Source organism: Bradyrhizobium tropiciagri, assembly GCF_018130505.1.
GTDB classification, from domain to species: domain Bacteria; phylum Pseudomonadota; class Alphaproteobacteria; order Rhizobiales; family Xanthobacteraceae; genus Bradyrhizobium; species Bradyrhizobium tropiciagri_B.
This window is the reverse complement of the sequence record NZ_JAFCKH010000010.1, coordinates 170,894-228,036: the sequence shown is the minus strand read 5'-3', so window position 1 is coordinate 228,036 and position 57,143 is coordinate 170,894. Positions and strand designations below refer to the sequence as shown.

Annotated in this window: 51 protein-coding genes (2 of these 51 running past the window's edge); 27 read left to right on the top strand and 24 right to left on the bottom strand. The window is 65.5% G+C overall.

Annotation, left to right across the window (positions count from 1 at the left end; all coding sequences use genetic code 11):
* The 8 genes from JQ633_RS25305 to JQ633_RS25270 all read right to left on the bottom strand — a co-directional run.
* Positions 1–830, bottom strand: partial view of a type I secretion system permease/ATPase gene (locus JQ633_RS25305; protein WP_211987805.1) — the 5' portion only. It extends 922 nt beyond the left edge of the window; the window shows 830 of its 1,752 coding nt (coding positions 1–830); the start codon lies at positions 828–830; the stop codon falls past the left edge of the window.
* 318 nt (positions 831–1,148) lie between these two features.
* A complete protein-coding gene (locus tag JQ633_RS25300; RefSeq protein WP_211987804.1) occupies positions 1,149–2,126 on the bottom strand; it encodes an ABC transporter ATP-binding protein in 978 nt (325 codons plus the stop codon).
* Positions 2,127–2,139: 13 nt separating this feature from the next.
* On the bottom strand, positions 2,140–3,552 hold the full coding sequence (locus tag JQ633_RS25295) for an amidase (RefSeq protein ID WP_211987803.1): 1,413 nt from the start codon (positions 3,550–3,552) through the stop codon (positions 2,140–2,142).
* A complete protein-coding gene (locus JQ633_RS25290; RefSeq protein ID WP_211987802.1) occupies positions 3,549–3,746 on the bottom strand; it encodes a hypothetical protein in 198 nt (65 codons plus the stop codon). Before JQ633_RS25290 ends, JQ633_RS25295 begins: the two co-directional genes overlap by 4 nt.
* On the bottom strand, positions 3,743–4,816 hold the full coding sequence (locus JQ633_RS25285; protein ID WP_211987801.1) for an ABC transporter ATP-binding protein: 1,074 nt from the start codon (positions 4,814–4,816) through the stop codon (positions 3,743–3,745). Before JQ633_RS25285 ends, JQ633_RS25290 begins: the two co-directional genes overlap by 4 nt.
* 102 nt (positions 4,817–4,918) lie before the next feature.
* Positions 4,919–5,797 (bottom strand): ABC transporter permease, encoded by an 879-nt coding sequence (locus JQ633_RS25280; protein ID WP_211987949.1) that lies wholly within the window; start codon positions 5,795–5,797, stop codon positions 4,919–4,921.
* Between the two features lie 12 nt (positions 5,798–5,809).
* Positions 5,810–6,763, bottom strand: coding sequence for an ABC transporter permease (locus tag JQ633_RS25275; protein ID WP_211987800.1), 954 nt, complete (start codon positions 6,761–6,763; stop codon positions 5,810–5,812).
* Between the two features lie 229 nt (positions 6,764–6,992).
* Complete coding sequence (locus tag JQ633_RS25270; RefSeq protein WP_433995693.1) at positions 6,993–8,615, bottom strand: ABC transporter substrate-binding protein; 1,623 nt, start codon at positions 8,613–8,615, stop codon at positions 6,993–6,995.
* Between the two features lie 237 nt (positions 8,616–8,852).
* Here JQ633_RS25270 and JQ633_RS25265 point away from each other — a divergent pair, with 237 nt between their 5' ends.
* Positions 8,853–10,460 carry an ABC transporter substrate-binding protein gene (locus JQ633_RS25265; RefSeq protein WP_211987798.1) on the top strand — a complete coding sequence of 536 codons (1,608 nt, stop codon included), beginning with the start codon at positions 8,853–8,855 and terminating at the stop codon, positions 10,458–10,460.
* Between the two features lie 449 nt (positions 10,461–10,909).
* On the opposite strand, the gene JQ633_RS25260 is transcribed toward JQ633_RS25265, so the two are convergent.
* Positions 10,910–13,138 (bottom strand): CHASE2 domain-containing protein, encoded by a 2,229-nt coding sequence (locus JQ633_RS25260; RefSeq protein WP_211987797.1) that lies wholly within the window; start codon positions 13,136–13,138, stop codon positions 10,910–10,912.
* Positions 13,139–13,327: 189 nt separating this feature from the next.
* Here JQ633_RS25260 and JQ633_RS25255 point away from each other — a divergent pair, with 189 nt between their 5' ends.
* The gene (locus JQ633_RS25255; protein WP_211987796.1) at positions 13,328–14,482 is read left to right on the top strand and encodes a tetratricopeptide repeat protein; all 1,155 of its coding nucleotides are present in this window, start codon (positions 13,328–13,330) and stop codon (positions 14,480–14,482) included.
* 2 nt (positions 14,483–14,484) lie between these two features.
* Here JQ633_RS25255 and JQ633_RS25250 read toward each other — a convergent pair whose 3' ends face one another.
* Positions 14,485–19,920, bottom strand: coding sequence for a VCBS domain-containing protein (locus JQ633_RS25250; protein WP_211987795.1), 5,436 nt, complete (start codon positions 19,918–19,920; stop codon positions 14,485–14,487).
* Between the two features lie 595 nt (positions 19,921–20,515).
* On the opposite strand from JQ633_RS25250, the gene JQ633_RS25245 reads away from it, so the two are divergent.
* Positions 20,516–21,256, top strand: coding sequence for a transglutaminase-like cysteine peptidase (locus tag JQ633_RS25245; protein WP_211987794.1), 741 nt, complete (start codon positions 20,516–20,518; stop codon positions 21,254–21,256).
* Positions 21,257–21,400: 144 nt separating this feature from the next.
* Here JQ633_RS25245 and JQ633_RS25240 read toward each other — a convergent pair whose 3' ends face one another.
* From JQ633_RS25240 to JQ633_RS25215, 6 genes are all read right to left on the bottom strand, one after another.
* A complete protein-coding gene (locus JQ633_RS25240; protein ID WP_211987948.1) occupies positions 21,401–22,600 on the bottom strand; it encodes an ABC transporter substrate-binding protein in 1,200 nt (399 codons plus the stop codon).
* Positions 22,601–22,761: 161 nt separating this feature from the next.
* Positions 22,762–24,600: an AMP-dependent synthetase/ligase gene (locus JQ633_RS25235; protein ID WP_211987793.1), complete on the bottom strand. Its 1,839-nt coding sequence runs from the start codon at positions 24,598–24,600 to the stop codon at positions 22,762–22,764.
* Between the two features lie 180 nt (positions 24,601–24,780).
* On the bottom strand, positions 24,781–25,560 hold the full coding sequence (locus JQ633_RS25230; protein ID WP_211987792.1) for an ABC transporter ATP-binding protein: 780 nt from the start codon (positions 25,558–25,560) through the stop codon (positions 24,781–24,783).
* Positions 25,561–25,570: 10 nt separating this feature from the next.
* Positions 25,571–26,329 carry an ABC transporter ATP-binding protein gene (locus JQ633_RS25225; protein ID WP_211987791.1) on the bottom strand — a complete coding sequence of 253 codons (759 nt, stop codon included), beginning with the start codon at positions 26,327–26,329 and terminating at the stop codon, positions 25,571–25,573.
* Positions 26,326–27,477, bottom strand: coding sequence for a branched-chain amino acid ABC transporter permease (locus JQ633_RS25220; RefSeq protein WP_211987790.1), 1,152 nt, complete (start codon positions 27,475–27,477; stop codon positions 26,326–26,328). The genes JQ633_RS25225 and JQ633_RS25220 overlap by 4 nt, the downstream gene beginning before the upstream one ends.
* A 112-nt stretch (positions 27,478–27,589) precedes the next feature.
* Positions 27,590–28,465, bottom strand: a complete 876-nt coding sequence (locus JQ633_RS25215; RefSeq protein ID WP_211987789.1) for a branched-chain amino acid ABC transporter permease — start codon at positions 28,463–28,465, stop codon at positions 27,590–27,592.
* A 292-nt stretch (positions 28,466–28,757) separates the two neighbouring features.
* On the opposite strand from JQ633_RS25215, the gene JQ633_RS25210 reads away from it, so the two are divergent.
* The 6 genes from JQ633_RS25210 (at position 28,758) to JQ633_RS25185 (ending at position 35,638) form a co-directional block, all read left to right on the top strand.
* Positions 28,758–29,510, top strand: a complete 753-nt coding sequence (locus tag JQ633_RS25210) for an ABC transporter ATP-binding protein (RefSeq protein ID WP_211987788.1) — start codon at positions 28,758–28,760, stop codon at positions 29,508–29,510.
* Positions 29,507–31,027, top strand: coding sequence for a permease (locus JQ633_RS25205; RefSeq protein ID WP_211987787.1), 1,521 nt, complete (start codon positions 29,507–29,509; stop codon positions 31,025–31,027). The genes JQ633_RS25210 and JQ633_RS25205 overlap by 4 nt, the downstream gene beginning before the upstream one ends.
* A gap of 176 nt (positions 31,028–31,203) precedes the next feature.
* Positions 31,204–32,262 (top strand): toxic anion resistance protein, encoded by a 1,059-nt coding sequence (locus JQ633_RS25200; RefSeq protein ID WP_211987786.1) that lies wholly within the window; start codon positions 31,204–31,206, stop codon positions 32,260–32,262.
* Positions 32,259–33,860: a substrate-binding domain-containing protein gene (locus JQ633_RS25195; RefSeq protein ID WP_211987785.1), complete on the top strand. Its 1,602-nt coding sequence runs from the start codon at positions 32,259–32,261 to the stop codon at positions 33,858–33,860. The genes JQ633_RS25200 and JQ633_RS25195 overlap by 4 nt, the downstream gene beginning before the upstream one ends.
* Positions 33,861–34,526, top strand: coding sequence for a 5-bromo-4-chloroindolyl phosphate hydrolysis family protein (locus JQ633_RS25190; protein WP_249159626.1), 666 nt, complete (start codon positions 33,861–33,863; stop codon positions 34,524–34,526).
* Complete coding sequence (locus JQ633_RS25185; RefSeq protein ID WP_211987784.1) at positions 34,526–35,638, top strand: hypothetical protein; 1,113 nt, start codon at positions 34,526–34,528, stop codon at positions 35,636–35,638. Before JQ633_RS25190 ends, JQ633_RS25185 begins: the two co-directional genes overlap by 1 nt.
* 15 nt (positions 35,639–35,653) lie before the next feature.
* Here the strand turns inward: JQ633_RS25185 and JQ633_RS25180 are convergent, their stop codons facing one another.
* Positions 35,654–36,763, bottom strand: a complete 1,110-nt coding sequence (locus JQ633_RS25180; RefSeq protein ID WP_211987783.1) for a helix-turn-helix transcriptional regulator — start codon at positions 36,761–36,763, stop codon at positions 35,654–35,656.
* Positions 36,764–36,845: 82 nt separating this feature from the next.
* A complete protein-coding gene (locus JQ633_RS25175; RefSeq protein ID WP_249159652.1) occupies positions 36,846–37,730 on the bottom strand; it encodes an alpha/beta fold hydrolase in 885 nt (294 codons plus the stop codon).
* A gap of 218 nt (positions 37,731–37,948) precedes the next feature.
* On the opposite strand from JQ633_RS25175, the gene JQ633_RS25170 reads away from it, so the two are divergent.
* From JQ633_RS25170 to JQ633_RS25160, 3 genes are read left to right on the top strand one after another with little or no spacing between them, the layout of a single operon-like run.
* A complete protein-coding gene (locus JQ633_RS25170; RefSeq protein WP_211987781.1) occupies positions 37,949–38,776 on the top strand; it encodes an MBL fold metallo-hydrolase in 828 nt (275 codons plus the stop codon).
* Positions 38,777–38,820: 44 nt separating this feature from the next.
* Complete coding sequence (locus JQ633_RS25165; protein ID WP_211987780.1) at positions 38,821–39,870, top strand: amidohydrolase family protein; 1,050 nt, start codon at positions 38,821–38,823, stop codon at positions 39,868–39,870.
* 11 nt (positions 39,871–39,881) lie between these two features.
* Positions 39,882–40,814, top strand: a complete 933-nt coding sequence (locus JQ633_RS25160; RefSeq protein ID WP_249159651.1) for a GNAT family N-acetyltransferase — start codon at positions 39,882–39,884, stop codon at positions 40,812–40,814.
* A gap of 260 nt (positions 40,815–41,074) precedes the next feature.
* Here JQ633_RS25160 and JQ633_RS25155 read toward each other — a convergent pair whose 3' ends face one another.
* The 3 genes from JQ633_RS25155 to JQ633_RS25145 all read right to left on the bottom strand — a co-directional run bounded on the left by JQ633_RS25155 (position 41,075) and on the right by JQ633_RS25145 (position 44,258).
* Positions 41,075–42,331 (bottom strand): aminopeptidase, encoded by a 1,257-nt coding sequence (locus JQ633_RS25155; RefSeq protein WP_211987778.1) that lies wholly within the window; start codon positions 42,329–42,331, stop codon positions 41,075–41,077.
* 114 nt (positions 42,332–42,445) lie between these two features.
* Positions 42,446–43,807: a 3-carboxy-cis,cis-muconate cycloisomerase gene (gene pcaB, locus JQ633_RS25150; RefSeq protein WP_211987777.1), complete on the bottom strand. Its 1,362-nt coding sequence runs from the start codon at positions 43,805–43,807 to the stop codon at positions 42,446–42,448.
* Positions 43,808–43,868: 61 nt separating this feature from the next.
* Entirely contained in the window at positions 43,869–44,258 is a 390-nt protein-coding gene (locus tag JQ633_RS25145; RefSeq protein WP_211987776.1) for a carboxymuconolactone decarboxylase family protein, read from the bottom strand.
* A gap of 136 nt (positions 44,259–44,394) precedes the next feature.
* On the opposite strand from JQ633_RS25145, the gene JQ633_RS25140 reads away from it, so the two are divergent.
* Genes JQ633_RS25140 through JQ633_RS25125 form a run of 4 tightly spaced genes read left to right on the top strand, consistent with a single transcriptional unit; the run spans position 44,395 to position 48,012 of the window.
* Entirely contained in the window at positions 44,395–45,351 is a 957-nt protein-coding gene (locus tag JQ633_RS25140) for a Bug family tripartite tricarboxylate transporter substrate binding protein (protein WP_211987775.1), read from the top strand.
* Positions 45,352–45,373: 22 nt separating this feature from the next.
* Complete coding sequence (locus JQ633_RS25135) at positions 45,374–46,276, top strand: NAD(P)-dependent oxidoreductase (protein WP_211987774.1); 903 nt, start codon at positions 45,374–45,376, stop codon at positions 46,274–46,276.
* Complete coding sequence (locus tag JQ633_RS25130; RefSeq protein ID WP_211987773.1) at positions 46,273–47,250, top strand: Gfo/Idh/MocA family protein; 978 nt, start codon at positions 46,273–46,275, stop codon at positions 47,248–47,250. The genes JQ633_RS25135 and JQ633_RS25130 overlap by 4 nt, the downstream gene beginning before the upstream one ends.
* 6 nt (positions 47,251–47,256) lie before the next feature.
* A complete protein-coding gene (locus JQ633_RS25125; RefSeq protein ID WP_211987772.1) occupies positions 47,257–48,012 on the top strand; it encodes a GntR family transcriptional regulator in 756 nt (251 codons plus the stop codon).
* A 48-nt stretch (positions 48,013–48,060) separates the two neighbouring features.
* Here the strand turns inward: JQ633_RS25125 and JQ633_RS35460 are convergent, their stop codons facing one another.
* Positions 48,061–48,189: a hypothetical protein gene (locus JQ633_RS35460; protein ID WP_283812819.1), complete on the bottom strand. Its 129-nt coding sequence runs from the start codon at positions 48,187–48,189 to the stop codon at positions 48,061–48,063.
* Positions 48,190–48,380: 191 nt separating this feature from the next.
* On the opposite strand from JQ633_RS35460, the gene JQ633_RS25120 reads away from it, so the two are divergent.
* The 3 genes from JQ633_RS25120 (at position 48,381) to JQ633_RS25110 (ending at position 49,657) form a co-directional block, all read left to right on the top strand.
* Positions 48,381–48,521 carry a hypothetical protein gene (locus tag JQ633_RS25120; protein WP_211987771.1) on the top strand — a complete coding sequence of 47 codons (141 nt, stop codon included), beginning with the start codon at positions 48,381–48,383 and terminating at the stop codon, positions 48,519–48,521.
* Between the two features lie 13 nt (positions 48,522–48,534).
* The gene (locus JQ633_RS25115) at positions 48,535–48,717 is read left to right on the top strand and encodes a hypothetical protein (protein WP_211987770.1); all 183 of its coding nucleotides are present in this window, start codon (positions 48,535–48,537) and stop codon (positions 48,715–48,717) included.
* Between the two features lie 670 nt (positions 48,718–49,387).
* Positions 49,388–49,657 (top strand): metal-sensing transcriptional repressor, encoded by a 270-nt coding sequence (locus JQ633_RS25110; protein WP_211987769.1) that lies wholly within the window; start codon positions 49,388–49,390, stop codon positions 49,655–49,657.
* A gap of 118 nt (positions 49,658–49,775) precedes the next feature.
* Here JQ633_RS25110 and JQ633_RS25105 read toward each other — a convergent pair whose 3' ends face one another.
* Positions 49,776–50,060: a hypothetical protein gene (locus tag JQ633_RS25105; RefSeq protein ID WP_211987768.1), complete on the bottom strand. Its 285-nt coding sequence runs from the start codon at positions 50,058–50,060 to the stop codon at positions 49,776–49,778.
* 150 nt (positions 50,061–50,210) lie between these two features.
* Positions 50,211–51,020, bottom strand: coding sequence for a creatininase family protein (locus tag JQ633_RS25100; RefSeq protein WP_211987767.1), 810 nt, complete (start codon positions 51,018–51,020; stop codon positions 50,211–50,213).
* 173 nt (positions 51,021–51,193) lie between these two features.
* Here JQ633_RS25100 and JQ633_RS25095 point away from each other — a divergent pair, with 173 nt between their 5' ends.
* From JQ633_RS25095 to JQ633_RS25060, 8 genes are all read left to right on the top strand, one after another.
* Entirely contained in the window at positions 51,194–52,225 is a 1,032-nt protein-coding gene (locus JQ633_RS25095) for an ABC transporter substrate-binding protein (protein ID WP_211987766.1), read from the top strand.
* 14 nt (positions 52,226–52,239) lie between these two features.
* On the top strand, positions 52,240–53,040 hold the full coding sequence (locus JQ633_RS25090) for an ABC transporter ATP-binding protein (protein WP_211987765.1): 801 nt from the start codon (positions 52,240–52,242) through the stop codon (positions 53,038–53,040).
* Complete coding sequence (locus JQ633_RS25085) at positions 53,037–53,825, top strand: ABC transporter permease (protein WP_211987764.1); 789 nt, start codon at positions 53,037–53,039, stop codon at positions 53,823–53,825. The genes JQ633_RS25090 and JQ633_RS25085 overlap by 4 nt, the downstream gene beginning before the upstream one ends.
* Positions 53,825–54,808, top strand: coding sequence for a 2-hydroxyacid dehydrogenase (locus tag JQ633_RS25080; protein WP_211987763.1), 984 nt, complete (start codon positions 53,825–53,827; stop codon positions 54,806–54,808). Before JQ633_RS25085 ends, JQ633_RS25080 begins: the two co-directional genes overlap by 1 nt.
* Before the next feature lie 92 nt (positions 54,809–54,900).
* The gene (locus JQ633_RS25075) at positions 54,901–55,503 is read left to right on the top strand and encodes an AprI/Inh family metalloprotease inhibitor (protein ID WP_211987946.1); all 603 of its coding nucleotides are present in this window, start codon (positions 54,901–54,903) and stop codon (positions 55,501–55,503) included.
* 277 nt (positions 55,504–55,780) lie between these two features.
* Positions 55,781–56,155 (top strand): YciI family protein, encoded by a 375-nt coding sequence (locus JQ633_RS25070; protein ID WP_211987762.1) that lies wholly within the window; start codon positions 55,781–55,783, stop codon positions 56,153–56,155.
* 12 nt (positions 56,156–56,167) lie between these two features.
* Positions 56,168–56,518: a YciI family protein gene (locus JQ633_RS25065; protein WP_211987761.1), complete on the top strand. Its 351-nt coding sequence runs from the start codon at positions 56,168–56,170 to the stop codon at positions 56,516–56,518.
* A gap of 4 nt (positions 56,519–56,522) precedes the next feature.
* Positions 56,523–57,143 carry the start of an RNA polymerase sigma factor gene (locus tag JQ633_RS25060; RefSeq protein ID WP_211987760.1) on the top strand. 654 nt of this gene lie beyond the right edge of the window, so only the first 621 of its 1,275 coding nucleotides appear in the window; its start codon is at positions 56,523–56,525; its stop codon lies beyond the right edge, outside the window.

Sequence of the window (57,143 nt, the reverse complement as noted above, 5' to 3'; positions counted from 1 at the left end):
ATGATGATGCCGCCGGTCGCCTCCTGGTTGATCACGAGCCAGGCGCCGACCGCCAGCACGGCGGATTGCAGCATCATGCGCAGCACCTTGGCGACCGCGCCGAGGCCGCCGCTGACGTCGCTCGCGTGCTGGTTGCCGGCGAGATATTCCTCGTTGGCATCGTTCCAGCGCTTGTTCATCCGGCCGGCCATACCCATCGCCACCAGCACCTCGGCGTTGCGCCGGCTGGAGGCGGCCAGATCGTTGCGCCGCGCCGCGAGCGTCATCGCTTCCTTGGCCGGCGAACGCGACAGGTATTCGGTGATCAGCGTCAGCGTCACCAGGATGACGGCGCCGACCAGCGCGGTGACGCCGAGCAGCCAATGGAACGCGAAGCAGATCGCCATGTAGAACGGCAGCCAGGGCAAATCGAAGAACGCCCCGGGCCCCATGCTGCCGAGGAAGGAGCGCACATTGTCGAGGTCGCGCAGCGGCTGCAGGCCTTCGCTGCGGTTGCCGGCCGTCAGCGGCAGGCGGACGATGGTGTCGAACACCCGCGCATTGAGCGCTTCGTCGAGCGAGGTGCCGATACGGCCGAGGATGCGTCCGCGCAGCAGATCGAGGAAGCCCTGGGCCATGTAGAGGCCCGCGGCGATGACGACGAGGCCGACCAGGGTGGGGACGCTGCGGCTCGGCAGCACCCGGTCGTAGACCTGCAGCATGAACATCGAACCTGTCAGGTACAACAGGTTGATCATGCAACTCATGAGACCGACGCCAATGAAGGCACTGCGGCAAGCGCGCAACGCGTCACTCAGTTCGGAACGCCGGACAGCGGGTGCGGCTGCCATTAAATTTCTCTGCAAAAGGGCATTACGTAATGCCCAAGGTTGTAGCGGGGTTTGTGACCATCGTCCATTTAAGTCGCGTTAACCCGGAGAAGGTTTGCGCTGTTGTTTTGTGATGGCACAGAGAGTTGACGGAATAATAATGGCCAGTTTGCCGCCGAACCGGGCCGTGAAGCGGGCATTTATTCGGGAAAGCGGCGAGAGACAGGCATTATCTGTCGCCTCTGCGCCGCCAGATATCCGTTAAACCCCGGCTCTTCTGCAAAATTTTATCGTTCTGGAACCCACAAATGCTGCTTTAGTCGAGGTTCCGGCGGCCGATCAGGGGGCGGCAACCACAGGTTGGGCCAGGATGCAGCGCGAGACACGGCCAGGGGCGATCGGCACGTTGGGCGGCAGTTCCTCACCGCAGCGCGGCTGGGCGAGGCTGCAGCGGGGGGCGAAGGAACAGCTGGCCGGGGCGTGGTCGAGCGAGGGCGGCGTTCCCGGGATAGTCTCCAGCCGCTGGCCGCGCTTCGCGCCGTGAACCGTCGAAGCCAGCAGCCCCCTGGCATAGGGATGAACCGGCGTTCGCACGATATCGCGCAGCGCGCCCTGCTCCACGATCTGGCCGGCATACATCACCGCGACCCGGTCGCAGATCTCGATGGCGACGCCGATGTCGTGTGTCACGAAGATGACGGACATGCCGAACTCGCGCTGCAGCTCGCGCAGCAGCAACAGGATCTGGATCTGCACGGTAGCGTCGAGCGCCGTGGTCGGCTCGTCCGCCAGCAGGATCTTCGGCTTGCAGGCCAGCGCCAGCGCGATCATCGCGCGCTGGCGCATGCCGCCGGACATCTCGTGAGGATAGGACTCCAGCCGCCGTTTGGCCGACGGAATCCGCACCACCTCGAGCATCTCCAGCGCCCGCGCGTTGGCCTCGCGCTCGCTCTTGCCCTCGTGCCGCATCACGGTTTCGGCGATCTGCCGGCCGATCGTGTAGACCGGATCGAGCGCCAGCGCCGGCTCCTGGAAGATCATCGAGACGGTCTGGCCGCGGAACGCGGACAGCGCCTCGTCGTCCATCGCCAGCACCTCGCGGCCCAGCACCTTGACGCTGCCGGAGATCTGGGTCCGCTTCTTCGGCAACAGCCGCATCAGCGCCCGCAGCGTCACGCTCTTGCCCGAACCGGACTCGCCGAGCAGCCCCAACACCTCGCCCTCGCCGAGCTGTAGGCTGAGATCGTTCACGGCATGGACCGTGCGATCGCCGGTGAAGCGGATGTTGAGGTTGTCGATCTCGACGAGGTTGGTCATGCGAGCCTTTTGGTCATGCCAGCTTTGGCACCCGGGCGTGGAAGTCGGTGACGCGCTGGAAGCCGGCACCGATCCGCAGCAGCACGGCTTCCTCGAACGAGCGGCCGATCAGCTGCATGCCGACCGGCAGGCCGGCCTTGGTGAAGCCCGACGGGATCGAGAGCGACGGCAGGCCGAGGTAGTTCACTGGCCGAGTGAACCGCGTCAGCCGCTGGATTACCGCCTCCGCGCCGGGACCGTTGCCGACATCGCTCTCGGCGATGGTCGGCGCCGGGACCGGAGCCGATGGTGCGATGACGGCATCGACGCCGCTGACCGCGGCGTTGTGCGCGGCCAGCGCCGGGCCGCGCCAGCGCATCGCCTCGAGATAGGTGACCGCCGGGATGGTGAGCCCGTTCTGCAGCCGCATCAGCACCTGCGCGCCGTAATCCTGCGGACGCTCGATCATCCAGCGCTTGTGGAAGGCGGCGGCTTCGACCGCGAGCACGAGTTGCGACGCCGCGCTGAGCTGACGCTGGTCCGGCAGCTCGACCTTGACGATCTCGGCGCCCTCCTTCTTCAGGATCGCAACGGTCTCGTCGAGGCTGCGCGCGACCTCGGGATCGAGGTCGTCGACATAGAACGCGGTCGGCACGCCGATCTTCAGGCCCTTCAGCGATTCCTTGGTCGCGGCCATGTAGTCCGGCGCCGGCAGCGTCGACGCCGTCGGGTCCTCGGGATCCGCGCCGGCCATCAGGCCGAGCAGCAGCGCGCAGTCCTCCGCGGTCTGCGCCAGCGGGCCGACGGTGTCGAGCGATTGCGACAGCGGCATCGCGCCGGCGCGGCTGACGCGGCCGACCGTCGTCTTCAGGCCCGTGACGCCGCAGAAATGCGCCGGCATACGCACCGAGCCGCCGGTGTCGGAGCCGAGCGCGGCGAAGGTCAGCCGCGCGGCGACGGCCGAGCCCGAGCCCGACGACGAACCGCCGGTGATGTGCTCGGTATTCCAGGGATTGCGCACCGCGCCGTAATGCACGTTGTGGCCGGTCGGCCCGTAGGCGAACTCGACCATCTGCAGCGAGCCGAGCCGGACCTGCCCGGCGTCCTTCAGCCGCTGCAGCGCGGTCGATGTCGTCTTCGGCACGAAGTCGCGGCGGATCAGCGAGCCGCAGGTCACGACCTTGCCGGCGTCGTAATACATGTCCTTGTGCGCCATCGGCACGCCGTGCAGAACACCGCGGCTGTTGCCCTTGGCGAGCTCGGCATCGGCCTCGCCGGCCGCGGCGAGCGCCTGTTCGGATTCGATCGCCATGTAGGCGTTGAGACGCGGCTGCCACTGCGCAACGCGATGCAGGACCGCGCGCGTGACTTCATGAGAGGACAGCTTCTTCTCCGCAATCGCCTTGGCGACTGCGGTCAGCGTCATGAGAGCGGGTTCGGTGCTCATTTCGACACCTTTGCAGTCTGCGCCAACAGGAAGCTCGCGGGCTCGAGGTCGAACGGCAGCGTGCCGGAGACCGGCGCAAAGCCGTCGAAGGCCGGCCCGATCGAATTGGCGATGCGGCTCGCGACTTCGTCATCGGCGGGCACGTCGGCGACGTGCGCGATCACCTTGACGTCCTTGGCAGTGGGTCTGGTCATGCCGCGTTTTCTCCTTTTGCTTTTGCCGGCGCGCGGCTGTGCCCCGAGCCTGGAATGGCCATGTAGCACGCCGCCTGATGGCCCATTGTATCGAGATCGCTGAGCTTTGGCGTGTCGTTTGCGCAGAGCGGCTCCGCAAACGGACAACGGGTGTGAAACCGGCAGCCCGACGGCGGATCGATCGGATTGGGCGGATCGCCGGAGATCGGCGGCACCTCGGTGCGGCTGTCAGGATCGGACGACGGCATCGCCGCCAAGAGCGCGCGGGTATAGGGATGCGCCGGCGCGTCCCACACCGCATCGACCGGGCCGAGCTCGACGACCTCGCCGAGATACATCACCAGCACGCGGTCGGAGATGTAGCGGACGACGTTGAGATCGTGGCTGATGAAGAGATAGGTCAGGCCGAACTCGCGCTTGAGATCGGCGAGCAGATTGAGCACCTGCGCCTCGACCGATTTGTCGAGCGCGGAGACCGCCTCGTCGAGGATCACGAGCCGCGGCGACAGCGCCAGCGCGCGGGCGATGTTGACGCGCTGGCGCTGGCCGCCGGAGATCTCGTGCGGATAGCGGTTGGCGAAGGTTTCCGGACGCAGGCCGACCTTGCCGAGCAGCTCGCGCGCCAGCGTGCGCGCGGCGCTGTCGGCTATGCCGTGGACCTTCGGCCCGAACGCGATCGACTCCTCGATGGTGAGGCGCGGGTTGAGCGAGGCGTAGCTGTCCTGGAACACCATCTGCATGCCGCGCCGCAGCTCGCGCAGCGAGAGCGACGGGCCGACCTGCAGGCCGTCATAGACGATGTCGCCGGCATCGCGCGCCATCAGATGCATCAGCAGCCGCGCCGTGGTCGACTTGCCGCAGCCGGACTCGCCGACGATGCCGACGGTCTCGCCCTTCATCACCGCGAAGGAGACATCGTCGACCGCGCGCACCGTCTTGCGCGGGCTGAACAGCCCGCCGCGCACCGGAAAGTGCTTGGTCAGGCCCTTGACCTGCAGCAGCGGCTGCGCCGCGCCGCCGATGTCGGCGACCGGCTCCAGCATGTCGGCGGCGAGATTGGCGTCGCTCATGTCTCAAGCGCGATGAGATTGGGTTGAATTGTCATCGCGCTTTAGCTCCTTGTTTGAGCATGATCTCTTCGGAAAACCGCTTCACACTTTTCCGGATCATGCTTAGTTCCTGATGTCCATGGCGCTGCGCATGCCATCGCTCAACAAATTGAAGCAGATCGAGACCGCGAAGATCATCGCGCCCGGCAGCGCCGCGACCCACGGATTGACGTAGATCGCGGTACGCAGCGTGTTCAGCATCAGCCCCCATTCCGGCTCCGGCGGTTTTGTTCCCAGACCGAGGAACGACAAACCGGCGGCGAGGATCATCGAGACCGAGATCAGGCCGGTGGCGTAGACGAAGATCGGGCCGAGCACGTTGCCGAGCATATGCACGCGCATGATGGTGAAGGGTCCGGCGCCGGAGGCGCGCGCCGCCTCGACGAAGTCCATGTTGCGCACGCCGGTGGTGACGCTCTCGGCGACGCGGGTGATCTGCGGCACGAACACGATGGTCAGCGACACGATCGAGTTGACGATGCCGGCACCCAGCGCACCGGAGATCGCGATCGCCAGCAGCACGGACGGGAAGGCGTAGAACACGTCGACGGTGCGCATAATCGCGGTGTTGAGCTTGCCGCCGACATAGCCGGCGACGAGGCCGAGCGAGGTGCCGATCACGAAGGCGAGGACCACCGGCAGGATGCCGACGATCAGCGACAGCCGGCCGCCATCGATCAGCCGCGCCAGCATGTCGCGGCCGAGCTCGTCGGTGCCGAGCGGATAGCCGGGCGTGCCGATGTGGCGGAGCCGGCGGATCATCGAGCCCTGATAGGGATCGGCAAGGTGCAGCCACGGCGCCAGCAGCGCCGAGGCGAAGATCAGCACCAGGATGAAGGCGCAGGCCATGCTGACCTTGTCGCGCGTGATGCGGCGCGCGACGGTCGACCAGTAGCCGCGCGCTTTCGTCGTCGGCGCGGCCTGTAATGCGGAGTCTGTCATTGCGCTCATTGGTCAGCTCCGCTTGATGCGCGGATCGATCGCGGCCTGCGCGATGTCGACCAGGAGGTTGAGCAGTACGAAGAACAGCGCCAACACCAGGATCGTGCCCTGCAGCAGCGGCAGGTCGCGCTGGAAGATCGCCGAGTTCAGCAGCAGGCCCGAGCCGGGCCATGAGAACACCGTCTCGATCAGGATCGAGCCGCCGAGCATGTAGCCGAGTTGCAGCCCCATCACCGCGAGCGCGGTCGGCGCGGCGTTCTTGACGACGTGACGGAACACCTCGGTCTCGCGCAGGCCTTTTGCGCGCAGCGCCTCGACGAAGTCCTGGCTCAGGATGTCACCGGTCAGCGCGCGCACCGTGCGGGTGACGATGCCCATCGGAATGACTGACGTGGTGATCGCGGGCAGCACCAGATAGCGCAGATGCTCCCAGTCCCATGCCCAGGCGCCGGAGCCGCCGGGCCCGGCGCCGACCGCGGGCAGCCAGTTGAGCTGCACCGAGAAGATGATCACCAGCACCATGCCGAGCCAGTAATGCGGCAGCGAGACGCCGGCGATGGCGACCGACGTCGCCACCTTGTCGACCCAGGTGTCGCGGAAATAGCCGGCGATCAGCCCGAACAGCAGCCCGAGGGTGAAGCCGATCATCGCCGCCGCGACCGCCAGCATCACGGTATTGCTGACCGCGCGCATCACCTCTGACAGCACCGGACGGCCGGTCGCGATCGAACTGCCGAGATCGCCATGCAGCGCGCGCCACAGCCACAGGCCGAACTGCACCGGCAGCGGGCGGTCGAAGCCGTAGGCCGTACGCAATTGCGCGGCGAGTTCCTGCGAGGCATCCGCCGGCAGCACCGCGACCAGGGGGTCGCCGGGCGTGATGTGCACCAGCAGGAAGCACACCAGCGCCACGCTGAGCACGATCGGAATGACGTAGACGATCCGTCTGGCGATATAGGCGAACACGAGTTACTCGCTTCTTCCCTTCTCCCCTTGTGGGAGAAGGTGGCGCGCAGCGCGCGCCGGATGAGGGGTTCTATCCGCGGATACAGTTATGTCGCATGAGAGAGGAGTGTCCGCGGAGACAACCCCTCACCCCGCCTCGCTGCGCGAAGCCACCCTCTCCCACATCCGCCTTCGCCAAAGGCTACGGCGGACATGAGGGAGAGGGTGCACTGAGCAAGCCGCTAGTTCCTCACGGCGCGACCGTGACCGGCGAGAAGTCGACGAACCAGCTCTTCGGCTGCACGAAACCCTTGATCTTCGGGCTCATCGCACGCGGCGCGACGTCGTGGGCGACGTAGAGGAACGCCGCGTCGTCGACCGAGGCCGCATGCAGCTCGGCGAGCGCCGCATCGCGCGCCGCTGGCTCGAAGCTCTGACGCGCCTTCTTCACCAGCTCGTCGAACTTCGGATTGTTGATGAAGCCCCAATTGTTGGAGACCGGCGGTGCCATGCCCGACTGCAGGAAGCGCACCAGCGCGAAGAACGGATCCATTGCCGCATAGGTGACGTTGGTGGCGTTCGAGCCGTTGGCCGTCGGATCCTTCGCGCCGCGCCTCCAGTTGGTGAACAGCGTGTTCCACTCGATGACGTCGAGCTGCACATCGAAGTAGCACTCGGCCAAAGCCTGCTGCAGATATTCGTTCATCGGCAGCGGCAGCATCTGGCCCGAACCCGAGGCCGAGGTCTGGATCTTGACCGTCAGCTTCTTGCTCGGACCGAAGCCGGCCTCCTGCATCAGCTTCTGCGCGGCCGGCTTGTCATACTTGATCTGGAAGGTCGGGTTGCCGCGCCAGGGATGGCCGGGCTCGAACGTGCCGGTCGCCGGCACCATCAGGCCTGCGAGCAGGCCGTCGCGCAGTCCTTCGCGGTCGATGCAGAGATTGGCGGCCTTGCGGACGCGGATGTCATTCCACGGCGACCCCTCGACGCGCGAGAACTGCCACGGCCAGACATGCGGCTCCTCGTTCGAATACAGCGCAAAGCCGCGCTGCTTGATCTCGGGCAGCGCGTCCGGCGCCGGCGCCTCGACCCAGTTGACCTGCCCCGACAGCAGCGCCGCGGTGCGCGCATTGGCCTCCGGCATCGGCAGCAGCACCATCTTGTCGGTCTTCGGCACCCGCGCCTTGTCCCAATACTTGTCGTTCTTCACCAGCTCGAGCCGCTCGCGCGGGGTGAAGCTCGACATCTTCCAGGGGCCGGTGCCCGAGGCGTCCTTGGCGAACGCCGCCCATGCAGCCTGCGACTTCGCCTTGGCGTCGGCGCCTTCGGCCTTGTCGTAGAACTGCTGCCACTTGGTCGGGCTCGCCATGAACAGATTTGTCAAATTGATCGGCAGGAAGCTGTCCGGCTCCTTGGTGGTCAGCTCCACCGTCATGTCGTCGATCTTGCGTGCCGAGACCAGCGTCGGCATGCGCGAGGCGGTGACGCCGACCTGGCTCGGGTCGAATTGCGGCGCGTCCTGCTTCAGCACCTTCTCGACATTCCAGACCACGGCATCGGCGTTGAACGGCGAGCCGTCATGAAAGCTCACGCCGGGGCGCAGCTTGAACACCCATTTGGTCTTGTCGGCATCGTCGACCTTCCACTCGGTGGCAAGGCCCGGAATCATCGCGCTGGCCTTGTCGGCCGACGACAGGTCCCACATCGTCAGCGCGTCATACATCGTGAGGCCGGTGAAACGGTTGCCCTCGAATCCCTGGTCGGGCTGGCCGAGCGTGCGCGGAATATCGGCAGCCGTCATGCCAATACGCAGCACGGTCTCGGCGCTGGCGATCGCCGGCATCGCTGTGGCCAGCGCCATCGCCAGCAGCATCGCTGTCGCATTGGTCTTCTTGTTACGCATCTGAGCAACCCCTTTTGTGACCCTTGCTTGGGTGATTATTTCTTGGGCAAGCGTATGCAATGCGTGTGCCAAGGGGAATAGTTAGTCAGCGAATATCCGCGGGGCGCGTCATTTCTTCCCACCTTACGGCCGAACCACGCGATGATGCCTATTCTGGCATCATGCTTGCAAGCTTCGGCTCCGACTTCCCATCAACGGAGCCTTTGTATGCGTGCGCGCAATTCGATCCTGATGGCGGCCATGGCGCTTGCCTTGACCGCGGGCTGGCCGGCGATGCCGGCGCGAGCGGAATCCGTCGTGCGCTACGGCATCTCGATGGCCGACATTCCGCTGACGACAGGTCAGCCCGATCGGGGCGCCGGGGCCTATCAGTTCACCGCCTACACGATCTATGATCCGCTGGTCGCCTGGGAGATGGACGTCGCCGACCGCCCGGGCAAACTGGTGCCGGGCCTCGCGACCGAATGGAAGGTCGACGACAACGACAAGACCAAATGGCGCTTCAGCCTGCGCAAAGGCGTCAAATTCCACGACGGCAGCGATTTCAACGCCGACGCCGTGATCTGGAATCTCGACAAGGTGCTCAACGACAAGGCACCGCAGTTCGACAAGCGGCAGAGCGCGCAGGTCAAGACCCGGCTGCCCTCGGTCGCGAGCTACGCCAAGATCGATGACTTCACCGTCGAGATCACGACCAAGTCGGTGGACTCTTTCTTTCCGTACCAGATGCTCTGGTTCCTGGTCTCCAGCCCCGCGCAGTATGAAAAGCTCGGCAAGGACTGGGACAGGTTCGCCAGCCAGCCCTCCGGCACCGGACCGTTCAAGCTGACAAAACTGGTGCCGCGCGAGCTCGCCGAGCTGACGAAGAATCCGGATTATTGGGACCAGAAGCGGCGCGCCAAGGTCGACAAACTGATCCTGATCCCGATGCCGGAAGCGCTGACCCGCACCAACGCGCTGCTGGCCGGCCAGGTCGACCTGATCGAGACGCCGGCGCCCGACGCCGTGCCGCAGCTCAAGGCCGCCGGCATGAAGATCGTCGACAACGTCACGCCGCATGTCTGGAATTATCACTTAAGCGTGCTGCCGGGATCGCCCTGGACCGACATCCGGCTGCGCAAGGCGCTCAACCTTGCGATCGACCGCGACGCGGTGGTCGGCCTGATGAATGGATTGGCAAAGCCCGCCAGGGGCCAGGTCGATCCGTCGAGCCCGTGGTTCGGCAAGCCGAGCTTCGAATTGAAGTACGACGTCGCGGCCGCCAGGAAGCTGGTGGAGGAGGCCGGCTATTCCAGGGACAAGCCGCTAAAAGCGACCTTCATCATCGCCCAGGGCGGCACCGGGCAGATGCTGTCGCTGCCGATGAACGAATTCCTGCAGCAGAGCTTCAAGGAGATCGGCATCGACATCGACTTCAAGGTGGTCGAGCTCGAGACGCTCTACACCCACTGGCGCAAGGGCGCTGCCGACGAGATGAACGCCGGCATCACCGCCAACAACATCGCCTATGTCACTTCGGACCCGCTCTACGCCATCGTGCGCTTCTTCCATTCCGGCCAGGTTGCGCCGGTCGGCGTCAACTGGGGCGGCTACAAGAACCCGAAGGTCGACGCGCTGATCGACGAGGCCAAGCAGACCTTCGACACCGCCAAGCAGGATGCGCTGCTGGCGCAGGCGCACGCGCTGATCGTCGACGATGCCGCGCTGGTGTGGGTGGTGCACGACACCAACCCGCACGCGCTGTCGCCGAAGGTGAAGACCTTCGTGCAGGCGCAGCACTGGTTCCAGGATCTGACGCAGATCGGGCTGCAGTAGCTTCTTCGTCGCGCGGACCTCTCCGCACGTCGTCCCTGCGGAAGCCATCTCCCCCGTCATCCTGAGGAGCGCGCACATGCGCGCGTCTCGAAGGATGAATCGGCCCCACTGCGACCACGTGGCGAAAGCCGGGCCTCCTTCGAGGCTCGCAAGAGCTCGCACCTCAGGATGACGGATTGGACAGCGGCGCAGCATAGCCAGAGTCGTCCCTGCAAAGGCCCCATAACCACAAATAGCGAAGCGTAGGGTGGGCAAAGGAGCAAAGCGACGTGCCCACCATCACGAGCAGAGCAAGATGTGGTGGGCACGCTTCCGCTTTGCCTACCCTACGGCCTCTCGTAGCCCGGATGAAGCGAAGCGAAATCCGGGGTCGCTCTCACCGCGGATAGTCCTGCCCCGGATTGCGCTTCGCTCCATCCGGGCTACGCAACCTCGCGGAGTTGTGGCGCTTACTTGGTCAGCAGCGCGAAGGCGCCGTTCCAGTCGTCCGGCGGCGGCTGCTGCTGGAAGGTGCGGATGCGCGCTTCGTAGAGATTGTAGAGATATTGCAGCGTCTGCGCCTCGTCGGTCCTGCGGCCGCGCTCGATCGCGGCGAGTGCGCCCTCCCAGTCGCGGCTGCGGTAGCAGGCCAGCATCTCGATGGTCAGATTGCGCAAGCGCTGGAAGCGGCCCGAATGGGCGACCTCCTCGCGGCCGGCGATCGCGTAGATCACCTCGGGCTCCTTCTTGCCCTTGACCATGATGAAGTCGAGCTCGAGGATCGCGAACCTGTCCTTCACCGCGAGCGCAGTCGTCGATCCCACGATGATCGGGAAGCCGTATTCCTTCGACTGCCCTTCCAGACGCGAGGCGAGATTGACGCTGTCGCCGAACACCGAATAGTCGAAGCGCACGTCGGAGCCCATGTTGCCGACCACGCAGGTGCCGGTGTTGAGGCCGACGCCGATGTTGAGCGGCACATAGACGTGGCCACCCTCCTGCGCTTCCTCCTCGCGCTCACGGTTGAGCGTATCGACCCGCTCCAGCATGTCGAGCGCGGCCTCGCAGGCGTTGATGTGATGCTCCTTGTCGTCGAGCGGCGCGTTCCAGAACGCCATGATGGCGTCGCCCATATACTTGTCGATCGTGCCCTTGCGCGCGAGGATCGCGTTGGAGAGCGGCGTCAGGAAGCGGTTCATCAGCGCGGTGAGGCCCTGCGGGTCGCTCTTGTAGGTCTCCGAGATCGAGGTGAAGCCGCGCATGTCCGAGAACATGATGGTCATGTCGCGCTCCTCGCCGCCGAGCACCAGCCTCTCCGGCGCCTGTGCCAGCTGCTCGACCAGCGCCGGCGACATGTAGCGCACGAATTGCGTGCGGATCTGCCGGCGCTGCTGCTGCTCGCGCACGAAGCTGGCGAAGATCAGCGTGAGGTAGATCGCCGTGGTCGATAGCAGCGGATAGGTGAAATCGATCAGCAGCCGGTAGTTCATGTAGAAGAACCAGGAGGTGCCGATCAGGACCGACGCGAAAAGACCGCCGACCAGCACCAGCGTCACCGGACCGAAGCGCGGCGCGAACGCGATCACCAGAAGGCCCATGATGATGGCGCCGAGGAACTCCAGCACGATGCCGTAGCCCGGCTGCTGCACCACGCCTCCGGTCAGCGCGCTCTCCAGCAGTTGGGCATGGATCTCCACGCCGGGCATCACTGATGACGCGGGCGTGGCCTTGATGTCGTTCAATCCGACCGCCGAAGTCCCGATCAATACCAGCTTGCCGGAGATCTTGTCGGCTGGCACCTTGCCGTCGAGCACATCGGTCGCGGACACATAGATCGACGGATCCTGCCGTGCGAAATGCACCCAGAGCCGTCCGTTGCGATCGGTCGGGATCTCCAGCCCCCGTAGCGCGATGCTCTTGATCCCGGCCTCGTCGGTCTTGATCAGCACCGTTGGCGTCGTCGAAACCACCCGCAGGAGCTCGAGGCTGAGCGATGGCATCAGCTTGCCTTGCGCCAGCATCAGCATCGGCACCCGCCGGATGAGGCCGTCTCGTTCGGTCCTGATGTTGAACAGGCCGCGCCCGGCCGCGGCACGCTCCAGCACCGGCACGTTTCGCAGGAGGCCGGGAAACTGGTACAGGAACGGCTCGGCTTCCTTGCCCAGGGTCGCAAACCCGGTCGTCGGCAGGGTTTCGTCGAGCTCCGACCTGACTTCCGCCAGTCCGGTCTCGCCGAGCACGACGCGCGACCGGCGGATTGCGTCGGACAGGATCTGATCGTTGGTCGGCAGCTCGCGCAGTCGTGTCCGGGTGACCTCGTCGATGAAGCGCATCTGCCCCGCGACCCTGTCCGGGTTGAGGCGGTCCGGCTCCGAGAACACCATGTCGAAGCCGATCGCGACCGCGCCGAGGCTGGTCAAGTTGATGATGATGTCGGCGATCGTAGTCCGCGCCCATGGCCACTGGCCGAGCTTGGCGAGGCTCTTCTCGTCGATATCGACGATGGTGACCGGACGGATCGTCTTCTTGCGGGGATCGATGCGCTGGAAGGTGTCGAAGACGCGGATCCGCAATTCCTCGACCGGCGGCGGATCGAGCGCGCGCAGTGCGGCAAAGCCGATCAGCAGCACGACGCAGGACAACCGCGCGTAGCCGAAGCGCCGCCCGAACCACCTTCGCACTGCCCTCAGCCGCTTCATGCCGTCTGGATATCACGCCGTGCCGGATTGCGGCACCGGTTTTTCACCGGGCGCTTCAGCCAACGGGCCAGCCGGAGGCGAAGGCGGGGCGCCCGGCATGCGTCAGCCGGTCCGCACCCTTCACCGCCAACGCCGCTTCGTCTATGAAATCACGGCTACACCTGATCATGGGTACCGATGCCTGACAACTTGAGCGGGACGCTCCCACAGCCTGCGGGCCGCCATGCCGGCATTCGCGCGCTGCTGCGGGCCGGCAAGAACGACGATGCGATCGTCCAGCTGTGCGCGATCACCCTGCTCCATCCCGACGACCTCACCGCGAAGGAATTGCTGTTCGACGCATTCTTTCAGAAGCGCGATTGGGCGCCGGCACTGACGCTCGCCGAAGAGCTGAGCCGGCGCCAGCCTGACAATGCGCGGCTGGAAAAGGCGCGGATTGCGACGCTGACCAACCTGAAGCGCTACGACGAGACGATCGTGCAGGCGTTGCGCTATCTGGAGCGGCACGGCGACGATCTCACGGTTCTGGACACGCTGAAGGTCGCCAGCTTCTACCTCGGCAAGATCGACGACGCGATCCGCTACGGGCAGCGCGCCCTCGACCTGCGGGATGCCGAGGCCTGCCGCAACCCGCCTCCGTTCTCGTTGAAGCAGCCGCAGGGCCCACCGGCCGGCGCGAACGTCATCTCGTTCTCATTGTGGGGAGCCGCGCCGTTCTATGCCTATGGCGCCATGATCAACCTCGTGCTCAGCCGCACGGTCTATCCCGGCTGGACCTGCCGGTTCTATGTCGATGACAGCGTGCCGCCGGCCTGTGTCGCGTTCCTGCGGGACAATGGCGGCGACGTCCGCGGCATCGAGGACGAGTATCCGGGCGTCGGGCTGTTCCAGCGCTTCCTGGTGATGAACGATCGCGCCGTCGGGCGCTTTCTCGTGCGCGACTGCGACTCGCGGCTTTCCGCGGCGGAAGCCGATCTGGTCCAGCAATGGATCGACAGCGATTATCCCTTTCATGTCGTGCGCGACCACGTCATGCACAACGAACTGATGATCGGGTGCACTTGGGCGGGACGCACCGATTGCGGGCTCGACATCGTCGAGCTGATGCGAGGATACTTCCACGCCGGTCCGACCGCAAAATATGGCCACGACCAGCGCATGCTCGGCCTGATGCTGTGGCCGCTGATCCGCAGCCAGTGCCTGGTCCACGACAGACACTACCGGCTAGACGGCGTTCACACGCTGCCGCTTGCCAGGCGCAACGGCCATTTCGGCGCCGGACACCAGAATCTTGCCGCAGTGCTCGCCGAGGTCGATCAACTCGGCATCCCGCGGCTGCCCTGACATCAGGTGATCACGCCGGGATGCAGGATGAAGTCGTTGACGTGCAGGCTGCTGCGAGTGACATTCGAGAGCTTGATCGTGTCGCCGAAATCGAGATGGATCACCGTGTCGTTGCCGACCTGCTCGACCGAGGCGTTGTCGTTGATCCACGCATTGAAGGATTCGGTATCGCCTGCGTTGAACGGCATGCTGTCGAGCAGATCGATCTTGTCCTGACCGGGCGTGAAGTCGGTGATGGTGTCGTTGCCGGTGCCGGTCCTGAACACGAACTGATCCGCGCCCGCACCGCCCGTCAGCGTATCGGTGTAGCCGGTCGCAAAGATCACGTCCTTGCCGTCGGTGCCCTGCAGCGTGACGTCTCCCTCGCCCGCCACATTGAAGATCAGGTTGACGGTGTCCTTGACGTTGAAGCCGTCATTGACGGTCAGCGTGATCTTGTCGCTGAGCGGCGGGTTCGCGCCGGGGGCGTAGGTCAGGCCGCTGTCCAGCGTGCCGTTGATGTCGACCAGCGAGCCTGAGTCGCTCGAGGGCGTCACGAAGCTGCCCGCGGAAGCCGCCGCGGTGAACCCAAAGAGTTCGCCGGATCCGGCATCGGCGTCGGAAACCGACAATCCGCCGATCGTGACCGTCTGGCCTTCCTCGAAGATATACAGGTTGTCGGTCGCAATCAGCGGCGCATGGTCGACGCCGACCGTCGTATACAGGTAGCCGGTATCGTGGCCGTTGTGATCGATGCCGTCGCCATCGTTGAGGGCGAACTCCACGGTGCGCGCGCCGCCTGCCGGATTGCCGTCGATACTCTGGAAACGGATCGCCTCGATCAGATGCGCGACGGCGGCGCTTGTGGCGTTGCCGTTCAAGTCGATCGCCGGGTCGACACTGTCGCTCAGCGTGCCGATCGCGACCGCCTGGCCCGAGCCGAGACCATCGGCATCGAACATCACGGTGGTGCCGGACACCGAGATATAGTCGTCGGTGGCGACCGTCAGAAGATCGCCGTCGTGCCTGCCCTCCACGATCGACGCCGACAGCGATCCGCCGTCGAAGTTGCTGCTGTCGATATCGTTGACCGAGACGCTGTGAACGAGAGGCACCGCATCGCCATCCGGGACGAAGGGCTGACCGACATCCTTGGCACTGACGACAGGCGCGTCGTTGGTGCCGTTGACCTCGATGGTGATGACCTGCGTCGTGCCGTCGGCGGTCGTCACCGTGAGCGTGTCGTGCTCGATCTGGCCCGCAGCCAACTGGTCCACGCGATCGTGGACCAGGGCATAGGTCCAGTGGCCAGTGTCCGGGTCGAAGGTGAAGTCGCCATATGTACCGGTCAGGGCCGACTGATCCACCGGCTGGAAATAGCTCTGCTCGGGGTCGACGTCCTGCACGCTCAACGTGCCGCTGTCGACATCGTTCGCGATGGTCTGGCCGCTGGGGATGACGACGTGGTCGTCCTCGTACACGGCGCCAGTGATATCGCCGGTGATCGTCGCCGGGTGATTGCCGTTGACATCGACCGACGTCGTGAAGGAGCTCGAGTCGTTGTCGGCGCCGCTGCCGTCGTGCAGGGTGAACGTCACAGTGCGCGTGCCGGCTTCCGGCGCCGTACTGGTGTTCTCGAATTCGATCGCCTGCGCCAGGGCAGCGACCGCCGCAGCATCGGCGTTGGCGTTCAGGTCGACCGTCAGGCTGTCGGGGCTGCCGGTCATCGTTCCGATCAGGACGGCGCCCTCGCCGCCGATGCCGTCGGCATCGAACAGAACGTTGTTGGCGGCGTCGACAAAGATGTGGTCGTTGCCGACGATCGTCAGCGTGTCGCCGGCGTGGCCGCCGCCGGTCACCGCCACAGTCAGCGAGCCGCCGTCGAAGACGACATCGTCGACATCCTGGGCCGCGACGCCGCCTGCCAGCGCAACAGCGCCCTCGCCCGGCACATAGGTGCTCGCCAGGTCGCTGCCGGTTAAGATCGGCGCATCGTTGACGCCCACGACCTTGACGGTGAGGTGTCCGTAAGCTCCGAGCGCACCGTCGAAGGCCTGATAGGTGAATTGCTCCACCCCGTTGGCGCCGCCGGGCAGGGCCGCGACCGCCGCAGCCTGCGCAGCCGTCACGCCGAGCGTGTAGGTGTAGGTTCCGGTCAGCGGGTCGACGACGAGTTCGCCGTAGATTCCCTCGACCGTGAACTGACCGGACGTCGCGGCCACCTGGCCGACGCCGGTGATCGAGAGCGTATCGTGTTCGGCGTCGCTGTCATTGGCCAGCAGATTTCCGCCGACACTGCCGGTGTTGCCGGGAAGCGAGGCGACATCGTCGGTCGTGATCGGAGCGTCGTTGGCGCCGGTCACGTCGATCGTCAGCGTCGCCGTTCCGACGCCGCCATGCGCATCGATGGTCTCGACGGTGAACGTATCGGTATAGTGACCGGCCGCGAGCGCATTGATCGCCGCGGCGTCCGGAACATAGGTGTAGCTGCCGTCGGCATTCACCGTGAGCGAGCCGTAGAGGCCGGTGACCGCGGTGTTGACCGGATGGTCGGTTGCATCGAGCGCCGCATAGGTCAGCGTCGCGGTCTCTCCGTCATCGACGTCGTGCCCGTGGAGTGCGCCGGTGAGCGAATTGAAACTGTCCTGGGCCGCGGTGTCGGTCAGCGAGCCGGCGTTGACATCGGCGAGGGTCGGCGCGTCGTTCGACCCGTTGATCGTGATGGTGATCGTCTGGGCGGTCAGTGCACCGTGATTGTCGGCGAGCTGGACCGTATAGGTCAGCGTCAGCGTCTCGCCGACGGCGAGGTAGTCGAAATTGTGATCGGCGGCCGAGAACGACCAGCCGCGCGAACCGGTGACGCCACCGGTCGAATCCGTGAGCGCCCCGAGCGACAGCCAGCTCAGCACCGTCGCGTGATTGGCGAGACCCGTGGCCGCGCCGGCCTCAGTCACACCGGTGATGGTCAGGCTATGGGTGTCGCTCAGGTCGGCGTCAGCGAACGTCACCGCACCCGAGGCCGTGTCTGTTTGCGTCGAGCCGGTGGTGCCGGCAATCTCGGTGATCGCCCCGGTCTGTGGCGCCGAGGTGATGACGGGCGTGTCGTTGGTGCCGGTGATGGTGATCGTGACGGGCACGGTCACCACGCCGCCCTGATGATCGTCGATCTGGATCTGATAGGTCAGCGTCAGCTTCTCGCCAACGGCGAGATAGTCGAAATTCCGGTCGGCGGCCGAGAAGGTCCAGGCGCGCGATCCCAGCACGCCGCCCGTCGAATCGATCAGCGAGCCCAGCGACAGCCAGCTCAGCACGCTCGCCTCATCGGCAAGGCCGGAGGTGACGCCCGATCCGGTCACTCCGACGATCGTGACGTCGTGGGTGTCGCTGACGTCGAGATCGACGAAGGTCACCGTGCCGGATGCGGCATCGAGCAGTTGCGAGCCCGTCACCCCGGCGGCTTCAGTGATCGCGGCCGTCTGCGCCGGCGAGGTGATTACCGGCGTGTCGTTGGTGCCCGTGACCGTGATCGTGACGGGCAGCGTGATGACGCCGCCCTGCTGGTCGTCGATCTCGATGGTGTAGGTCAGCGTCAGCGTCTCGCCGGCGGCAAGATAATCGAAACTCTGGTCGGCGGCTGTGAACGTCCAGTCGCGCGATCCTGTCACGCCATCGGTCGCATCGGTCAACGCCCCCAGCGACAACCAGTTCAGCACCGTCGCCTGATCGGCGAGGCCCGAGGTGACGCCGGCCGCGGCGACGCCGATGATGGCCACCGTGTGGGTATCGGTCAGATCGGCATCCGTGAAGGTCAGCGTGCCGCTCACCGTATCCGGCACGGCCGAATGCATCACGCCCGGAATTTCAGTCATCGCAGCGGTCTGCGCCGCAGACGTCACGACCGGCACGTCATTGGTGCCGGTGATCGTGATGGTGAAATCCTTGAAGCCGGTCTCGTTGCTCGGTGCGAAATTGTTGTCGACGCGCGCCGTGTAGGTCAGCACCAGGGTTTCGCCGGCGGCAAGAAAATCGAAGGCGCCGTCGGCGACGCTGTAGGTCCAGGTCGCGGCACCGACATTGGTGTTGCCCGGGTTCTGCTCGACGAGCAGCGGGGCCTGGACCGCCTTGATCGCGGCAATCTGCGCCGCCGTCAGCGACGAGGTGACGTCATTGTTCGCTGCATCATGATAGGTGAAGTCGGTGAAGCTCGCCGTGCCGGTGGGCGTATCGCCGCCGTTAACGTCCAGCCATTTGATCTGGTTCACCACCGTATCGAGCAGCCCGCTATGGGTCAGACCGGCCCGCTCGGTGAAGCTCTCGTTGAACGTCGCAACCGCCGGCGGTCCGGGGATGTGGTCGGCTAACGCGCCCGAGGCGTTGCCGTGGTCCGATCCCTCGGGAAGGACGCGCAGAAGGATGGTTTGCGTGACGGTGTCGCCGCTTGCCAGCTTGAAAGTGCTCGTGATCGGGACGACGCTGTCGGTGAAATTCGTCGTCAGCTTGGTGTTGGGATTGTTGTTGTCGGTGAACTTCAGCGCGAAGACGTCGGAGATCAGCCTCTGCGCGTCGGCCGACAGGTTTGCGGAGGAGATGAAGCTGACACTGCCCTGGCCGTTGACCACGGTCTGGGTGCCGGCCTGATCGACGGTCGCGATCGGGTTGAGCGTCGTCTTGTCGAACAGGATGTAGGAGCCGGTGGTGCCGTCGGGCTCGACCAGCACCTGGAACTTGGCCGGCGGCACGCCGCCGGTGCCCTGCACGTCGAAGTCGATCTCGACCAGCACCGCGGTGCCGCGAATGCCCATGGTCGCGACCGGCGTGTCGACCTTCATGTCGCCATGCTTGGCGGTCGCGCCGGCGACGAAGGAGATCGTGCCCTGCACGAGGCTGAGCAGCGCGGAATTGCTCGACCCGTTCGGGTCGTAGACCATCTCGTTCAGCACCATCTTCGCATTCGGCCCGAGGCCGAACACGGTGCCGTCGATGAAGGTGATGCCGAGCGTCGAATCGGAGCCGGACTGGACGACGTCGCCCTTGTTGACGTTATCGCCCTGGTTGAGGACGATCGCGACGCCGTTGCGGATCGCGGTGGCGTTGCCGTTCAGCTTGGTGACGTGGCCGATGACCTTGGCCGAATCGGGCGCGCCGCCGGCCTGGGCATATTGGGTGTATCCGGTGAGTGCGTTGACGAGGTCGCCGGTGAGATGCGCGCCGTCGGGCGATGCCAGCGCCGCGCGCTTCTCGCCCTTGAAGTAGTCGTGCAGCACCAGTTCGCGGTCGTCCTTCGACAGCACGAGGTCGGGGCCGGCACGCTTGAAATCGGCGGTGAAGAGGAATTTGCCGTCCTCGACGACGATTGCGCCCGGCGGTGCGTTCGCCGACAAATTGTCGACATGCACGGACCCACGCGCGTGAGCGTCCAGCTTCGGTAAAAAGCCGTCGAATTTCTCGACAAAGTTCACCGGGGGGTCACCGCAATGAGGTTAATATTACGTAGAATATGCAAAGAACTAAGCTTGCATATCATCGGAGAGGACCGGACGAAACCATCCTGTTCTTGTGCCGGCCGCCACTCGCCGTTTGCGTGTGACAGAACGATCGCCGGTCCTTCGACCTGATCGCGTGTATTGCGGATTTATTCGGAGGTAACGAGGGGTGGAATCCGAGCCTGAATTCGTATTGATCCACGTATTCGTGGTATTGGCTGGCATTTCTCTACTTCACCTCTATTTCGTCCGGGATATCGGACAGGATTTGAGCCCAATTTTCCGCCTAAAGCTGTGAATTGGTTTACAAATCTTACGATTTCCGCGCCGGCCCGCCGGTTAACCAGACGGCCAGTATTAGACGGTGGATAGCGGTAAAAGGTTCGGAATCTCTCGTTCACAAAATCAGTAAAGTTTTCGGGACTCGACCGATGCGCCCTTTAGGGTCTTTCCGGCTTTCCTTACATATTAAGTGGATTTGAAGCGGCGTCTGCCACGCTGACGGACATGAAAATGATCCGGTCGCGTGCGCGGTAACAGTATCCCGCCGAAGCCCGGACAGGGGTGTCAGATGGGAATCTCGTTTTACTCGCGCGCGCTGCGCGGCATCATGCTGGCCTGCGGTCTCGCCTTGATCGCGCCGCCGGACGCACTGAACGCTGCCTCGCTGCTCTCGCCCGGCCCGGCCGAGCTGATGAAGAAATCGGGCGAACCCTTTGGGCAGCCGACCAGCCTGCTCACCGAGGGCGGGCTGCGGGACAAGTGGCTCGGCCTGCAACGGCATATCACCGACGATCTGGTGCAGCTTGCGATCTGCGAGGGCAACCGTGCCGGCTGCGGATCGCCCGAGGCGCTGCGCTTCCTTGCGATCGTGGATGCCGGACGGGCGCGCAGCGGCCGTGCCCGGCTGGGCGAGATCAACCGCGCCATCAACCTTGCGATCCGCCCGGGCAGCGATCTCGCGCAGTATGGCGAGGTCGACGTCTGGAGTTCGCCGCTTACCACGTTCGGCCGGGGCGCCGGCGACTGCGAGGATTATGCGATCGCCAAATTGATCGCGCTGCGCATGGCCGGCGTCGCGGCGGAGGATCTGCGGATCGTCGTGATGCACGACCTGCTCGGCGGCGAGGATCACGCGGTCGTCGCCGCGCGGCTCGACGGCCACTGGCTGACGCTCGACAACCGCCGCATGGCGATGATCGAGGACACCTCGATCCGGAGCTTCCGGCCGAGCTTCGTGATCGACCAGCACGGCGTCAGCAAATATGTCGATGCGCTGCCCGTCACCGAGGCGGCATTGCGGGTGAATTGACGCGCCGCGCGCCAAGAACATCAAATGCGTAGGGTGGGCAAAGGCGCACTTGCGCCGTGCCCACCATCCGCTCCGTGCTCGCGATGGTGGGCACACTCCGCCTTGCCCACCCTACGATTTCTGCGCTCGCAATGACGGCGTCGCTCAGAACATCAGATTATCCTTCACCAGGACCCAGCGGCCGCCCTTGACCTGCTGCACCTGGGTGATGGTGTTGGCGAGGTGGTCGGTCTTGGAGAACTTGGTCGGCGGCGAGTTGAAGATGTCGAGGAACTTGTCGCCGGACTCCAGCGCATCGAGCATCTTCTGTCCGGTGAGATCCTTGCCCGCCTTCTGGGCGTAGAAGGCGAAGGTCATCACCGCGTTGTAGCCGATGATCGCCTGCGTATTGGCGTCGGTGTTGAACATCTTCTTGTAGTTGGCGAGCCAGTCCTTCACCTTGCCCTTGGCCGTGTCCTCGTAGGGAATCTCGAAGCCCGACGCGGCGTAGAGCCCTTCGACCGCCTCCTTGCCCAGCGCCGGCACCTCGAGCACGTTGGTCGGCGTGGCGCCGAGGAAGGTGACGTCCCAGCCCAGCTTCTTGGCTTCGCCCATCGCGCCGATGGTCTCGCGGATCACGGTGCCGAGCACGACGAGATCGCAGCCGTCGGCCTTCATCTTGGCGACCTGGGCCGAGAAGTCCGAAGCGCCGCGCTTGTAGCTCGTGACCGAGGCCGGCTGCACCTTCATCGCCGTGAGCTGCTGGGTGAAGCCGTCGAGCACGTTCTTCCCGTACTCGTCGTCCTGATGCATGATGCAGGGCTTCTTGAAGCTCTTCCAATCCATCATGTATTTGAGCGCGGCGCGGGTGCTCTCGACATAGGGCAGGAGGTTGTTGAACTTCAGCCGCTCCTGCGGCTTGCTCGGGTCGAACTTGAAGGTGAACTCCGCCGCGGTGAGCGGGAACAGTTGCAGCACGCCGGCGTCGAACAGCACGTCCTGCGCGGCGAGCACGGTCGGCGAGCCCATCGGCCCGATCATCGCGAAGACCTTGTCGCGCTCGACCATCTTCTGCGACGCCAGCACGGCCTTCTTCGGATCGTAGCCGTTGTCTTCGAGGATCATCTTGATCTTGCGGCCGTTGATGCCGCCGCTCGCATTGATCTCCTCCACCGCCATCTTCATGCCGTTGGACACCGGCACGCCCCAGACCTTGATCGGCCCCGAGAGGTCCTGATGGGTGCCGATCACGATCTCGGTCGGCGAGATGCCCTCATTGGTCACCTTGGTCTGGGCCGCGGCCGGCAGGCAGGTCAGCGCCAGGGCGCTCACCGCAAGGCCCAGCGCTTTCAGCGATTTCGACATTGCAGTCTCCTCCTTCAGTGGGCCCTTGTTGAGCGAAGGGTCGGGCCTGCTCAGGCCTTCGCCGTATTCTGTTGCGCGATGATCTTCGATCATCGCGCCTCTCCTTTCTGTTCGAGCATGATCTGTTCGGAAAACCGCTTCACACTTTTCCGGATCATGCTCTAGGCGACCGCGCGTTCGCCATACATGGCGCCGATCTCGGCAGCGTAGCGCTTGTTCACGAAGCTGCGCTTCAGCTTCATTGTCGGCGTCAGCTCCTCGTCCTCGGGCGTGAGCTGGCGCTCGATCAGGTAGAATTTCTTGATGGTCTCGACCCGCGCGAACTTGACGTTGACCGCCTCGATCTCGCGCTGGATCAGATCCTGGACCTCGCGCGCGCGGCACAGGCTGGCGTAGTTGGTGAAGGGGATGTCGTGATCCTGGGCGAACTTCTCGACATTCTCCTGGTCGATCATGATCAGGCAGGTCAGGAACGGCCGCTTGTCGCCGATCACCACCGCATCGGAGACGTAGGGCGAGAATTTGAGCTGGTTCTCGATCTCCGACGGCGTGACGTTCTTGCCGCCCGAGGTGATGATGATGTCCTTCATCCGGTCGGTGATCTTGACGTAGCCTTCGTTGTCGATCGTGCCGACGTCGCCGGTGTGCAGCCAGCCCTTGGCGTCGATCGTCTCGGCGGTCCTTTCCGGCTGGTTGAGATAGCCCATGAACAGGAAGTCGCCCTTGATCAGGATCTCGCCCTTCGGGCAGATCATCACTTCGCCCCAGGGCGCGGCCTTGCCGACCGAGCCGAGCTTCATCCGCTCCGTCGGCATGATGGTGGCGACGCCGCAATTCTCGGTCTGGCCGTAGACCTCGCGCATGTCGATACCGAGCGCGAGATACCAGCGGATCAAATCCGGCGAGATCGGCGCCGCGCCGGTGAAGGCGATGCGGCAGCGGTCGAGCCCGAGCATGCGGCGGATGTTGCGGAACACCAGCCAGTAGGCGGCGCGGTTGGCGAGCCGCAGCGACAGCGGCGGCGTCTGGCCTTCGAGCCGGCACTCGGTCATGCGGTTGCCGATCGCGAGCGCGCGGGCATACATCCAGTTCTGGAACGGGGTCGCGTCCTTCAGCGCGATGGTGATGCCGGAGTAGAACTTCTCCCAGATCCGCGGCACCGCGAGGAACGCGGTCGGCTGCACCTCGCGCAGATTGTCCGGCACCGTCTCCGGGCTCTCGGCAAAATTCATCACCGAGCCGAGCGCGACCGAGATGTAGTAGCCGCCGACCCGCTCGGCGACGTGGCACAGCGGCAGGAACACCAGCCGCTCCTCGCTGTCGGTCGAGGGGAACAGATCGTTGGCGTGGCGCATCTGGTGCGTCACGCTGCGGTTGGAATGCATCGCGCCCTTGGGCGGCCCCGTGGTGCCTGACGTGTAGACCAGGATCGCGAGGTCGGAGGCTGTGCGGCTGCCGATCATCTCGTCCCAAAGCGCCGCGTTGTCCTGCGCATGGTTGCGGCCGAGCGCCATGAATTCGGCGAGCGAGAGCACCATCGGATCGGAGAAGCCGCCGAGGCCCTCCATGTCGAACACGATGATCTTCTCCAGCGTCGGACAGCGCGCGCGACAGGCCAGCACCTTGTCGAGCTGCTCCTCGTCCTCGACGAACATCACGCGCGTGCCGGAGTCGTTGACGAGGTATTCGACCTGCGCCGCCGAGTCGGTCGGATAGATGCCCGACGACACGCCGCCGGCGCACAGGATGCCCATGTCGGCATAGACCCATTCCGGCACCGCGTTGGCGATGATCGAGGCGACGTCGCCCGGGCGGAAGCCGGTCGCATGCAGGCCGTAGGCGATGTCCTTTGAAATCTGCAGCCATTCGCGCCAGCTGGTCGGCTGCCAGATGCCGAACTTCTTCTCGCGGATCGCGGGCTTGTCGCCACGCGTCTCCACCGCGCGCAGAAAACTCCTCGCGATCGTGTCGGCGACCGTCAGCACCGCCGGTCCGGCCATGCGGGTTCCCTCCTCTGTCGCCTGCCCCGCGTGCCGGTTCTGATGCCGGTCTTGTTCGCTCAGCAGGCCTGAAATCTAGCTCCAAGTCCCTCGCGACGCCAAATCTACCTTAGTCGTCCCCGTGCCTTGGTCGTCCCTTTACCTCGGTCGTTCTGGCGCATCCGGCGTAACCTGCCCGGGCTAGCGCCAGGTCTTCTTCTTTTTCCAGCGCCGCTCGCCCCGCGCGCCCTCTTCCTTGGCGCCGAGGTAGAACTCCTGGATATCGGGTGAATTCATCAGCCGCTCGCAGGTGTCGTTCATGACGACGCGGCCGATCTCCAACACATAGCCGTAATGCGCCGTCTCCAGCGCGATCTTGGCATTCTGCTCGACCAACAGGATCGACATCCCCTGCTCCTCGTTGACACGGCGGATGATGGTGAAGATCTCCTTCACCAGGATCGGCGACAGGCCCAGCGACGGCTCGTCGAGCAGCAACAGCGTCGGGCGGTTCATCAGCGCCCGCCCGATCGCGAGCATCTGCTGCTCGCCGCCCGAGAGCTGCCCGGCCGGCTGGCCCAGCCGCTCCTTCAGCCGGGGAAAATAGCCGTAGACGCGCTCCAGGTCCTGCGCCACGCCGTCGCGGTCCTTGCGCGGATAGGCACCCATCATCAGGTTCTCGCGCACCGACAGGAACGGGAACACCTCGCGCCCCTCCGGCACGTGACTGAGGCCGAGCCGAACGATCTTGTCGGCCTCCATGCGCTGGATCGGCTTGCCGAGGAATTCGATCGAGCCCTTCTGCGGATCGAGGATGCCGGAGATCGTCTTCAGCACCGTGGTCTTGCCGGCGCCGTTGGCCCCTAACAGCGTCACGATCTGCCCGCGCGGTACTTCGAGGCTGATGCCCCTGATGGCCATGATCGGCCCGTAATAGCTCTCGATATTGCTGAGCTTGAGGATGATGTCGGGTGCGCTCATGGCATCGTCCTCATGCGCCCAGATACGCCGCGACGACGTCGGGATGGTGCTGCACCTCGGACGGCGAGCCCATCGCCAGTACGCGGCCGTAATTCAGCGCGATGACGCGGTCGGAGACGCGGTTGACCAGCGTCATGTCGTGCTCGACCATCAGCACGGTGATGCCGAGCTCGCTCTTCATGTCGCGGATCCAGAACGACATGTCGTCGGTCTCCTCGACATTGAGCCCCGATGACGGCTCGTCGAGCAGGATCAGCTTCGGCTCCGAACAGAGCGCGCGCGCCAGCTCGATCACCTTGCGCACCCCGTAGGGCAGGCCGGAGATCAGCTTGTCGCGATAAGGTTCGAGATCGAGGAATTCGATTACCTGCTCGACGCGGCGGCGATGCAGCTTCTCGCCGGCGCGCACGCTCGGCATGAACAGCAGCTCCTGCCAGAGCTGGGTGCTGGAATGGCGGTGGCGGCCGACCAGCAGGTTGCTCAGCACGGTCGCATTCTCGAACAGCTCGATGTTCTGGAAGGTGCGGGCAATGCCGAGCCTGGCGATGTCGTAGGGCGGCTGCTGGGTGATGTCCTGGTCCTCGAAGAAGATCTTGCCCGAGGTCGGCGGATAGATCCGCGAGATCAGATTGAAGATCGAGCTCTTGCCTGCGCCGTTGGGCCCGATGATCGAGAGGATCTCGCCCTTCTCGACCGCGAAGCTGACGGCATCGACCGCCTTGAGGCCGCCGAAATGCAGCGAGAGATTCTCGGCGCGGAAATAGCTCATCTGTTCCGCTCCGATTTTACGTAGATCTTCTGCCGCTTGAAGGTCGCGCGCTTGTAGAGCGGGAACAGTTGGAAGAAGAGCTTGATCTTGAGCCAGCGGCCATAGAGTCCGAGCGGTTCAAACAGCACGAACACGACGATGATGATGCCGTAGATCGCGCCCTTCAGTCCGTTGGCGGAGGCGAAGGCGGCGACGGCATCCTGGATATGCGCGGCACGCTCGGTGCCGGCGCCGAACGTCGCGGCGACGCCGGCGATCACGCCGGGCATGTCGTCCTTCAGGTAGGTCAGGAACGGATCGATCATGACGAGGAAGATCGCGCCCAGCACCGCGCCGTGCAGGCTGAACGTGCCGCCGATCAGGATCACGATGATGAACTCGATCGAGAGCTGCAGCGTGAACATCTCGGGCGAGATGAAGGAGAGCTTGTGCGCGAACAACACGCCGGCAAAGCCGGTGATCGCCGCCGAGATCGCGAACGACTTCACCTTGTAGAGCGCGACATTGATGCCCATGCTGCGCGCCGCGGTCTCGCTGTCGCGGATCGCGACGAACGCGCGGCCGGTCGGCGAGCGCAGCAGATTGAGCGTGCCGACGATGGTCAGCACCAGCACCGCGAGGCAGAGATAGTAGAACACCGGACCGTCGCGCGACACGGAGTTGCCGAGCAGCTGGATAGTCTTCACCCGCATGCCCTCATTGCCGTGGGTCACGCTCTCCCAGCGCGCCAGGATCTCCTCGACGATGAAGGCAAAGGAGATCGTCGCGATCACGAGATAGATGCCCTGCAGCCGCAGTGCCGGGAATCCGACCAGCGCGCCGACCACACCGGTGAGCAGCCCCGCCGCGAGGAAATAGACCGGAAACGGCACGTTGTATTGCTGCAGATAGGCCGCCGTGTAGGCGCCGATCGCAAGGAACGCGGCGTGCCCGAGCGAGGCCTGTCCGGTGAAGCCGGTCAGGATCATCAGCCCGACGCCGACGGTCGCGTAGATGCAGACGAAGACCAGCTGGCTCATCAGGTAGCTGGAGAGCAGATAGGGCGCGATCAGCAGCACGGCGAGCAGCAGGCCGTAGGTGTAGATGTAGCCGGAATGCGGAAACAGCCTGATGTCGTCTTCGTAATCGGTCTTGAAGAGAAACCGCATCGATTACTCCTCAGACCTTAATGCGATTCGAGCGAATCGCATCAAGGTCCTCAGCTCCTTGTTTGAGCATGATCTTTTCGGAAAACCGGTTCCCACTTTTCCGGACCATGCTCTAGACCTTCTTCCGCACGTGCAGGCCGAACAGGCCCTCGGGCTTCAGCAGCAGCACCGCCAGCAGCACGATGTAGGGCGCGACGTCCTTCCAGCCCTGCGGCAGGTAGAAGCCGGCCATGCTCTCGATCACGCCGATCAGGACGCCGCCGACCACGGCGCCCGGAATCGAACCGAATCCACCGAGCACCGCGGCGGGAAACGCCTTCAGCCCCAGCACCAGGCCGACATTGGAATGGATGAAGGTGATCGGCGCCAGCAGCACGCCGGCGCAGGTCGCCACCGCCGCCGAGATCGCCCACACGATCGACACCACGCGCTTGACCGGAATGCCCATGTAATAGGCAGCCAGCATGTTCTCGGAACTCGCACGCATCGCGGTGCCGAGCGTGGTGCGGTTGAAAAACAGGTAGAGCAGCGCGCACAGGATGATGGTGGCGGCGATCACCGAGAGCTTGTCATAGGCCAGCACGAGGCTGCCGATCCGCAGCACGCCCTGGCTGAACGGCGTCTCGATCTTGAAATCGTCGGTGCCCCAGATCATGCCGGTGACCGAGCGCAGGAAATAGCCGAGCCCGATCGTCGCCATGATGATGGAGAATTGCGGATAGCCGAGGATCGGCCGCACCACGACCCGCTCGGCCAGCATGCCGAACAGCGCCATGCAGATCACCGCGCCGGCAAAGCCGATCCAGTAATTCAGCCCGAGCAGGCCGATGAAGGTGAATGCAAAGAAGCCGCCGAGCATCATCAAATCGCCTTGCGCGAAATTGACGACCTCGGTTGCCTTGTAGACCAGCACGAAGCCGAGCGCGATCAGGCCGTAAACGCAGCCGAGCGCAATGCCGCTGACGAGCTGCTGAACGAAGTCCAGCATCGTTCCCTCCCCGATGCCCGGCGATTCTTTGCGATCGCCTGGTGCATCCCGCCTTCGCGCCCTTGTGTCGCAAGCGCTGAAAGCCGCCTATGTCCGTGCCGGATTGAGCCAAAAGGCCCGATCCGTGTCAACAAAGCGCTGGCCCATCAACATCATTACATTTGCGGAGAAATGCCGCAGCACGGACTTTTACGGATATCGCCTTCGATTTGCCTGGCGTTATTCACTGCAGCGAAACAGTTTTGTCGCAGGGTGTACAACCGAAGAGCGCAGCACCGGACCGCCACCTGTCATGACATCAGCGCCATCCGCACTCGCCGTGCGAGGGTTAACCAAGTGTTTTGACCGCCCGGCGGTCGATGCGCTCGATCTCACCGTGCGTGTCGGCGAGTTCTACGCGCTGCTCGGCCCGAACGGTGCCGGCAAGACCACGACGCTGCGCATGGTCGCGGGGCTGCTCAAGCCCGACGCCGGGTCGGTCTCGATCCTCGGCATCGATGCGCTGCAGGATCCGGTCGGCGCCAAGCAGATCATGGCCTGGGTGTCGGACGAGCCGATGATCTACGACAAGCTGACGCCGCTGGAATACCTCGAATTCGTCGCCGGCCTGTGGGGCGTCGACCCCAGGCAGTCGGAGACCACGGCGCGCGATCTGCTGGTGTCGCTCGGGCTCGAGCAGCATCTCAACGAACGCTGCGAAGGATTTTCGAAGGGCATGCGCCAAAAGGTGGCGCTCGCCGGCGCGCTGGTGCACGATCCGCGCCTGATCATCCTCGACGAACCGCTGACCGGGCTCGACGCGCTGTCGGCGCGTCACGTCAAAGGGCTGTTGCAGGAGCGCGTGCGCAACGGCTGCACCGTGATCATGACCACCCATATTCTCGAAGTCGCCGAGCGGATGGCCGACCGGATCGGTGTCATCGCGGCCGGCAAACTGATCGCCGAAGGCACGCTCGCCGAGCTGCGCCAGCAGAACGGACGCAACGATACCAGCCTCGAGGACATGTTCATCGCGCTGGTCGACACCGAGGCGGCCGCCGCGTGAGCTCGGCCGCCCATCTCACCTGGTTCGCCCGCCACGAATTCCGCCTCGCCTGGCGTGAATGGCTGGCGATGATGACCGGCGGCCGGCGCCGGCGCAATCGCGCCGTGATCGGCATCCTGATCTTCGCCGCGGCGCTGCATCTGCCGGCCTATGCCGTGGTCGGACGCTTCGCCGATATGCAATTCCCGCTCGATCCCTCGTCGCTGATCGTGCTGAGCGCGACGATCTTCCTGTCATGGGCACTGTTGCTGTCGCAGGCCATCGAATCGGTGACGCGGGTGTTCTATGCACGCGCCGACCTCGACCTGATCATGTCGTCGCCGGTGCAGCTGACCAGCATCTTCTCGGTCCGCATCGCCGCCATCGCGCTGACCGTGACCGGCATGGGATTGCTGTTCTCGGCGCCGTTCATCGACGTTCTGGCCTATCTCGGCGGCCCGCGCTGGCTCGCCGGCTTCGGCCTCGTCGTCGCGCTCGGCCTGTCGGCGGCGGCCGTCGCGATTACGGTCACGGTCTGGCTGTTCCGTTTGATCGGACCGAGCCGGACGCGGCTGGTGGCGCAGATCGTCTCCGCCATCATCGGCGCCGGCTTCGTCATCGCGCTGCAGATCGTGGCCGTGCTGTCCTACGGGACGCTGTCGCGCTTTGCCGTCCTGACCTCCGACACCGCGGCGCGGATTGCGCCCGATCCCGACAGTCTGGTCTGGTGGCTGGCGCGCGCCGTGCTCGGCAATCTCAATCTCATGCTGCTGCTGGTCGCCGCCGCGCTGGTGCTGCTCGGCGTCGTCATGGCGGTGTTCGCGCCGCGCTTTGCCGACACGGTGGTCAGCGTCGCGGCCAATCCGGCGGTGGCGGCGCGCGGGCGTGCCCGCGCATTCCGTGCCGGCTCGCGGCCGCAGGCGCTGCGCTGGAAGGAATTTCTGCTGCTGCGCCGCGATCCGTGGCTGCTGTCGCAGAGCCTGATGCAGATGCTGTATTTGGTGCCGCCGGCGCTGATGCTGTGGCGCAGCTTCTCCGATTCATCGACCGCGATCGTGCTGATCACGCCCGTCATGGTGATGGCCGCTGGCCAGCTCGCCGGCGGGCTCGCCTGGCTGACGATCTCGGGCGAGGACGCCGCCGATCTGGTAGCGACCGCACCGCTGCCGCCGTCGCGGGTGATCCGCGCCAAGATCGAGGTGGTGCTGATCGCAATCGCCGTGATCTTCGCGCCGATGATCATTGCATTGGCATTCGCCTCGCCGCTGCAGGCCGTCGTCACCGCGGTCGCGGTGATGGTCGTGACCGCGTCCGCCGCCGCGATCCAGCTCTGGTTCCGCGCGCAGGCGAGGCGCAGCCAGTTCCGCCGGCGCCAGACCTCCTCGCGCATCGCGACCTTCGCGGAGGCGTTCTGCTCGATCGGCTGGGCGGCGACCGCCGCGCTGGCCCTGATCATCCCGATCGCGGCCGCGGTCAGCGGCATTCTGACGCTGATGCTGCTCGCCGCCGCTTGGAAGATCAGCCCGCGGCGCGATTGACGGCTAGCGCGGAAAATATTCACTATCCCATTGAACCGGATACGGATTTCGGACGACTTGGATAGCAGGGACAAATCCGGCGCTGTCACGAATCGTTCGGGTGCGATCGTTATCTTGCTGGACTTCTGACCAGACACCATTTTTTGCCTGAGGGCGAAACACAGGAGAGGAAGCGGATGAGCGAGACCATCAATGTCCCGGCGGTGATGGTGGATGCGTCCGCAGTCGCGCGAATCAGATCCGAGATCGACATCGCCGACCGGTCGCGCATCGTCACCTTCGGCGATCGCGCGCAGCGTTCGGTGGTCGAGTTCGCCGACCGCATCCTGGCCCAGACCCAGAACCGCGAGCTCGGCCCGACCGGCAAGCTGCTGTCCGACATCCTCGCCAAGGCACGCAGCCTCGACCCCGCCTCGCTCAAGGACGGCAACTTCCTCACCCGCCTGTTCTCCTCGATGGAAGCGCGGCTGCGGCGCTTCACCGAGCAGTTCGGCGACGTCGCCTCGCAGATCGACCGCGTCTGCGTCGAGCTCGATCGCAACAAGGAGACGCTGCGCCGCGACATCGCGGTGCTCGACGAGCTGCATGAGCAGACCAAGGAGTCGCTGGTCGATCTCGATTCGCACATCGCGGCCGGCAAGGCCTTCGTGGAGGATTTCCGCCGCGGCAAGCTGGTCGAGCTGGAGCAGGCCGCGAAGGGAGCCGCGGGCGGCAGCGACGCGCTGCTGGCCGCGCAGACCTTCCAGGATGCGGCGCAGGCGCTCGACCGGCTCGAAAAGCGCATCTTCTATTTGCAGCAGGCGCGGCAGATCGGCATCCAGCAGCTGCCGCAGATCCGCATCGTGCAGTCCGGCGACGAGACGCTGATCGAGAACTTGCAGGCCACCACCGAGCTGACCATTCCGGTCTGGAAGCAGAAGATGATCCTGCTGCTCGGCCTCTCGAGGCAGAAATCGGCGCTCGACCTGCAGAAGACGGTCACCGACGCGACCAACGAGATGATGCGGCAGGCGTCCGAGATGATGAAGACGCAGGCGATCGAGATCGAGAAGCAGTCGCAGCGCGGCATCGTCGATATCGAGACGCTGGAGAAGACCAACCGCGATCTGCTCGACACCATCACGGGCGTCTTCAATGTGCAGGAGCAGGGCCGCAAGAAGCGCGCCGAGATCGAGCAGCGCATGGCGCAGCTGACTGACGAGCTGAAATCGGCATTGTCCAAGTCACCCACATGAACCTCGCCATCCCAAGGCGCGCCGCGGTGAAGCTCGCGGCCGGCCTGTTGCTCGCGCTGGGCGTTGGCGCCGTGCTTGGCGCATGCTCGGCGCCGGGGCCGCAATTCACCATCCTGTCCGGCTCCGAGAACGAGGTGCTGGCGCCGATGGTGCAGGAGTTCTGCGAGCAGCGCCGCGCCACCTGCACGGTGCGCTACCAGGGCTCGCTCGACATCGCGCTGGCGCTCAAGCCGGGCAACGATCCCGATGCCGACGCGGTGTGGCCCGCGGCGTCGATCTGGATCGACATGTTCGACACCGCACGGCGTGTCAAGTCGGTGAAGTCGGTCGCCCAGATGCCGGTCATCCTCGGCGTCAGGAAGTCGAAGGCGCAGGCGCTGGGCTGGGTCGGCGCCAAGGTGACAACGAAGGACATCCTCGCCGCCGTCGAAGGCGGCAAGCTGAAATTCCTGATGACGTCGGCAACGCAATCGAACTCCGGCGCCGCCGCCTATCTTGCAATGCTCGCGGCCGGGATCGGCAAGCCCGACCTGATCGAGGCCGGCGATCTCGACAAGACCGAGGTGCTCGCCACCGTGCGCGGGCTGCTGCGCGGCGTCGAGCGCTCGTCCGGCTCCAGCGGCTGGCTCGCCGATCTCTATCGCGAAGGCGCGCGGACCGGCGCAAAGTATGACGCGATGTGGAACTACGAGGCCGTGATCAAGGAGACCAACGACCACCTGATCGCCGACCGCCAGGAACCGCTTTACGCGGTCTATCCCGAGGACGGCGTGTCGGTCGGCGATTCCCCGCTCGGCTTCGTCGATCGCGGGCGCGGCAAGGAGGTCGAGGCCTTCTTCAACGACCTGCAGGCCTTCCTGCTCAAGAACGAGACCCAGGCCCGGATCGCCGCCACCGGTCGCCGCGTCGAACTGGGGCGCGCCGCGCCGCTGAAGGGCGATCCCGCCACCAATCTCGATCCCGGCCGTTCGCTGATCGTGGTGCGGCCGCCGGAACCCGCCGTGATCCAGAAGGCGCTCGCGCTGTACCAGGAGGCGCTGCGGCGGCCGTCGCTGACCGCGCTGTGCCTCGACGTGTCGGGCAGCATGCAGGGCCATGGCGAAACGCAGCTGCTCGACGCGATGCGGTTCCTGTTCACGCCGGCGCGCACCCGCGAGGTGCTGGTGCAATGGTCGAAGGAGGACCAGATCATCGTGCTGCCGTTCAGCGATCACGTGCTGTGGAGCGCGTCCGCCGGCGGCGACGATGCGGCCCAGGCCGGGCTGCTCGACAAGGCGCTGCAGCTGCGCGCCAATGGCGGCACCGATTTCTACACCTGTGCGGCGCGGGCGCTCGACGCCATGAAGCCGTTTCTCGACCGTGGACAACATCTGCCCGCCATTGTCATTATGACTGACGGCAAGAGCCAGGGTGTGATGACGACGTTCGAGCTGCCGTGGCGGGAAGACGGGCACCGCGTGCCGGTGTTCGGCGTCACCTTCGGTGACGGCGCCGATCGCAGCCAGCTCGACAAGCTGGCGGCGCTCACCGGCGGCCGGGTGTTCGACGGCACCAAGAGCCTGACCCAGGCGTTTCGTGCCGTGCGGGGATACAACTGAATGCCATCGATGCCATCGGCATGGTCAGGAATGAACTGGATCGCCGGCGGCGCCGGCGCGGCCGTGCTGTTGCCGCTGCTCGCGATCGGCGTCGGCATGCCGTTCTGGGCCGCCGGGCTGATCAGCGTCGTGGCCGGCGGCGGGGTGGTGGCGCTGCTCGCGCCGCGCAAGATGTTCGAGGGCCTCGATGCCAGCGGCGCGGCGCGCGGCAAGATCGAGTTCGCGCGCGAGCTTTTGACCGATGCCGAACCGCTGGCGATCCGGCTCGAGGTCGCGGTCAGCACGATCCGCACCAAGAAGGTCGCCGAGCGGGTCCGCCATCTGGCGAAGACCTCGCGCGAGATCTTCGCCGGCGTCGAAGAAGAGCCGCTGCGGATCGATCGGGTGCGCCGCTTCCTGACCTATTATCTGCCGCGCGCCGCCGATCTCGCCGAGGCCTATGCCGTGCTCGAGAAGAGCGGCGGCCGCGACCCGGCGCGGCTCGCAACGACCAGCGACCTGATCGACCGCCTCGACACCGCCTTCACCCATTACGCCGCGAACCTGCAGGAAGCCGACCTCGACAATCTCGACGTCGAGCTCAAGCTGCTGAAGAGTTCGCTGGACGAGGATCTCGGGCCGTCGGCACTGCCGGCGCCGTCCGATCCGGACAAGAGGAGAGCCTGATGGCCATTTCCCGTCGGGCTTTCGGTCTCGGCCTGCTCGCCGCCAGCGCCGCCGGCACCGGCGGCTATGTCTATCTGCGCCAGCATCCGGAGATCGCCGGCCGGTTCGGCGAGCCGAAGCGGCTGTTCGGCTTCGCCGGCGGCGAAAAGGAAGGCTTCCTCGCCAATGCGAATGTCCGCAGCGTGCTGGAGCGCCGATTCGGCCTGATCCTCGACGCGCGGCGCGCCGGCTCGGTGGAAATGGTGCGCGAGCGCACGCTGCTCGACCAGAAGCCGCAATTCCTGTGGCCGTCCTCCTCCGTGCTGGTCGACGTCGCGCGCTCGTCCGGCGTCAAGATTTCGCGCGACCAGGTGATCTTCAACTCGCCGATCGTGCTGTATTCCTGGGACCGCATCGCCGACGGCCTGGTCAAGGGCGGCTTCGCCGAGCCGGCCGGCGGCCCGCGCTACACGGTGGACTTGCTGAAAGTATTGAAGGCGATCATCGCCGGCGAGACCTGGGAGGCGATGGGCGTCGCCGGCCTGTTCGGCCGCGCCCGCGTGGTCTCGACCGATCCGAACAAGTCGAATTCCGGCTTCATGTTCGCGGGGCTGACCGCGAGCCTGCTCAGCGGCGACGTGATTGCGCTGGATTCGCTCGGCAAGATCGACGGCGACGTCGCGACCGTGTTCCGCCGCATGGGCTACAAGCCGCCGTCGTCAGGAAAACTTTTCGACGACTACATCGCCGGCGGCGCCGGCGCCCAGCCGCTGATCGTCGGCTACGAGAACCAGCTGATCGAGTGGGTGCTGCAGGACGCCGAGCGCTGGAAGCGGGTCGAGGCCAACGCGCCGTCGAAGCCGGTGATCCTGTATCCGAAACCGACCGCCTTCTCGGCCCACCCGCTGATCAGCATCGATCGCGCCGCCGACGAATTGATTGATGCGCTGGTGAGCGAAAGCCTGCTCGAGCTCGCCTGGGAGGAACATGGCTTCCGCGGGCCGCTCGGCACCATCGGCAAGGCGCGCAATGCGCTGCTGCAATCGCGCCTGATCGAACGCATCGACGCGGTGCTGCCGATCCCCGACGCGCCCGTGATGCTGGCGCTGCTCGACCGGCTCTCGACCGCGTAAGCTGCGGACGCCGGATCAATCGGCGCTGGGAAGCGCAAGTCCCGCAAGCAGCGCGACGAGATCCACCTGACGATTGAGCCCGGTCTTGGCAAAGACGGCCTTGAGCTGGTTGCGCACGGTCGCGCGCGTGACCCCCGCGTCCCTGCCGATGACGTCCAGCGTCAACCCGGCGACCACCCCGCGCGCGACACGGGCTTCAGCCGGCGTCAGATCGAACAGGCCGGCGATCAATTCCGCGTTCGGCACCACGGTACGATCGACCGGCGTGATCACCACCAGAGCCGACGCCTGCGAGAAGAAATCCTGCGCCGTGCGACGCACCGGCAGCAGGTGAACGATCATCGGCATCCTGTCATGCCGGGCCGGAATCGGAATCGAGCAGACGCTCCGGCCCGCGGCAACGACCGGAGCACGCGCCAGCATCTCCAGTCCATTCGCGAACAGACGATCGATCGCCGGATCGGTGAAGACCAGTCGCTCGAGCCTGTCACTGCAGGTCTCCGGCACCAGTGCCTCGAACAGCGCATTGGCCGCGTATAACCGGCCTGATCCGCGCAGAACCGCCGCCGGCAATCCCACCTCGGTGAGCGCGTGAGCCATCGCGCGCGCTCGCTCCAGTCCGCGGCGTGCGGCAAGCAACGCGGAACGCGCGAGGTGCGGCCGGAGCCGATCGAAGAACTCGATCACGCTGCGGTCGACCGGACCGATGGCGTGGCGCCGCTCGAACGAGAAGATGATGGTATCGCCGCTCGGCACGTCGAACATGGTTCCGACCGCCCAGCCGAGGCCGCGCCTGCGGTAGAATTCGTAGACCGGATCGCTGGCGAGTTCTTCCGGCGTAAAGTGATCATGATCACTCGCGAAGCCGAGCAGCGCGCTCTCCCGCATGCGCTGCGGGCGCGGGTTCTTCTCAGCCCAGCCGTCGCGGAGAAATTCCACCATCGTGTCGTGAATGTCGGGCGAGGCTTCCCAGCGCATCCGGTCCAGATTGGTGGTGAACAGCACGCCGCCGGCGCCGTCGATGAGACCCGACAGCCGGCCCAACACGGCCGGCCACAGCTCGGGCACGACCGCAGCCTCGTAGATCGAATCGGTTAGAAGCTGAAATTCTTCACTTGAAATCATATGGCCGCAATCATAGCGGCCGAAGCGGTCGTGCGGCAAGAGCACGCCGCGAGCGGGCCATGCGGCAGCTTGCTGCGATCGCTTACCCCTTGATGAGTTCCATCACCGCCGCGGCAAATGCCTCCGGCTCCTCTTGCGGTAAATTGTGGCCGGCGCGCGGGATCACGCGATGCTCCCGCCCGCCGGTGAACTTCGCCGCGCTGGCACTGCCGTCGGTAACCGGAGCGACGCCGTCGCCGGCACCATCGAGCGTGACGGTCGGCACGGTGATAGCGGGCAAGGCTGCGAGCCGCTGCTGCAGGTCGGCATAGCGCGGGTCGCCTTCGGCGAGGCCGTAGCGGTGGCGGTAGCTGTGAACCACGACGTCGACATAGTCGGGGTTGTCGAACGCGACCGCGGTGCGCTCGAAACAGGCTTCATCGAACGCCCAGTTCGGCGACCATTGCGACCACAGCAGCTTCGCGATGCTGCGGCGGTTGGCCGCGAGCCCTGCGCGGCCGCGCTCGATCTGGAAGTAATATTGATACCAGTACGCCGCCTCGCGCTCCGCCCGCATCGGCAGCATCGCATTGGCGATGTCCTGGATCAGGTAGCTGTTGACGCTGACGAGCCCGACGCAGCGCTCCGGCCACAGCGCCGCGCCGACGCAGGCGGCGCGGCCGCCCCAATCATAGCCGGCGAACACCGCGCGCTTGATATGAAGCGCATCCATCAGCGCCATCATGTCCGCGCCGACCGCCGCCTGCTCGCCCGAGCGCGGCGTCGCCGCATCACGAAACACCGTCGGCCCGTAGCCGCGCAGATAGGGCACGATGACACGGCAGCCCTGCGCCGCCAGCATCGGCGCGACGTCGACATAGGAGTGAATGTCATAGGGAAAGCCGTGCATCAGCATCGCGGCCGGACCGTCGGCAGGGCCGGCCTCGTAATAGCCGATGTTGAGCACGCCGGCATCGACGTGGCGCAGCGGCTCCAGCCGCTTGGTCGATGGCGCGCGCGGCGCGGAAGCATTGTCGGTCACGGCGAACTCCCTGATCGCGCATTGTTGGCGGCATCGTAGCCGGTTCGACCGGCAATCGCGTGCAGTCCACGCCATGGCAGCGATGCGCTCGCGTCATCATGACGACACGCCCATTCGGCGCTAGTCTGGCGGATGCGCGGATGTCCCCGAAGGCGGAACATGTCATGCTGAGATTGCTCGCCTTGCTCGTCCTGCTGGGAACGTTCACCAGCCACGTCACCGGCCCGGCCTGGGCGCAGGATGCCCAGCGCAGCGAGTGCCTGGCGATGGCGGGCGCGCCGCCGCGCGCGGTCCCGGTCAGCTACCGGCGCGTCGCGGCAAAGGCCGACGAGGTCGCGATCACCTATGCCGGCCACTCGACCTATTACATCGACACGCCCGGCGGCATCCGCATCGCGACCGACTACAACGGCGTCTACCGCACCGGCCGGCTGCCCGACATTGCCACGATGAACCGCGCGCACGAGACCCACTACACGCTGTTTCCGGATCCGAAGATTCCCCATGTGCTGCACGGCTGGGGCGAGAAGGGGCAACCCGCGCACTACGCGGAGCGAATCGGCGACGTCTATGTGCGCAACGTCACCACCGACATCCGCCGATATTGGGGCGAGGATTCCGGCGGCGCGATGATCAAGGACGGCAATTCGATCTTCATCTTCGAGGTCGCCGGGCTCTGCATCGGCCATCTCGGCCATCTCCATCACAAGCTCGACGACAGCCATTTCGCCGCGATCGGCCGGCTCGACATCGTGATGGTGCCGATCGACGGCACCTATACGATGTCGCTCGACGGCGTCTCCGAGATCACCAAGCGGCTGCGCGCCGCGGTGGTGCTGCCGATGCACCGCTTCGCGACCCCGCTCGACGAGTTCATGCGCCTGATCGGCCAGCAGTTCGAGATCGACCGCCGTGGCGGCGAGCGCACCTTGCGGATCTCGCGCGACACGCTGCCGGCCACACCGACGGTGATCATCCTCGACGGCGTCTGACGTACCCCTTCCACAACAAGCAAAACCAAACGGGAGTGAAATTCATGGCAAGCACCTTACCCAGCTCCGCGAGCGGGCTCTATGCCAACCCGCGCGAGGACTGGCTCGCGCAATACACCGAGGAGGTGATCGACGCCGGCAGGCCGATCGTCGATCCGCATCACCATCTCTGGGACCGCGGCGGGCTGCGCTATCTGATCGAGGACATGCGCGACGACATCGCCTCCGGCCACAACATCGTCGCCACCGTCTATGTCGACTGCCGCTCGATGTACCGCACCGACGGCCCGGAGGCGTTCAAGCCGGTCGGCGAGGTCGAGTTCGCCAACGGCGTCGCCGCGATGTCGGCCAGCGGCGGCTACGGCAAGGCCAAGATCTGCGCCGGCATCGTCAGCCACGTTAACCTTCTGATCGGCGATCAGGCCAAGGCCGTGCTGGAGGCGGAGATCGCCGCCGGCAACGGCCGGTTCCGCGGCATCCGCCATTCCTCGGCCTGGGATGAAGACCCCAATGTCGCCCAGATGTACGCCAACCGGCCGAAGGGCATCCTGCTCGATCCGACCTTCCGCAAGGGCTTTGCCTGCCTCGCGCCGCTCGGCCTCAGCTTCGACGCATGGCTGTTCCACCCGCAGATCGGCGAACTCACCGACCTCGCCCGCGCCTTTCCGGACACGCGGATCGTGCTCGACCATTGCGGCGGCCCGGTCGGCACCGGCCGCTTTGCCGGCAAACGCGCCGAGGTGTTTCCGGTCTGGAAGGCATCGATCCAGGAGATCGCCAAGTGCCCGAACGTCGTCGTCAAGCTCGGCGGGCTCGCGATGTGCCTGCTCGGCTACGACTTCCACCTGCGGCCGAAGCCGCCGTCGTCTGAGGAACTCGCCGCCGCCTGGCGGCCCTATGTCGAGACCTGCATTGAAGCCTTCGGCCCGAGCCGTTGCATGTTCGAGAGCAACTTCCCACCTGATAAAGGCCAGTGCAGCTATCAGGTGATCTTCAACGCCTTCAAACGGCTTGCTTCCCAATATAGCGAAGTCGAGAAGACGGCCCTGTTCTTGCAGACGGCGAAGGATGTTTATCGGCTCGATATCGGGTAAACTTGCGTACCATGGATGACGGCATCACCATCCGGCCGCTCCGGGAGACCGATGCGGAAGCGGTTGTTGCGCTTTACACCAGGGCGGCCGCGGTGGAACCGCGGCTAGGCCCGGTCACGCTGCCGCAATGGGAGCAATTCCTGAAGCTGCCGCAGAACCGCGGCGGCCGCGACTTTCGTATAGCCGAGCGGGGCGGCCGGCTGGTTGGGCTCGCTGAGTCCTCGCTGCGCGATCACGGCGCGCAGCAGTCGCGTTTTCTCAAGATCGTCGTAGCCCCCGAGGCGCGGCGCCGGCGCGTCGGCCTGGCGCTGTTCGACGATGTGCTGGCGATCGACGCCGAGCCCGATCTGACCGTGCAGACGCAGGTCAGCCCCGACTGGCCTGCCGGCATGGCCTTCGTGACCAGATTCGGCTTTGTTCATATCGGATCCGAGATCGGGATGAAGTGCGTGGAACCGCTGCAGCCGTCCCGGACTCTTGCCGCCGCACGCGCCTCGATCGAGCGGGTCACCGACGTGACCCATTGCGCCGGCGAGGTCGCACGCATCCACAACGCCGCCTATGCCTCCGACGCCGCGTTCCGCCTCTACTCGCCCGAGGAGATGGCGCAGCTCTTGATCGATAGCGAAGTCTGGATCGCGTCCGAGGACGGACAGATGTCGGGCTTCTGCCTGACCGAGCCGGAGCAGAACTCGATGTGGATCGAATCGATGGCCGTCGATCCGGTGCGGCAGGGACGCGGGCTCGGCCAGTTGCTGCTCTACCGCGTGCTGACCGCGCACGACGTTTCGGTCGAGCACCCATGCTGGCTCAACGTCTCGAGCCGAAACGCCGCCGCGCTGAAGATCTACCGCCGCCTCGGCTTCCGGCCACAGCACGAAACCTGCCGCTTCAGCGCCACGCGAACCGAATTGATCGCAGCGCGGGCGCGGCTGCTTCGGTAGCGGGGCGCAAAGAGCGCGCACTACGACCCGTCATCCCCGCGCAAAGGCTTTGCCTTTGTCGCTGGAGGCGCGAGCCCTTGCGAGCCTCGAAGGATGGATCGGCCGGGCTGGTGGCCGTCGATCCGTCGAGGCTCGCTCCGCTCGCACCTCCAGCGACAAAGGCAAAGCCTTTGCGCGGGGATGACGGGTCTTTCGTCTTCGCGAAGGATTCACAAGCTCAGGCTCGTGGGATCGGCGCCGCGAGACCGGCTATCGGCGCCCTACGCCCACTCACCCTTGCGGAACACCGGCACAGTGCGGCCGTCGGCGTGGATACCGTCGATATCCGTGTTGGCGGAGCCGATCATCCAGTCGATATGGATCAGGCTCTTGTTGCCGCCTTGCTCCGCGATCTGCTGCGGCGTCAGCTTGTCGCCGTTCACAAAGCACTTCGAGTAGCATTGTCCGAGCGCAATGTGCGACGCCGCGTTCTCGTCGAACAGGGTGTTGAAGAACAGCAGCCCGCTCTTCGAGATCGGCGATGAGTGCGGCACCAGCGCGACCTCGCCGAGCCGGCGCGCGCCCTCGTCGGTGTCGAGCACCTTCTTCAACACTTCCTCGCCGCGCGAGGCCTTGGCCTCGACGATGCGGCCCTCCTCGAACTTGACCGAAATGTTGTCGATCAGCGTGCCCTGATAGGACAGCGGCTTGGAAGAGACGACATGGCCGCTGACGCGACGACAGTGCGGCGTGGTGAAGACCTCCTCGGTCGGGATGTTGGCATTGCAGACGATGCCGTTCTTGGCGGTCGAGGCGCCGCCTTCCCATTCATGGCCGTCGGCGAGCCCGATCACGAGGTCCATGTCCGGGCCGGAATATTTCAGCGCATGGAAGCGCTGGCCATTCAGCCATTGGGTGCGCTCGCGCAGTTTCGCGTTGTGCTTCTCCCAGGCGGCGACGGCGCCGTCCTGGTCGACCCGCGACGCCGAGAAGATCGCATCGGCGAGTTTCGCCACTGCCACATCTTCGGCATCGTCAGGAAAGACCTGCTTTGCCCAGGACGTGCTCGGATAGGCGATGATGTTCCAGTTGGTATCGAAATTGACGATCTTCTCCAGCGCCGGCTGGTAGGCGATCGAATTCGCCTTGCTGGCGCGCGCGACCTTGGCCGGATCCTCGCCCGACAGCAGCATCGGATTGTCGCCGACGATCGCAAGCCGCGCGGTATTCTCGCCGAACGCCTTCGCCATGCCCTCGTAGAGCCAGGTCGCGGCCCGATCGAAGCTCGCATCATGCGCGTAGCGGTAGCGCGCCAGCGTCAACTCTTCATCGGAGAAGAATGGCGTCACGAGGCCGGCGCCGGCCCTGTAGGCGTGCTCCGCGATCCGCCGCACCAGCGGCATCGCCACCGCCGGCGCGGTCAGCAGCAGATCCTGACCAGGCTGCAGCTGCAGCCCGACCTTGACCGCGACTTCGGCGAGCCGGTCGAGCTTTACGGGATCGATCGAGGCGGAAAGATTGCGCTGATGTGCAGTCATGAAGCATCCAGTGTCGATTGGAGAATTGACCGATTCGTAGTCCAATTTGATCCGCGTTCGCAAGGTTCCTGCCGGGATCGCCGATCACGCGACGGCGAGCGGATGCCGCACAATTTACCGCTTCATTGAAGCCAGCACGCGATCGACCATATCAGGGGCGAGTCCGAGATAGTTCTGCGGCGCTGTCAGGCGGTCGATGGTCGCACGATCGATCCGGCTCGCCACCCGGTCATCGGCCGCAAGCGCCTCGGCCAGGGTCAGGCCACTGTCGTTGGCGGCACGGCAGGCGTCGTAGACCACGTCATGCGCCTCCTGACGCCCGATCGCAGGCGCCAGCCCCATCATGACGGCTTCGGCAACGATCAGCCCGCGGCTGATGTCGAGATTGGCGGCCATCCGCTTCTCATCCACGATCAGCCCGCCGAGCGCGAACTTCGCCTGATGCAACGCGCCCGCGGTGAGGACAAAGCTTTCCGGGATCGCCATCCATTCGGCGTGCCATGGGCCGGTGGCGCGCTCGAAATCCTGCACCATCGCATCCAGCATCAGGCCGGCATGCTGCCGTACGGCCTTCGAGGCCGCCAGCATCAGCTCCGACGAGATCGGGTTGCGCTTCTGCGGCATGGTCGAAGAGGCGCCGCGTCCCTTCACGAACGGCTCATAGACTTCGGCGAACTCGGTCGATGCCATGATCATGATGTCGAGCGCGATCTTGCCGAGCGTCCCCGTAACCAGTGCGAGGAAGTTCACCGCTTCCGCGAGGCCGTCGCGCGCGACGTGCCAGGTCGAGACCGGAACGCCGAGGCCGAGCTCCTCGCACAGCGCCTGCTGTACGGCGAATCCCTTGTTGCCGAGTGAAGCCAGCGTGCCGGCGGCGCCGGCGAACTGGCCGACCAGCACGCGCGGCTTCAGCTCGGCCAGCCGTTCGGCGTGGCGGTCGAACGCGGCGAGCCAGATCGCGGTCTTGTAGCCGAAGGTGACCGGCAGCGCCTGTTGCAGGTGGGTGCGGCCCGCCATCGGCGTGTCGCGGTGGCGCTTCGAAAGATCCGCGAGGATGCCGCGGAGCACGGCGATGTCGTCCTCGACGATCTTCAGGCCATCGCGCAATTGCAGCACCACGGCGGTGTCCATGATGTCCTGGGTGGTGGCGCCCCAATGCACGTAGCGCCCGGCCTCGCCGCATTGCTTCACCATCTGGTGCACCAGCGGCAGGATCGGATAGCCGACGTTGTCGGTCTCCTGGCGCAGCAGCTCGAAATCGAGCGCGGCGACATCGGTGCGGTTTGCGATTGCCTCGGCTGCATCGGCCGGGATCACGCCGCAGCGTGCCTCAGCCTTGGCCAGCGCGACCTCCACCTCGGCGTAGCGCGATATCAGACGCAGGTCGGAAAACACCTCGCGCATCTCGCGCGTGCCGAAGGCGTCGCGGAACAGCACGGAATCGAGCACGGTGGTCGAGGTCGGGAAGGCGGGCATAAGCGTATCCTGTGGCCGGTCGCGGTTCGGCTTCGTCCCTATCACGACACGCGCGGGCGCCCTACCCCTCCGCCGCGACCTCGCCGAACACCTCCGCTGCGATCTTGCTGGTCTCGATCGCGGCCGGGACGCCGCAATACATCGCGACCAGCAGCAGCACGTCCTGCACCTGCGCCGCGGTGCAGCCATTGGCCCGCGCGCCCTTGGCATGGACGCGGAACTCGGCGGTCTTGCCGCTCGCCGCCGTGATGCCGAGCATGACCAGGCTGCGGATCGGGTCGGAGAGCCCGCTGCGCTCCCAGACGTCGCCATAGACATAGGCGTTGATGATGTCCTGCAACGGCGTGCCGAAATCGCCCGCGGCCGCCATCCGCTTCGCAACATCGGCCTCGCCGAACATCTTCCGGCGCCGGCGCAGCCCGCGGGCGTGGAGATCGCTGACATCCACCATCGTCGTCTGGCTCCCTGTGTCGACACATATATACGGATAAATTCGACGGGCCTCAATTCGCCAGCGAGCCGACAGCTTGCATCATTATGATATTTGTCCGTATAAATATATCAAAACAGATAGGAGGGGGATCGGGATGAAATTGCGCCTGGGCTTGCTTGTCGTCCTGCTCCTCAATCTTACGGCACCGGCGCTCGCCGCGGAGGATTTCCCGCAGCGCCAGATCAAGATCATCGTGCCCTTCCCGGCCGGCGCCGGTCCCGACAATGTCGCGCGGCTGATCGGCCAATATCTGCAGGATGCATTCGGCCAGACCGTGCTGATCGAGAACCGCGCCGGTGCGCTCGGCAGCATCGGCGCCCAGGAGGTCGCGCGCAGCGCGCCTGACGGCTACACGCTGCTGATGGGCACCAACACCACGCATGCCAGCAACGTCGCGACGTTCAAGAACCTGTCCTACGATCCGGTGAAGGACTTCGTGCCGGTCATCCGCACCACCACGACGGCGATGGTGCTGCTGATCAACCCGAAATCCGAGCCTAAGGACCTGCCGCAGTTTCTCGATTACGCCAAGGCCCATCCGAACTTGACCGCGGGCTACGGCTCGGGTGCCTCGCAGATCTCGATCGCGCAGCTGCAGTCGCGCGGCGCGATGTCGCTGGTGGCAGCGTCCTATCGCGGCGTGCCGCAGGCGATGACCGACGTGATGGCCGGCGTGATTGATCTCACCTTCGGCGATTTCTCGGTGGCGATCCCGCAGATGCAGGGCGGCACGCTGCGCGGCATCGGCGTGACTTCGGCGACCCGCAACGAGCTGACGCCCGGCCTGCCCGCGCTGGCCGAGGTCATGCCCGGCTTCGAGGCCACCATCTGGTACGGACTGTTCGCCCCGGCCGGCACGCCGGCGCCGGTGGTCAATCGCATCTACGCCGAATGCGCAAAGTTCCTGGCGATGCCGGAGACGAAGAAGAAGCTCGCCGATGTCGGCGTGATCGTCTCGCCGCTGGCGCCGGCCGAGTTCGGCGCGTTCGTGAAGGGCGAGGTGGTTCGCTGGTCGGCCGAAATGAAGGCGGCCGGCATCCAGCCGCAATAGACGGAAGCGGCGAGGTCCCGCCATGAGCAGCAACGCACCGGTCGGGGTGATCGGCCTCGGGCTGATGGGATCGGCGCTGGCCGCCCGCCTGATCGACGCCGGCATCGGGGTGATCGGCTTCGACGTCGATGTGGCCAAATCGGATGGATTGAGGGCAAGCGGCGCCGAATTCGCGGCCTTCGCGGCCGAGGTGGCGGAGCGCTGCCGGACCGTCGTCATCGCGGTCTATGACGCCGCGCAGGTCAAGAGCCTTCTGCCCGACCTCGCCAACGCCAGGCTGCCGCCGCTGGTGATCTGCACCACCACCTGCGCGCCCGGGGACATCGCCGTCATCGCCGAATTCGCTGCGCGTTCGCATCTCGCCTTCATCGAGGCGCCGATCTCGGGCACCAGCGCGGAGGTCCGCGCTGGCACCGCCACCGCGCTGGTCGCGGGCGACGCCGGGGCCATCGACGCCGCCGCGGCGACGCTCGACGTCACCTGCCCGCAGCGGATCGATGTCGGCGCGATCGGCAATGCCAGCCGCACCAAGCTCGCCATCAATCTGATCCTGCAGTCCAACCGCGCCGCGCTCGCCGAAGGCATCGTCTTCGCCGAAAGCCTCGGCCTCGACGGTGCCGGCTTCCTTGCGGCCGCGCGCCGGTCGGCGGCCTATTCCGCCGTGATGGACAGCAAGGGCGAGAAGATGCTGGCGCGGGATTTCACGCCGCAATCGCACATCGCGCAGACGCTGAAGGATGCCGAGCTGATCCTGCGCGAGGCCGGCAAGCGCGGCCTGCCCTTGCCGATGACGACGGCACAGGCCAGCCTGCTGCGCGCGGCGATCGCCTTGCAGGGCCCGGACGGCGACAGCGCCACAGTGATCGAAGCGATCCGCGCCGGGCGGGACAGAGGCAGCGGAGAAGGCGGCGGAGGAAGGGCATGATCAACTGCGCGATCGCGGGTCTTGGCCGATGGGGCCGCGCGCTGGTCGAAGCCGCGCGCAACGAGCCGCGGCTTCGGATCGTCAGTGCGGTGGAACCCGACGCGGGCCACGCCGAGAGCTTTTGCGCGGCGCACGGCTGCACGCTCACCAGCATGGACGCCGTGCTGGCCGATCCCGCCATCGACGCGGTGCTGCTGGCGACGCCGCATTCCCTGCACAAGGACCAGGTGATCGCGGCCGCGGCGGCCGGCAAGCAGGTGTTTTGCGAGAAACCGCTCGCGTTGAAGCGCGCCGACGCGGCGGAGATGTTCGCCGCCTGCCGCAGCGCCGGCGTGGTGCTGGCGGTCGGGCATAACCGCAGGTTCTGGCCGTCGATGCAGGCGCTGCGCGCGATCGTCGCCAGTGGCGAGCTCGGAACCGTCCTGCATGTCGAGGGCCACAACAGCAACGAGAACTCGCAGGCCATCACCCAGGGCTGGCGGCTGTCGCCGGAGGAATCGCCGGGCGGCGGGCTGACCGGCGCCGGGCTGCACGTGCTCGACGGCTTTGTCAGCCTGCTCGGCCCGGTCAGTCAGGTCTATGCCCGCTTGAATGCGCGCGAGGCCGGGCCGCCGCCGCTCGACACTGCAACCCTGACGATTGTTTTTGTGAATGGCGTCAGCGGCACCCTTGCGACGATCCGCGCAACGCCGTTCTATTGGCGGGTGCATGTGTTCGGGACGAAGGGATCGGCGGAGGTGCTGGGCGAGGTGACGATGGTGCTGCGGAAATCCGGCGAAGCGCCCGCGACCGTGCAATATTCGGCGGTCGATACGCTCACCGCGGAACTCGCCGCCTTCGCCGATGCGGTCGAGGGCATCAAGCCCTTTCCGGTGCTGGAAGCCGATGTGCTGGCAACGCTCGGCGCGTTCGAGGCCGCGCTGCAGTCGATGCGGACGGGGCACCCGGTCGGCTGCCACGTGGCATACCAGTAAACCGCAATGTCCGAGAAACCCGGCAAGGCGAGATCGTCCCGCTACCGCGACATCGCCACCGGACTGCAGAAGGACATCCGGCTCGGCACCTATGCGGTCGGCAGTCTGCTGCCGACCGAAACCGAGCTGATGGCAAGCTTCCAGGCGAGCCGGCAGACCGTGCGCGAGGCGCTGCGCATCCTGATCGAGCAGGGCCTGATCGTGCGCCGCGCCGGGCTCGGCTCGGTGGTGATCGCCTCCGAACCGCCGGTGCTGTTCACCCACAGCGTCAAATCGCTCGGCGAGTGGCTGCGTTATTCCAACGAAACCTACCGCGATGTCGTGCAAAGCGGCGACATCGTGGCCGACCGCAAGCTCGCCGCGTTGCTCAAATGCGAGCCCGGCAAGAGCTGGTTCCTGATCGAGGCGGTGCGCCGCGCGGACCAGTTCGCGGCCCCGCTGGGCTGGGCCGAGATCTACGTGCTGCGCAAATTCGCCGACGTCGTGAAGCGCAGCGACCACGGCCGCACGCCGGTGCATGAGCAGATCGCCAAGAGCTACGGCCAGGTCACCGAGCGCGCCCAGATGGAAATCTTCGTGCGCGGCATGCCGGCGCCGATCGCAAAGGCGCTCGGCGTCAAGGCCGGCTCGCCGGCGCTCACCGTGGTGCGCCGCTATTATGGTGTGCGGGAGGAGCTGTACGAGGTGACCATCACCACGCACCCCGAAGGGCGCTATACCTACACGATGGACATGCAGCGGTCGCCGCGGCCGGCCCTGTAGCAGGCGCGGCTGCGAATCACCCTGCAGTGGGACAATGCGGAGTTCGGGTCAGCGGGTACCGGCATAGTGCTGCCGCGCCGACGTATGCGCCATTTGCGGCGATCCGACCGCGCCCCAGATCGCAACCGCGATCAGAGCGGCCGCCCACATATACGGCATGGCATTCGGCTGCTTCATCAGTAACGTCACCCCACAGGACGATCAGGCTTTTCCCGGACGATCCGTCCTCGCCAGGGACCTCCGTAAGGCTAGAGCGTGTCCGTTTCAGGACGCCTTCATCGAATCGAAAAATGATTTCATCTGCAATTCGAAATAGGTCTCATAGAAGCTCCGTCTGCATTTTCAGCAAAATGCAGCGGATTTAATCCATGCAGCGTTCGCCGCCGGAGAATGCTTTGCTGAATATCGAGACCGCCGCATGGGAGCTATTCCAAAGACTGACCTCTGAATTCTTTTTGATTGCCGGTTGGAAACAAGCCGTGCGAAGAGTCGGCGTGACAGTACGATGACAAGGGCTCCCCTGTGACCGCTCACCCCGCAAGCTCAAACGGCGCCCAGCGCGCTCGCTCCAAGGAACTGCAGGAGGAGGTTGCGCGATCGCTGGAGCGGGAGCTGAAGCTGCTCGCCGAAGACCGCCAGGAGCGTGCACGCATGCTCGGCCTCGACATCGGCGCGCCAGTCCGCAAGGTCGCCGGCCAGGCGTGACCTAGGTCACGCACCGAGGCTCGCCGCCGAGAACGCCGAATCACCTTCGCTCCGGCCGATTGCAGGACCGTCTCCCCGACGGACGCATTCGCGCGCGCCGGTGGGACGTCGGCACGCGGGCCCAAGTGCCGGCCCGCGCGTCGCTGTTGATCGGGATCGCCGCCGGAATCGTCGGCGGTCCACCGGCATTCCAGGCGACCGTCGATCAGGATCCAATGACAGACCGCGGCCGCACGCCGGCGGCCACGCGGCCGGACTGCGCCCGGCCGGTTGTCATTCGAATGGATGGTCGCCCGCGGCGTCACATGCCGCGGCTCGAACGATCGGAATTTTGCGAGCTTGTCGAACATCGCTCACCTCCTTGTCCGCTGGTCGCGCGGCAGGCCGGTGAGGAACGGCGGTTACGTCAGGCGCGACCACCTCTCCACGCAGCGGAAGCTTGCGCGATCAGTCTTGCTGTGTTGCGGCGTCAGCTGTCGCGGCATCGCCGGATAACTGTCGCCAGAGTTGCTACTGCCCATGTGCCTTCTGCTGGCTCGTGGTCTGCTCGTGTCCGGAACGAATGGTCCGGTGTTGGGGCCCTACGCCCGGCGCGAACGCATGTCAAGCCGAATCCTGTATCCTCCCGGGAGGATGCGTATTATCCTCCCCGGGGGATAGGGAGAACCAGATGTCCGACGACCATCCGCACGCCGCGATCGCCCGCCGCCTGAAGCGCGCCGGCGGTCATCTCGAGACCATCGTCGAGATGATCGAGCAGGGCCGGCCCTGCGCGCAGATCGCGCAGCAATTGCAGGCCGTGGAGAGCGCGATCGAGAGCGCCAAGAAGGCGCTGATCCACGATCACATCGGTCACAGCCTGGAAGCGACGCTGAAGGCTGCGGGCCCGAAGGGCCGCGCCGTGCTGCGCGACTTCAGGCTGATCGCGAAATATCTGTGAGCCTCACGCGGCCCAAAAAATGACCCGCCCGGGGGGATCGCCGGGCGGGTCGGGGTCGACACGGGGTGGATGAGGACCCGTGCCGAGCGCGGAATCCACAGCCTCTGAAATTCGCCGATCAGTAGCAGGTGCGCACGCGGCCGATGTAATTGCCGAAGGCGTCGTACTGGCGCACGAAGCCGCAGCGGCGGTAACCGTCGTCATAGGCGCGGTAGCCGTTGTAGTAGTAGCCGTCGCTGGCGGCGATCGCGCTGCCGACGATGGCGGCACCGACGAGGCCTGCGCCAACGCCATAACCCCAGCCGAGCGGCTTGGCTTCAGCCTGCGAGGTGGTGGACGCGATGGTGCCGGTCACGGCAAGCGCGGTGAGAGCGAGGGCGGCGAACTTGGTCTTGATCGACATCGGATAACTCCATCCTGTCTGGGCGCGGCGCCGGTGTGGTCCGCAATGCCCATAGGACGGAGACGCACGGGTTCCGGTTCGAAATCACGGCCGGAAATATGGTTTCATGAAGTGTTTCGTCGCGGCCTGCGCTGACGAAACAAAGCCGGTCTAGCGGCCTTGCAGCGAGGTTTCGACGTCGAACCGGTCGACGTCGTCGAGCAGTTCGCAGAACGCGCGCGCGCCGTGGTCGAGCAGCGTCTCGCCCTTCGCGGCGGTGGCCTTGGTCGCGTCGCCGATCGCGCCGCTGGGATGCAGGTCCTGCGCCTGCCAGGCGAACGGCGCCGGCCGCTGCGTCGACAAATGCCGGTGCTGCTGCTCGATCGCGATGCTCGCCGGGGTGAAATTGCCGATCGCATCCTTGCGCACATGTTGCGGATATTTCGCCAGCATGATCGAGGTTTCGACCGCGCCGCCATGGATGCCGTGGCGCAATTCGTCGGCGTCGAACAAGCCATCCGGCGTACCGAACCGCGACCAGCTCGTGGTCACCACGAGCATGCTGTGCTGTGCGCGCAAATCCTGCGCCACCAGTTGCATCGCCGCCGAGTTGCCGCCATGGCTCGTCACCATCACCAGCTTCTTCACGCCGATGCGCGCCACGCTCTCGCCGAGCGCCATCCAGCTGTTCAGTGCGACCTTGGTCGGTAACGTCAACGTACCTGGAAAGTTGATGTGCTCGGTCGAGATTCCGACCGCCTGCGTTGGCAGGAAGGTCGCCGGGATCGCCGCCGGCAGCAGTTCGCGGACCCGTGCGAGATACGCCTCGCCGATCATGACGTCGGTTCCGAGCGGCAGATGCGGCCCGTGCTGCTCGGTCGCGGCCAGCGGCAGCACCGCGATCCAGCGCGACGGCGCGCTCTGGGCGATGTCGGGCCAGCGGATGGCGGTCCAGTCACGGGGCGGAAGCTGAGCAGTCATCAGGACAGGCGTTTCATTGGATGAATTTGCAGGGTAGTTTGTTCATCATTTGCGGGGACGGTCCGCGTCTTCGGGGCGTAACCACGTCCCTAGGGGCGTTCCCGCGTCCCTCCGGGCGCGGTCCACGTCCTCCGCCTTCCATCATGGGCCAGAATGATCGACGGAGTCCAACCATGAAGCCGGCCTTTTTGTCGCGAGCGTTAACCACTGGCCTGATTGTCGCCGCCCTGACGGCGCTGGCCGCCCTCGCGCCCGCATCCGCGCAGACCCTGGACAAGGTCTCCTTCGGCACCAACTGGGTCGCCGAGGGTGAGCATGGCGGCTTCTTCCAGGCGGTCGCCGACGGCACCTACGCGAAATACGGCCTCGACGTCACCATCGTGCCCGGCGGCCCCAACGCCAACAACCGCACGCTGCTGATCGCCGGCAAGCTCGACTTCTTCATGAGCGCGAACTCGCTGCAGACCTTTGATGCCGTCACCAACAAGGTGCCGCTGGTCGCCGTCGCCGCCATGTTCCAGAAGGACCCGCAGGTCTTCCTGACCCATCCCGAGATGAAGGTCAGCAAGATCGAGGATCTCAAGCCGCTGACGCTTTTGATCTCCAAGGAAGGCATCACCAGCTACTTCCAGTGGCTGAAATCCGAGTACGGCTTCAGCGAGAGCAAGGTGAAGCCCTACACCTTCAACCCGCAGCCCTTCATCGTCGACAAGCAGACCGCGATGCAGGGCTACGTCACCTCCGAGCCGTTCGCGGTCGAGAAGACCGCAGGCTTCAAGCCGAACGTTCTGTTGCTCGCCGATTACGGCTTCAACACCTATTCGACCCTGATCGAGACTCGCCGCGACATCGTCGACAAGAAGCCGGACCTCGTGCAGCGCTTCGTCGATGCCTCCGTGGTCGGCTGGTATCACTACATCTACGGCGACAATTCGGCCGGCAATGCCATGATCAAGAAGCTCAACCCGGAGATGACCGACGAGCTACTCGCTTATTGCGTCGCCAAGATGCGCGAGCACGGCATCGTCGATTCCGGCGACACCGTCAAGAACGGCATCGGCGCCATGACCGACGAGCGGATGGCGAGCTTCTTCGACAAGATGGTGCGCGCCGGCGTCGTCAAGAGCACGATCGATTATCGCCAGGGCTATACGCTGCGCTTCGTCAACAAGGCGGTCGGCGTCGAGCTGCGGCCGAAGAACTGAGCGCCGGCCGCGTGATGGCCCAGTCTGTGGCGCCGGACACCAAGGCCGCTGCCGTGCGCCTGCGCGGCGTGACGAAAATCTATGACACCGGCGTCGCAGCGCTCGGGCCGCTCGATCTCGACGTCAACAGCGGCGAATTCGTCTCGCTGCTCGGGCCCTCAGGCTGCGGCAAGTCCACCGCGCTGCGGCTGATCGCCGGACTGTCGGCACCGAGCGCGGGCACCGTCGAGCTCTCGCATCGCGGCGCGCAGCGGCCCGGCAGCCACCGCATCGGCTTCGTGTTCCAGGAGCCGACTTTGATGCCGTGGGCCACCGTGCGCGACAATGTCCGCCTGCCGTTCCGCCTCGCACATGCACCCGCCGCCGACGCCGATACGCGCATCGACGATGCGCTCGACCAGGTCGGGCTCGCCGAGTTCGCCGGCGCCTATCCGCGCGAATTGTCCGGCGGCATGAAGATGCGGGTGTCGCTGGCGCGCGCGCTGGTCACCGATCCGGACATCCTGTTGATGGACGAGCCGTTCGCGGCGCTGGACGAGATCACGCGCTTTCGTCTCAACAACGATCTGCTGTCGCTGTGGCGCAGCCTGCACAAGACCGTCATTTTCGTGACACACTCGGTGTTCGAGTCGGTCTATCTCTCGCAGCGCGTGATCGTGATGACGGCGCGGCCCGGCCGGATCGGCGCCGAGTTTCGCATTAGCGCGCCGGAGCCGCGCGGCGAGGAGTTCCGCACCTCGGCCGAATATGCCGCGTTCTGCCGCGAGGTTTCCAACGCGCTGGCGCCGTCCTACGCAGGGCAACGCGGCGCATGACATCCCCCCGCGATATCATCCGCTTGCTGCTGCCGGTCGCGGTGCTCGCCGCCGGCCTGCTCGTCTGGGAAGCGCTCGTCCGCGCCTATGACATCCAGCCCTATGTGCTGCCGAGCCCGCTCCTGGTGCTGCAGACCCTGATCAGCGACTGGGGCGTGCTGTCGCAATCGCTCGGCGTCACGCTGCTCACCACGCTGGAAGGCTTCGTTGCCGCGGCGATCGGCGGCATCGCGCTGGCGCTGTTGTTCAACCAGTCGAAATGGCTCGAATATTCGTTGTTTCCCTACGCGATCATCCTGCAGGTCACGCCCGTGATCGCGATCGCGCCGCTGCTCCTGATCTATCTGCAGCAGCAGACCGCCGTGATCGTCTGCGCCTGGATCGTCGCGTTCTTCCCGGTGCTCTCGAACACCACACTTGGCCTCAACTCGGTCGACCGCAACCTCGCCGGATTGTTTCAACTTTATGGCGCCTCACGGCTGCAGACGCTGCTGTTCCTGAAACTGCCCGGCGCGCTGCCCTATATTCTCGGCGGCCTGCGCATCGCCGGCGGGCTGTCGCTGATCGGCGCCGTGGTCGCCGAGATCGCGGCCGGCAGCGCCGGCGCCGGCTCGGGGCTGGCGTTCCGGATCGCCGAATCCGGCTACCGGCTGAATATTCCCCGCATGTTCGCGGCGCTTTTGCTGCTATCGCTGGCCGGGATTGTCATCTATGGGCTGCTGGCGCTAATTTCGCACCTGCTGTTGCGGCGCTGGCACGAGAGTGCGCTAGGAAAGGAAAGCTGATGGCCTCGATTTCTTCCGACAAGATCGATCTGCTGATTTACGGACCGATCCGGCCAATCCTCGAGAACGGCTTTTCCGATCAATATGTGCTGCACAAGGCCGAGAGCCGCGGCGACCTCGAGCGGCTGACGCCGGACACGCTGGCCAAGATCCGCGGCATCGCCGTCACCTATCACACGATGGCGACCAACAAGACCGCGCTGGCGCTGTTCCCCAAGCTCGAGATCGTCGGCAGCTTCGGCGTCGGCTACGACCACATCGATTCCCATTACGCGCGCGATCACAACATCGTGGTCACCAACACGCCCGACGTGCTGACCGAGGAGGTCGCCGACGTCGCGATGGGGCTGCTGATCTCGACGCTGCGCGAATTCGTCAAGGCCGACCGCTACGTGCGCTCCGGCCTGTGGCAGACGCAGAACTATCCGCTCAGCGTCGGCTCGCTGCGCGACCGCAAGATCGGCATCGTCGGCATGGGCCGGATCGGCCAGGCGATCGGCCGCCGCCTCGAGGCCTCGCTGGTGCCGGTGTCGTATCACTCGCGCAATCCCGCCGCCGGCGTGGCCTACAAGCATTATCCCGACCTGATCGAGATGGCGAAGGCGGTCGATACGTTGATCGTGATCGTGCCGGGCGGCGCCTCGACCGCAAAGATGATCAATGCCGACGTGCTGAAGGCGCTCGGCCCGCGCGGCGTCGTGATCAACGTCGCGCGCGGCTCGGTCGTCGACGAGCCGGCGCTGGTCGCGGCGCTCAAGTCGGGCACCATCCTCGCCGCCGGCCTCGACGTGTTCGCCGCCGAACCGAACGTGCCGGACGAACTGAAGGCGATGCAGAACGTCGTGCTGCTGCCGCATATCGGCTCGGCCTCGGTGGTCACGCGTAACGCGATGGACCAGCTCGTGGTCGACAACATCAAGAACTGGTTCGACGGCAAGCCGCCGCTGACGCCGGTGGCCGAAACCCCGGTGAAGGGCCGCTGATGCCGCTGTCCCGCTTCAGCGCCGCGTTCGTTCTGCTGCTGGCCGCATGCGGCGGCGCAGCGGCGCAGGACGTCTCGACGCTGAAAAAGGACATGATCGGCCAGTGGGAGCTCGCCACCACCGACCGCAGCAAGACCTGCGTCGTGACGCTGAAGGGCGATGCGGCGCCGCAGGGCTTCAGGCTCGAGCTCGAGCCGGCCTGCGCCGCCGCGCTGCCGTTCAGCAAGGACATCACCGGCTGGAGCATCAAGGGCCTCGGCGACATCGTGCGGCTGCAGAGCGCGACCGGCGAGGCGGTGATCGATTTCACCGAGGTCGAGACCGGCATCTTCGAGGGGCTGCGCACCAACGAAGGCGTCTACATCCTGCAGAACCTCGCCGCCGCGCGCTCGCTGGCCAAATCGATGGACCAGATGATCGGCGACTGGTCGATGGTCCGCGGCAACGGCCAGGCGATCTGCACGCTGGTGTTGACCAACACCGACGCTGGCAACGACAATTTCCAGGTCTTCGTGAAGGGCAAATGCGACCCCGCGGTTACGGCCTTCAATCCGAGCCTGTGGCGGCTCGACCACGGCCAGATGCTGCTGATGTCGGCCAAGGGCGAGACCTGGCAATTCGAGGCCGACGACAACGCCCAATGGCGCCGCGTCCCCGACACCGCCGCCCCCCTGATCATGCTGCGCGAGCAGTGACGGACCTGTAGCCCGGATGGAGCGCAGCGCAATCCGGGACCGGTGATGACCGCGGAGAGCGCGGCCCCGGATTGCGCTGCGCTCCATCCGGGCTACGGCATGCAATCGGCGCTCACGAAAGCAGGGACGACAGTCCCGATGAGGAACCGACTGCGGTCCGAGCCCCCAAAATAATTCCCGGCCCGGTGTCGATCCGACCCGTTCCGGATCGTCGTCCCCTGTAGCGAGCCGATCCAGCGGCGATCATCGCCGCTTCTCGCCCTACAGGAGTTTTCCGATGCGCTTCATGTATATCGTCACCTCCTCGCAGCCCCCGCGGCCGCCGACGCCCGCCCTGATGGAGGCGATGGGCAAGCTGGCCGAGCGCGAGATCAAGGCGGGCCGCATGCTCGACAATGGCGGGCTGTTGCCGGTCGCGATGGGCGCTCAGGTGCGCATCACCGACGGTGAGCTGAACGTCGTTGACGGCCCGTTCGTCGAGGCCAAGGAAATGATCGGCGGCTACGCGATCTTCGAGCTGCGCAACAAGGAGGAAGCCGTGGCGGCCGCCGTGGAGTTCATGCAACTGCACAAGGAGCACATGCCCGGCTGGGACGGGATCTGCGAGGTTCGTCAGTTTGCCGGCTTTGCCGGCGAGTGCAGCGGCCAATAGGGAGGATGTGCGATGCGCTTCATGTACGTCCTGGTGGCCGAGAAGCCGATGCTGCCGAATCCTGCCTTGCGCGAAGCGATCGGCAAGATGGCCGAACGCGAGATTGCGGCCGGCCGCATGCTCGATACCGGCGCGCTGTTGCCACGCACCGCCGGCGCGGAGGTCCGGATCAAGGACCGCAAGCTCAACGTCACCGATGGTCCCTACATGGAGGCCAAGGAGGTGGTCGGCGGCTACGCAATCTTCGAGCTGAAGGACAAGGAGGAGGCTGTGGCGCGCGCCGTCGAGTTCATGCAGCTGCACCTCGATCACATGCCGGACTGGGAACTGTCATGCGAGGTCCGTCCCTTCATGGCGTGCTGACGGCATGACGGCCGACGACGTCAGACGCACCATCCTCGGCGTGTGGCGCATCGAGCAGCCGCGGCTGATCACCAGCCTGTCGCGGATGCTGCGCGACGTGCCGCTCGCCGAAGATCTGACTCAGGAAACGCTGATCGCCGCGCTCGAGCACTGGCCGATAGATGGCGTCCCGGAGAAGCCGGGCGCCTGGCTGATGGCGACCGCCAAGCGGCGTGCGCTCGATCATTTGCGCCATGTCAGCATGCGCAGCCAGAAGCACGGCATGCTGGCGCATGATCTGGCGCGGGAGCAGGAAACCATGCCCGATTTCGATTCCGCGCTCGACGACGATATCGGCGATGAGCTGCTGCGATTGATCTTCACCGCCTGCCATCCGCGCCTGTCGCGCGAGGCGCGTGCGGCGCTGGCGCTGCGCATGATCTGCGGCCTCACCACCGAGGAGATCGCACGCGCTTTCCTGCAGTCGGAGACGGCGATCGCCCAGCGCATCGTGCGCGCCAAGCGCACGCTGTCGAGCTCCGGCCTCGCCTATGAAACCCCGTGCAGGGAGGAGCTGTCGGAACGGCTCGCCTCCGTGCTGGAGGTCGTCTATCTCATCTTCAACGAGGGCTATACCGCGGCGACC

Coding starts and splice junctions, on each gene's coding strand:
- JQ633_RS25220 (WP_211987790.1), bottom strand. CDS start 27,477: ATGCGGTTTCTCTTCAAGACCGATTACGAAGACGACATCAGGCTGTTT.
- JQ633_RS25090 (WP_211987765.1), top strand. CDS start 52,240: ATGGCCCAGTCTGTGGCGCCGGACACCAAGGCCGCTGCCGTGCGCCTG.
- JQ633_RS25225 (WP_211987791.1), bottom strand. CDS start 26,329: ATGAGCTATTTCCGCGCCGAGAATCTCTCGCTGCATTTCGGCGGCCTC.
- JQ633_RS25190 (WP_249159626.1), top strand. CDS start 33,861: ATGCCATCGATGCCATCGGCATGGTCAGGAATGAACTGGATCGCCGGC.
- JQ633_RS25170 (WP_211987781.1), top strand. CDS start 37,949: ATGCTGAGATTGCTCGCCTTGCTCGTCCTGCTGGGAACGTTCACCAGC.
- JQ633_RS25200 (WP_211987786.1), top strand. CDS start 31,204: ATGAGCGAGACCATCAATGTCCCGGCGGTGATGGTGGATGCGTCCGCA.
- JQ633_RS25070 (WP_211987762.1), top strand. CDS start 55,781: ATGCGCTTCATGTATATCGTCACCTCCTCGCAGCCCCCGCGGCCGCCG.
- JQ633_RS25130 (WP_211987773.1), top strand. CDS start 46,273: ATGATCAACTGCGCGATCGCGGGTCTTGGCCGATGGGGCCGCGCGCTG.
- JQ633_RS25230 (WP_211987792.1), bottom strand. CDS start 25,560: ATGAGCGCACCCGACATCATCCTCAAGCTCAGCAATATCGAGAGCTAT.
- JQ633_RS25180 (WP_211987783.1), bottom strand. CDS start 36,763: ATGATTTCAAGTGAAGAATTTCAGCTTCTAACCGATTCGATCTACGAG.
- JQ633_RS25105 (WP_211987768.1), bottom strand. CDS start 50,060: ATGTCGATCAAGACCAAGTTCGCCGCCCTCGCTCTCACCGCGCTTGCC.
- JQ633_RS25270 (WP_433995693.1), bottom strand. CDS start 8,615: ATGCTGCTGGCGATGGCGCTGGCCACAGCGATGCCGGCGATCGCCAGC.
- JQ633_RS25100 (WP_211987767.1), bottom strand. CDS start 51,020: ATGACTGCTCAGCTTCCGCCCCGTGACTGGACCGCCATCCGCTGGCCC.
- JQ633_RS35460 (WP_283812819.1), bottom strand. CDS start 48,189: ATGAAGCAGCCGAATGCCATGCCGTATATGTGGGCGGCCGCTCTGATC.
- JQ633_RS25285 (WP_211987801.1), bottom strand. CDS start 4,816: ATGAGCGACGCCAATCTCGCCGCCGACATGCTGGAGCCGGTCGCCGAC.
- JQ633_RS25075 (WP_211987946.1), top strand. CDS start 54,901: ATGATCGGCCAGTGGGAGCTCGCCACCACCGACCGCAGCAAGACCTGC.
- JQ633_RS25110 (WP_211987769.1), top strand. CDS start 49,388: ATGTCCGACGACCATCCGCACGCCGCGATCGCCCGCCGCCTGAAGCGC.
- JQ633_RS25265 (WP_211987798.1), top strand. CDS start 8,853: ATGCGTGCGCGCAATTCGATCCTGATGGCGGCCATGGCGCTTGCCTTG.
- JQ633_RS25195 (WP_211987785.1), top strand. CDS start 32,259: ATGAACCTCGCCATCCCAAGGCGCGCCGCGGTGAAGCTCGCGGCCGGC.
- JQ633_RS25185 (WP_211987784.1), top strand. CDS start 34,526: ATGGCCATTTCCCGTCGGGCTTTCGGTCTCGGCCTGCTCGCCGCCAGC.
- JQ633_RS25245 (WP_211987794.1), top strand. CDS start 20,516: ATGGGAATCTCGTTTTACTCGCGCGCGCTGCGCGGCATCATGCTGGCC.
- JQ633_RS25210 (WP_211987788.1), top strand. CDS start 28,758: ATGACATCAGCGCCATCCGCACTCGCCGTGCGAGGGTTAACCAAGTGT.
- JQ633_RS25300 (WP_211987804.1), bottom strand. CDS start 2,126: ATGACCAACCTCGTCGAGATCGACAACCTCAACATCCGCTTCACCGGC.
- JQ633_RS25235 (WP_211987793.1), bottom strand. CDS start 24,600: ATGGCCGGACCGGCGGTGCTGACGGTCGCCGACACGATCGCGAGGAGT.
- JQ633_RS25155 (WP_211987778.1), bottom strand. CDS start 42,331: ATGACTGCACATCAGCGCAATCTTTCCGCCTCGATCGATCCCGTAAAG.
- pcaB (WP_211987777.1), bottom strand. CDS start 43,807: ATGCCCGCCTTCCCGACCTCGACCACCGTGCTCGATTCCGTGCTGTTC.
- JQ633_RS25135 (WP_211987774.1), top strand. CDS start 45,374: ATGAGCAGCAACGCACCGGTCGGGGTGATCGGCCTCGGGCTGATGGGA.
- JQ633_RS25290 (WP_211987802.1), bottom strand. CDS start 3,746: ATGACCAGACCCACTGCCAAGGACGTCAAGGTGATCGCGCACGTCGCC.
- JQ633_RS25160 (WP_249159651.1), top strand. CDS start 39,882: ATGGATGACGGCATCACCATCCGGCCGCTCCGGGAGACCGATGCGGAA.
- JQ633_RS25065 (WP_211987761.1), top strand. CDS start 56,168: ATGCGCTTCATGTACGTCCTGGTGGCCGAGAAGCCGATGCTGCCGAAT.
- JQ633_RS25095 (WP_211987766.1), top strand. CDS start 51,194: ATGAAGCCGGCCTTTTTGTCGCGAGCGTTAACCACTGGCCTGATTGTC.
- JQ633_RS25125 (WP_211987772.1), top strand. CDS start 47,257: ATGTCCGAGAAACCCGGCAAGGCGAGATCGTCCCGCTACCGCGACATC.
- JQ633_RS25280 (WP_211987949.1), bottom strand. CDS start 5,797: ATGACAGACTCCGCATTACAGGCCGCGCCGACGACGAAAGCGCGCGGC.
- JQ633_RS25165 (WP_211987780.1), top strand. CDS start 38,821: ATGGCAAGCACCTTACCCAGCTCCGCGAGCGGGCTCTATGCCAACCCG.
- JQ633_RS25140 (WP_211987775.1), top strand. CDS start 44,395: ATGAAATTGCGCCTGGGCTTGCTTGTCGTCCTGCTCCTCAATCTTACG.
- JQ633_RS25085 (WP_211987764.1), top strand. CDS start 53,037: ATGACATCCCCCCGCGATATCATCCGCTTGCTGCTGCCGGTCGCGGTG.
- JQ633_RS25080 (WP_211987763.1), top strand. CDS start 53,825: ATGGCCTCGATTTCTTCCGACAAGATCGATCTGCTGATTTACGGACCG.
- JQ633_RS25295 (WP_211987803.1), bottom strand. CDS start 3,552: ATGAGCACCGAACCCGCTCTCATGACGCTGACCGCAGTCGCCAAGGCG.
- JQ633_RS25260 (WP_211987797.1), bottom strand. CDS start 13,138: ATGAAGCGGCTGAGGGCAGTGCGAAGGTGGTTCGGGCGGCGCTTCGGC.
- JQ633_RS25240 (WP_211987948.1), bottom strand. CDS start 22,600: ATGTCGAAATCGCTGAAAGCGCTGGGCCTTGCGGTGAGCGCCCTGGCG.
- JQ633_RS25215 (WP_211987789.1), bottom strand. CDS start 28,465: ATGCTGGACTTCGTTCAGCAGCTCGTCAGCGGCATTGCGCTCGGCTGC.
- JQ633_RS25145 (WP_211987776.1), bottom strand. CDS start 44,258: ATGGTGGATGTCAGCGATCTCCACGCCCGCGGGCTGCGCCGGCGCCGG.
- JQ633_RS25120 (WP_211987771.1), top strand. CDS start 48,381: ATGCAGCGTTCGCCGCCGGAGAATGCTTTGCTGAATATCGAGACCGCC.